Genomic DNA, 55,807 nt, shown 5'->3' with positions numbered 1-55,807 from the left:
ACAATTTGCTGGCGACCTTTCCGGCGGTCTTCGAGCATCCGTCCTATCAGCAGAAGAAAAGCGCCATCGACCGCGCGTTCAACCAGCGTTACGACCGTGCCCTCGACGTTATCGAGCGCCTGGCGCTGGAGAAGGACGTCGCGCTGTACCGCGACAGCAGCAATATCGCCTTCACCCCGATGCTCGACGGCAAGGCGCTGGACGAGGCCGAGTTCGCGCAATTGCCCGAAGCCGATCGCGAGCGTTTCCATGAGGACATTTCCGCCCTGGAAGAGCGCCTCAACGAAGAACTGGCGAGCCTGCCGCAGTGGAAGCGCGAGTCGAGCAACCAGCTGCGTCACCTCAACGAAGAAACCATCACCCTGGCCCTGCAGCCGCTGCTGGCGCCGCTGTCCGAGAAGTACGCGGAAAACGCCGGTGTATGCGGCTACCTGCAAGCCATGCAGGTGTACCTGCTCAAGACCGTGGTCGAGCAACTGGTGGACGACAGCAAGACCGACGCCGCGGCCCGCAAGCTGCTGGAAGAACAGTATGGCCCGAGCCTGGTGGTCGGTCACCCGGCCAGTGGCGGCGCGCCAGTGGTGTTCGAGCCGCACCCGACCTACGACAACCTGTTTGGCCGCATTGAATACAGCACCGACCAGGGCGCGCTCTACACCACTTACCGGCAGTTGCGTCCGGGTGCCCTGCATCGGGCCAATGGCGGTTTCCTGATTCTCGAAGCCGAGAAGATGCTCAGCGAACCCTTTGTCTGGGATGCCCTCAAGCGGGCCCTGCAATCGCGCAAGCTGAAGATGGAGTCGCCGCTGGGCGAACTGGGGCGCCTGGCCACCGTGACCCTGACCCCGCAACACATCCCGTTGCAGGTCAAGGTCGTGATCATTGGTGCCCGCCAGCTGTACTACACGCTGCAGGACCTGGATCCGGACTTCCAGGAAATGTTCCGCGTACTGGTGGACTTCGACGAAGACATCCCGATGGTGGACGAGAGCCTCGAACAGTTCGCCCAGTTGCTGAAAACCCGCACCTCCGAAGAAGGCATGGCGCCGCTGACCGCGGATGCGGTGGCGCGCCTGGCAACCTACAGCGCCCGGCTGGCGGAGCACCAGGGGCGCTTGTCGGCGCGTATTGGCGATCTGTTCCAGCTGGTCAGCGAGGCGGACTTCATCCGTCACCTGGCCTCGGACGAGATGACCGATGCCGGGCACATCGAACGGGCACTCAAAGCCAAGGCCACCCGTACCGGGCGGGTTTCGGCGCGGATTCTCGACGACATGCTGGCGGGGATCATTCTGATCGACACCGATGGCGCCGCCGTGGGCAAGTGCAACGGGCTGACGGTGCTGGAAGTGGGCGACTCGGCCTTTGGCGTGCCGGCGCGGATTTCCGCCACGGTCTACCCGGGGGGCAGCGGTATCGTCGACATCGAGCGCGAGGTCAATCTCGGTCAGCCGATTCACTCCAAGGGCGTGATGATTCTCACTGGCTACCTGGGCAGTCGTTACGCCCAGGAATTCCCCCTGGCGATCTCGGCAAGCATCGCGCTGGAGCAATCCTACGGTTACGTCGATGGCGACAGTGCGTCGCTGGGCGAGGCATGCACGCTGATCTCGGCCTTGTCGAAAACCCCGCTCAAGCAATGTTTTGCCATTACCGGATCGATCAACCAGTTCGGCGAAGTGCAGGCGGTTGGCGGGGTCAACGAGAAGATCGAAGGCTTCTTCCGCCTCTGCGAAGCTCGGGGCCTGACGGGCGAGCAAGGTGCGATCATTCCTCACGCCAACGTCGCCACCCTGATGCTCGATGAGAAGGTGCTGGCGGCGGTCCGCGCCGGGCAATTCCATGTGTATGCCGTGCGCCAGGCTGACGAGGCCCTGAGCCTGCTGGTCGGCGAGCCCGCGGGCGAGCCGGATGCGGATGGCCAGTTCCCGGAAGGCAGCGTCAACGCGCGAGTGGTGGAGCGCCTGCGGGTCATCGCTGAAATGGTCAGCGAGGAGGACCTCAAGGAAGCGGAAAAAGAGCAGGCGCAAGAGGCATTGGCGCAAACCAAGCCGGCATGAGCCTTGCCGCGGCGAGGGCTTGGCCTTCGTCGCGGCGCCGGTCCGCTGGCGTCAACTTTCGTGAATAGACCATTCGGCGCCTGTTCAGCCGGTCAACTTTGCTTCTCAGGCTTTTCTTCCTATTCTCAGGCAAGGAGAACGACAGTCGTCACTGGATCGAAACAGTCTTCACATGAGGGCTGAATACCGGATCTACCGAGGGTCGCCGCCATGTCGCGCAACCTCTGCCTTACCCGCCAGTGTCTTGGCCTGGTCACCCGTATCGAATGCAGTATCCGCCCGCTGGCGGGAGATAACGGAATGTGGACCCTACTGTTCGCGGCCGGAATGGCTGGCGAGCAACCTTCGGCCATCAAGGCCCAGGGACCTTTCTGCGGTCCCAGCGTGGCTGAATCCATCCTTGATTCCATCGTCGAAAGCCTGACCACCCATGGTTATGAGCTGGCCGACGATCCGCAGATCTGGTGCCTGCACCTTCAGGCGCAACTACGGCAGATCAATGGCGAACGCTGCCGCCATTGACGCAATCTCCCATTAATCCCTACCGCTGAGTCCTACTCGGCGGGTGGTGGGTTCTCCAGCTTGTCGAGCTTGACCTCAAAGCCATATTCGACGGTATTGAGTTCGCTGCGCTGGTAGGTTTCCAGCTCGGTGGGCTGTCCATAGAAGTAATGCACGTCGAACAAGGCCGGGCCGTTTGCCGGCGCCTCATGGCTGACTGCAAGAATCTCCTTCAGGTACTGGCCGCTGGCGTCCTTGGCGTAGAAACGCCAGGCCTCGGCCGGGAACAGGCGCTGGTCGACGATCAGCGCATTGCCCCGCAGCTCCAGGCCTTTGGGTAGTTGGCTGACGGGCAGGGCTTTCTTCTCGATGCTGGCCAGGAACAGCGGGATCGCACCGACGGTGTAAGCCGGGGTTTCCGGGAACAGGGTCAGGTCGTAAGTGATCGAGCTGCGCATCGGATCGACCTCGACTGCCTCCGATGGCAGTTCGATGGGCTCGCCGCGTTTGCCGTTTTCGTTCTGGGTGAAGAAGGTCACGGGGCTGTCGCCGGTGGAGAAGGACGTGCCCAGCAACTCGTCATTGAAGGTTCTCGGGTGGTCGAACTCGATCCGCGCCGCGCTGGCGTCTTCGGTGGATTGATGAACGACCACGCTTTTCTTCAAGGTTTCTTGGTCGAGATTGGCGCCCTTGAGGTAGTTCGGTGCCTGATCGTCATACACCACTACCGGCATGGGCAGGGGCTGGATCTTGCTGTCGGTGGTCAGAGGGTCGAAGCGTCGCACCGGCAGATTGAGGTCTTTGCGGGTGATGGTGGCTGCGGAGAAGTCCAGCACATTGACTTCGAGCTTGTCGATCAGGCCGTTGAAATACACCTTGGTGTAATGGCTGCGCTGTTCGCGCTCGAAGGCTTTGCGCTCATTTTCAAGCTGCTGCTCGAACGCTTGGCTCCAGGCCTCCTGTTTCTGCATTTCGCTGAGCTGTTTGGTGTAGAAGGCGATCTGTTGGCTATTTTCGTTGATCGACCCGGAGCGCGAAAGGATCTGCCCGGTAGTGTCCCGTGCCTGCACCAGCAATGGGTTGAGCGGCGTCTCGCTGAGTTCGGGCGACAGTGGGGCGCTGTTGGTCAACTCGATTTCGGCGCTGTTCTTGTCCAGGGACAGCAGTTTCACGCTGACATTCTTGTCGCTGCGTTGCTTGCCGATATCGGCCTTGCCCAGTTCGAAGGTGAGGACCTGGTGTGGCGCGATCACTTCGGCCTTGCCTTGCAGCGTCACGGGTTGGGGCTGGTTCTTGTTTTCGACTTCCAGGCCTTCGATGAACGGGTAGGTCACCGTCAGGTCATCCGGGTTGGTCAGGTTGGAACTGGACGGGCTCAACTGGATGCCGGGATCGGTTTCCGACCATTCGGGTTGGAAGGCGATGACCTTGCCGTTGCTCAGGGTCACGGATTGCCATTCCAGGCCGTGGGGGAAGGGGAATTGCGCCGGCATGTTGAAGCTGAAGGGAAACACCGGCTGCAGGTCGGTCAGGTAGTCGGAATTGGAGGTCTTGCGCAGTACGAACAGACCGTTGAGGTAGGTGTCGACCAGCGCCTGCGGGCTGGGGTAGTGCTTGAGCAGGGCCAGGGCGTCATCGCCGTATTCGGTCTCTATGGGCTTGTTCTGGAGCCGCAGTTGCGCGCGTTCGAGCAGTAACAGCGAACCGCCCAGGTCGGCGATGGCGTCCTTGAGCTTGGGGTCCTGGATAGCGTCCAGGGATTGTTCGAACTTTGCGGTTTTCTGTTCCAGGCTGACTTGCTGCTTCTCGTCGCTGGGCGAGCAGCCGCTGCTGAGCAGTACCGCGATACACAGGCCGGTACCCGCCAAAGGCAATCGCAAATCCATTCTCCAGGCTTCCTGTCCGATGTCATTGAGCTGTTCACGTGATTCCGACACTAGCAGAAAACGCTTTGGCAGACGCGCAGGTAATGGATTTGGTTGCGGTTTATGGGCTTTTGGGCGGCTGATATACTCGCCGCCGTTTTCAGACCTGTGTGAGATTCAATGGAACGTTTTATCGAGAATGCAATGTACGCCTCGCGCTGGCTGCTGGCGCCGATCTACTTTGGTCTGTCGTTGGGGCTGCTGGCCCTGGCGCTGAAGTTCTTCCAGGAAGTCTTCCACGTCATTCCCAACGTGTTCAGCATGGCCGAGTCCGATCTGATCCTGGTGCTGCTGTCGTTGATCGACATGGCGCTGGTCGGTGGCCTGTTGGTGATGGTGATGATCTCCGGCTACGAGAACTTCGTGTCCCAGCTGGACATCGACGAGGACAAGGAAAAGCTCAACTGGCTGGGCAAGATGGACTCCTCCTCGCTGAAGATGAAGGTGGCCGCGTCCATTGTGGCGATCTCCTCGATCCATCTGCTGCGGGTATTCATGGATGCGAAGAACATCGAGCCGCAGTACCTGATGTGGTACGTGATCATCCACATGACCTTCGTGATTTCGGCCTTCGCCATGGGCTACCTGGACAAGCTGACCAAGCACTGATCGCCTGGGTCACCGCTGTAGCCGCGCCGCCCGGCCGTTGTGAAACGGACGGGCGGCGTCGTTTGTGGCTTGTGCTTTTACCGGCCGAGGCATATCCCTGTAAAGGTCACGGGCTTGAACTGCGCGAGGTGCACTCATGAACCTGCACGAGTTGAATGCTTATGCCGTCGCCGGAAAAATCGACGAGCTGAACCTGATCTCCCTCGAAGGCGGCATCTATCTGCTCGAGGCGCGGATGCATGGGGCGGCCTATCCGTTGAGCGATGCCCACGGTCAGATGTTGCATCTGCGTTCGGTGGAGCATGCCCGGGAAGTGTTGCACGCCTTTCCCAAGCTGCCCTTCAACCTGATCCATGCCTCAGTGCATGACGAGATGTGTGGCCTCTCGGCCGGTACCGATGACAGCCTGCGGGTGCCCCTCGCCGTCCGCTCGGCCTGACAGGCGGGACACACGTTCATCATCGCCATGGCATCTGTGCTAGTCTGCTCGCCCTTTTGGTTCCGGGCGTCCCGGGATGCGCTGTGTCCGCACGGCGGATTTCCGAGCCGTCCGCACAGCGGAGCAGTGTCATGTCCGAAGTAAATCTGTCCACCGACGAAACCCGCGTCAGCTACGGTATCGGCCGTCAGCTGGGCGACCAGCTGCGTGACAACCCGCCACCGGGCGTGAGCCTGGACGCTATCCTGGCTGGCCTGACCGACGCGTTCGCCGGCAAGCCTAGCCGTGTAGGCCAGGAAGAAATGTCCGCCAGCTTCAAGGTGATCCGCGAAATCATGCAGGCCGAAGCCGCTGCCAAGGCTGAAGCCGCTGCTGGTGCGGGCCTGGCTTTCCTGGCTGAAAACGCCAAGCGTGAAGGCATCACCACTCTGGCCTCCGGACTGCAGTTCGAAGTGCTGACCCAGGGCGAAGGCGCCAAGCCATCCCGTGAAGACAGCGTGCGTACCCACTACCACGGCACCCTGATCGACGGCACTGTGTTCGACAGTTCCTACGAGCGCGGCCAGCCTGCGGAATTCCCGGTCGGCGGCGTGATCGCTGGCTGGACCGAGGCGCTGCAACTGATGAATGCCGGTAGCAAATGGCGTCTGTACGTGCCGAGCGAGCTGGCTTACGGCGCGCAAGGCGTTGGCAGCATCCCGCCGCACAGCGTTCTGGTATTTGACGTCGAGCTGCTCGACGTTCTGTAAGCCTCAGCTGCCGGGGTGAGCTTGCTCGCGATCCATACGCCGTGTTTGCGGTGTAGGGATCGCGAGAAGGCTTGCCTTGGCAGAGGGGTCAGGTGGGGTCATAGACGTATTTTTGCGCTCAGGCCTTGCCCTTCGGCTGTTCCAGCAGGGCGCAAGGCCCGTGCATAGCAGAACAGAAACAGGTTGCGCACCAGTTCCTTGAGCACCACTGGCTCGCTGGAGCTCAGGCCGTTGAGGTCCAGGTCGCCCTGATCCTGCAGCTCGTTCAAGGCTTCTTCTTCCAGTACCGCACAGACTTCCCCGGTTTCCCGATGCAGGATTCTCAGGTAAGGGTGTGGGCGGTCCAGCCATGCGTCGATCAAATAAGTCATGAGTCTCATCTCCTTGATGGGTTTCAATGAGAATAATTCTTATTCAATGAATAGCAAGTACCTATTGGCGGTTTCTGCTTTTTTCTGTGTGGAAATTGTTGTGGGTCAAAAGGGCTGGCCTTTTGATATATAGCGGGAAATGAGGGGAGTCTGACGGGAGCGGGGAGGGCTTCACCCCGTGCCTGGCACGGGGCGATAGCCGGAATATCAGACCTTGCGGACGAACTCGGACTTGAGCTTCATCGGGCCGATACCGTCGATCTTGCAGTCGATGTCGTGGTCGCCATCGCACAGGCGGATGTTCTTGACCTTGGTGCCGACCTTGACCACCAGCGAGGTGCCCTTGACCTTGAGGTCCTTGATCACGGTGATGGTGTCGCCGTCTTGCAGGACGTTACCGACCGAGTCCTTTTTCACGGTTTCATCGGATGCGGCCTCGGCTTCGCCGTTGGCGGACCATTCGTGGGCGCATTCCGGGCAGACCAGTTGGGCGCCGTCTTCATAGGTGTATTCGGAATTGCATTTCGGGCAGGGTGGCAACGTGCTCACTAAGGCTCCTCGGATTCAGGAAGGCTAAAAAAGCGCACATTATATAGGGTTTTGCTTGGGGATGGGGTATAGCGGGGGATCGTGGGCGAAAGCATCACGAACAAGCCCGCCCCTGCGCAGGGCAGGAGCGGGCTTGTGTGCAATCGGATCTTAGTGGGTGCGGGCTACGGCGAATTCGCTCAGTTCCACCAGCGCGTCGCGATATTCGCTCGGCGGCAGGGCTTCCAGGCAGGCAATGGCACGAGCGACATAGTCGCGGGCCAGTTGCGCGGTGTAGTCCAGGGAACCGGAGGCCTCCACGGCAGCGCGGATGCTTTCCAGGTCTTCGATACCGCCTTTCTGGATCGCCTGGCGCACCAGGGCAGCCTGTTCCGGCGTGCCTTCGCGCATGGTGTAGATCAGCGGCAGGGTCGGCTTGCCTTCGGCCAGGTCGTCGCCGACGTTCTTGCCCAGGGTTTCCGCATCGCCACGGTAGTCGAGCAGGTCGTCCACCAGTTGGAAGGCCACGCCCAGGTGATCGCCGAAGGTGCGCAGGGCTTCGCTCTGCTCTTCGGTGGCGCCGGCCAGGGCGGCGGCGCTGTGGGTCGAGGCCTCGAAGAGCATCGCAGTCTTGCCGCGGATGACTTCCATGTAGGTTTCTTCGGTGGTGCTGGCGTCCCGGACTTTCGACAACTGCAGCACTTCGCCTTCGGCGATGATGCGGGTGGCCTGCGAAAGGATTTTCATCACTGGCATCGAGCCCAGCTCGACCATCATCTCGAAGGAGCGCGAGTACAGGAAGTCGCCCACCAGTACGCTTGGGGCGTTGCCCCACATGGCGTTGGCGGTCGAGCGGCCGCGGCGCATGCCGGACATGTCGACCACGTCGTCATGCAGCAGGGTGGCGGTGTGCAGGAATTCGATGGTGGCGGCCAGCAGGCGCAGGTCGTCGCCTTCGCGACCCAGGGCCTTGCCACACAGCAGCACCAATAAAGGACGCAGGCGTTTACCCCCGGCCGAGGTAATGTAGTCGCCGATTTTCGATACCAGCGGCACTCGGGAGGTCAGCTGCTTCTTGATGATGCCGTCGACGGCGCTAAAATCGTCCGCCACCGCGCGGTAGAAAGCTTGGGGTTGCATCAGCGACAGGTGCTCCAGAAGGGTTGCGCGGCATGCTAGGACCCACGTCCGGGGCTGTCAAGGCGCGATGGACGGCCCCTTGCATCGCCAAGACAGCTTGCGTACAATCGCGCACCCTGAACTTCCTGGGCAGCACCTGCCTTACGCAATTGCACTTGGGCCGTTCCAGCCCCATGCAGCCATGCCAGCCAATACCTCTTCTTATAAAGAGCTGGGTGAGCAGGATTATCGGAGAAATACCATGTACGCAGTAATCGTTACCGGCGGTAAGCAATACAAGGTCGCTGAAGGTGAATACCTGAAGATCGAAAAACTGGAAATCGCCACTGGCGAATCCGTGACTTTTGACCGCGTTCTGTTGGTTGCCAATGGCGACGACGTGAACATCGGCGCACCTGTTGTTGCTGGCGCAACCGTCAAGGCTGAAGTGATCTCCCAAGGTCGTCACGATAAAGTCCGCATCATCAAGTTCCGTCGCCGTAAGCACCACATGAAGCGTATGGGCCACCGCCAGTGGTTCACCGAGATCAAAATCACCGGTATTCAGGCTTAATTTCAGCCTAATTCCTCACTAGGAGAATTGAACTCATGGCACACAAAAAAGCTGGTGGTAGTACCCGTAACGGTCGCGACTCAGAAGCCAAACGCCTTGGCGTGAAGATGTATGGCGGCCAGGTCATCAAGGCCGGCAACATCATCGTGCGTCAGCGCGGCACCCAATTCCACGCTGGCTACGGCGTTGGCATGGGGAAGGATCACACCCTCTTCGCGAAAATCGAAGGCGTGATCAAGTTTGAAGTAAAAGGCGCCTTCGGTCGTCGTTACGTGAGCGTCGTCGCGGCTTAATTGCGCGATCGCTGGAAAAGCCCTGTCTCGCGACGGGGCTTTTTCGTTTGTGGGGTGAGTCTCTTGCAAAACTGTTTGTATGGGCTGCCAGCGCTGGATGTTACGGCCGTTGATCGGGGTCGCTGCGCTCATTTTTGCAAGAGTCTTATGTCTTAGTGTTTTTCGGCTCGCCCGTGCGGCGAGAGGCGTTTTGTTATGAAGTTCGTTGATGAAGTTTCGATCCGAGTAAAAGCTGGCGACGGCGGCAATGGCTGCATGAGTTTCCGTCGGGAAAAGTTCATCGAAAACGGTGGTCCGAACGGTGGTGATGGTGGTGATGGCGGCTCGATCTACATGATCGCCGACGAAAACCTCAATACCCTGGTGGACTACCGCTACACCCGTCATTTCGATGCCGAGCGCGGCTCCAATGGCGGCAGTACCGATTGCACCGGCAAGAAGGGTGAGGATCTCGAGCTGCGCGTACCGGTCGGCACCACGGTGATCGACGCCGGGACCCAGGAAGTGATCGGTGACCTGACCAAGGCTGGTCAGCGTTTGCTGGTGGTGCAGGGCGGCTGGCACGGTCTGGGTAACACCCGTTTCAAGTCCAGTACCAACCGCGCGCCGCGCCAGACCACGCCGGGCAAGCCGGGTGAGCAGCGTGACCTCAAGCTGGAGCTGAAAGTGCTGGCGGACGTTGGTCTGCTGGGCTTGCCGAATGCCGGTAAGAGCACCTTCATTCGCTCGGTGTCCGCGGCCAAGCCGAAAGTGGCTGACTATCCGTTCACGACCTTGGTGCCGAACCTGGGCGTGGTCAGTGTCGACCGCTGGAAGAGCTTCGTGATCGCCGACATTCCGGGTCTGATCGAAGGCGCTTCGGATGGTGCGGGCCTGGGGATCCGTTTCCTCAAGCACCTGGCGCGTACTCGTCTGCTGTTGCATCTCGTGGACATGGCGCCACTGGATGAAAGCAGTCCGGCCGATGCGGCGGAAGTGATCGTCAATGAGCTGACCAAGTTCAGCCCGTCCCTGGCTGAGCGTGATCGCTGGCTGGTGCTGAACAAATGCGACCAGATCCTCGAGGAAGAGCATGAGGCGCGGGTCAAGGAGATCGTCGATCGCCTGGAGTGGACCGGTCCGGTGTACGTGATCTCGGCTATTTCCAAAGACGGTACCGAGCGCCTGAGTCGCGACATCATGCGGTATCTGGAAGATCGTGCCGATCGTCTGGCGGCCGACCCGGCCTACGCCGACGAATTGGCCGAGCTCGATCAGCGTATCGAGGACGAGGCGCGTGCCCAGCTGCAGGCTCTGGACGACCAGCGTGCCCTGCGCCGCAGCGGCGTGAAGAGCGTGCACGACATCGGCGACGATGATTGGGATGAGGAAGATGTGGATGACGAAGATGGTCCGGAAATCATTTACGTCCGCGACTGATTCGTTGCAGTAAACTACAAGCGCCGCTCACTGAGCGGCGTTTTAGTATCCGGGAAACGTAGCCACGAATAACTTTATGGGCGCGCTCGGTCGCGTGGCTCTCAAGCTAAGGTTGAAGAAGATGCGGAGTAAGGTGACAGGTGCGCAGCGCTGGGTCGTGAAGATCGGCAGTGCGCTGCTGACGGCGGACGGCAAAGGGCTGGATCGCGCGGCAATGGGTGTCTGGGTCGAGCAGATGGTGGCCTTGCATGAGGCCGGTGTCGAGCTGGTATTGGTTTCCTCCGGCGCGGTCGCGGCCGGCATGAGCCGCCTGGGCTGGACCGCACGACCGAGTGCGATGCATGAGCTGCAGGCGGCCGCGGCCATTGGCCAGATGGGCCTGGTGCAGGCCTGGGAGTCGAGCTTTGCCGAGCACGGCTTGCACACCGCGCAGATTCTGCTGACCCATGACGACCTGTCCGACCGCAAGCGTTACCTCAATGCCCGCAGCACCTTGCGTGCGCTGGTCGAGCTCAAGGTGATTCCGGTCATCAATGAAAACGACACCGTGGTTACCGATGAGATCCGCTTCGGCGACAACGACACCCTGGCGGCCCTGGTGGCCAACCTGGTCGAGGCCGATCTGCTGGTGATTCTCACGGATCGCGACGGCATGTTCGATGCGGACCCCCGTAATAATCCCGATGCCCAGCTGATTTACGAGGCGCGTGCCGACGATCCGGCGCTGGACGCAGTGGCGGGCGGCACGGGTGGCGCGCTGGGGCGTGGCGGTATGCAGACCAAGCTGCGCGCGGCGCGTCTGGCAGCCCGTTCCGGGGCGCACACCATCATTGTCGGTGGGCGTCTGGAGCGTGTGCTGGATCGCCTCAAGGCGGGTGAGCGCCTGGGTACCTTGCTGTCGCCTGAGCGCGGCATGCTGGCGGCGCGCAAGCAATGGCTGGCTGGGCACCTGCAAACCCGAGGTACCCTGGTGTTGGATGATGGTGCGGTGTCGGCCTTGTCCCGGGGCAACAAAAGCTTGCTGCCGGTGGGGGTCAAGCTGGTTCAGGGCAGCTTCCGTCGTGGCGAGATGGTGGTATGCGTGGCGCCGGACGGGCGTGAAATTGCTCGCGGCCTGGCCAACTACAGCGCCCTGGAAGCGCAAAAAATCATCGGTCAGTCCTCTGATGCGATTGTCGGTTTGTTGGGGTACATGGCTGAGCCCGAGCTGGTTCACCGTGACAACCTGATTCTGGTCTAAGGAAAAACCAATGCGTGTAGCAAAAGGGTTGTTGGGGTTGCTGTTGGCGATGCCGCTGCTGGCCTGCGCTGAAGAAATCGGCCAGGTGTCGACAGTGTTCAAATTTGTCGGGCCTAATGACCGCATTGTGGTCGAGGCCTTCGATGATCCGAAGGTGGAGGGCGTGACCTGCTACCTGTCGCGCGCCAAGACCGGTGGCGTGAAGGGTGGGTTGGGTCTGGCGGAGGATCGCGCCGAAGCCTCCATTGCCTGTCGTCAGGTCGGCCCGATCAGCTTCAAGGGTGAGCTCAAGGATGGCGAAGAGGTATTCAAGGAGCGCACTTCGCTGGTGTTCAAGACTATGCAGGTGGTGCGTTTCCTCGACAAGAAGCGCAATACCCTGGTGTACCTGGTCTATAGCGATCGGTTGATCGAGGGCAGCCCGCAGAATGCGGTGACGGCGATTCCGATCCTGCCTTGGGCGCAGACTCCGTAATGGTCTTCAGGGCTGGCTCCTGCAGTGGTTATTCCCTGTAGGGGCTGCCGGTCGATGTTCGATTGCCGGCGATAGTGGTTTGCTGGTCAAGGCAGTAAATCGCAGGCAATAAAAAACCGACCCTGAGGTCGGTTTTTTAACAAGCGTGTCGCTTAGGCTGCAGCAGCAAGGTTCAGAGCCTTGATGTGGCCATTCAGGCGACCTTTATGGCGAGCAGCTTTGTTCTTGTGGATGATGCCTTTATCGGCCATGCGGTCGATAACTGGCACGGCCAGAACATAAGCAGCTTGCGCTTTTTCAGCGTCTTTTGCGTCGATGGCCTTAACTACATTCTTGATGTAGGTACGAACCATGGAACGCAGGCTGGCGTTGTGGCTGCGACGCTTCTCAGCCTGTTTTGCACGTTTTTTGGCGGAAGGTGAGTTGGCCACCGTCGAGCTCCTCGAAAGACTTTTTGGGAAATAGCAAACAAAATAGGCCGCGAATCATGCCGATGAGTTGAAGGCTTGTCAAGGGCAGGTGATGCGTTCCGCTGAGTGGTTGGATCTGAAGAGGCGGGATATTTATTTCCGGCGCTTGACCTGTAAACTCGCGAGCTTTGGCTCTGTGCTGTTGCGGCGCGGAGTATCGCACAAGTGGGCGCATTGTTCGCCTGCTGTTTATCTACAGGCAAAAAACCTTTCCATGAACCTGCTCAAGTCGTTGGCCGCTGTCAGCTCTATCACCATGCTTTCCCGGGTTCTGGGGTTCGTGCGCGATACCATCATTGCGCGCACATTCGGCGCCGGAATGGCGACGGACGCCTTTTTCATTGCCTTCAAGCTACCCAACCTGCTGCGCCGCATCTTCGCCGAGGGGGCTTTTTCCCAGGCCTTTGTGCCGATCCTGGCGGAATACAAAAGCCAGCAGGGTGAGGAGGCGACCCGTACCTTTATTGCCTATGTGTCTGGCCTGCTGACCCTGGTACTGGCGCTGGTGACGGCGCTGGGGATCATCGCCGCGCCCTGGGTGATCTGGGCGACGGCGCCAGGTTTTGTCGACACCCCGGAAAAATTCACGCTGACCACCGATCTGTTGCGCGTGACCTTTCCTTATATATTGCTGATCTCGTTGTCCTCCCTGGCGGGGGCGATCCTCAATACCTGGAACCGCTTTTCGGTCCCGGCTTTCGTGCCGACGTTGCTGAACGTCGCCATGATCGTCTTCTCGGTATTCCTGACGCCTTATTTCGATCCGCCGGTCATGGCCCTGGGCTGGGCGGTTCTGGCGGGTGGCCTGGCGCAGTTGCTGTATCAGCTGCCGCACCTGAAAAAGATCGGCATGCTCGTGCTGCCGCGCCTGAACCTGCGCGATACCGGAGTCTGGCGGGTGCTGAAGCAGATGCTGCCGGCCATTCTCGGGGTCTCGGTGAGCCAGATCTCGCTGATCATCAACACCATCTTCGCCTCGTTCCTGGTGGCTGGCTCGGTGTCCTGGATGTATTACGCCGATCGCCTGATGGAGCTGCCTTCGGGGGTTCTGGGAGTGGCGCTGGGCACGATCCTGCTGCCGACGCTGGCCAAGACTTACGCCAACAAGGACCGGCATGAATATTCGCGGATTCTCGATTGGGGCCTGCGCCTGTGCTTCATGCTGGTGCTGCCTTGCGCGCTGGCCCTGGGGATTCTGGCGGAGCCATTGACGGTGTCGCTGTTCCAGTACGGCCAGTTCAGCGCCTTCGACGCCTCGATGACCCAGCGTGCGCTGGTCGCGTATTCGGTCGGTTTGCTCGCGATCATTGTGATCAAGGTGCTGGCACCGGGTTTCTATGCCCAGCAAAACATCCGTACCCCGGTGAAAATTGCGATTTTCACCCTGATCGTCACGCAACTGCTGAACCTGGCGTTCATCGGCCCGCTGAAACATGCGGGCCTGGCGCTGGCGATCAGCGCCGGGGCCTGTATCAACGCGGGTTTGCTGTTCTATCAGCTGCGCAAGCAGCAGATGTTCCTGCCGCAACCTGGCTGGGGCAAGTTTGCGATCAAGCTGGTCGTTGCGGTGAGCGTGATGTCGGCGGTGTTGCTGGGGCTGATGCAGTTCATGCCGGCCTGGGATCAGGGGAATATGCTCGCACGCTTCCTGCGTCTGGGTGTGCTGGTGGTGGCGGGCGTGGTGGCCTATTTCGGCATGCTGGCGTTGTTCGGCTTCCGTCTGCGCGACTTCAATCGCAAGGCGTTGCACTGAGGTCCTGAGGCACTTGGACGCCGGCGAGGCAGTGGTTTTGTCGGTTCGATCACTTTGGCGCGTGCTGTTGCCTGTCACCGGCCGTCGGGTGTGGTTATAATCGACCACTTTATGAGCAAGAAGCGCGTTATGCAGCTGGTCCGAGGCCTCCACAACCTGCGCCCCCAGCATCGGGGCTGTGTCGCCACTATTGGCAACTTCGACGGTGTTCACCGTGGCCACCAGGCTATCCTGGGCCGGCTGCGTGAGCGTGCGCTTGAGTTGGGCGTGCCCAGCTGCGTGGTGATATTCGAGCCGCAGCCGCGCGAATTCTTCGCTCCGGATACCGCCCCGGCCCGTCTGGCACGCTTGCGCGACAAGCTGCAGTTGCTGGCCGAGGAGGGCGTCGACCGGGTCCTGTGCCTGGCGTTCAACCAGCGCTTGAGCAAGCTCAGCGCCAGTGAATTCGTCGAGACCATCCTGGTCGACGGCCTGGGTGTGCAGCACCTGGAAGTCGGCGATGATTTTCGTTTTGGCTGCGACCGGGTCGGTGACTTCGATTTCCTGCAAAAGGCCGGTATCACCCACGGGTTTACCGTCGAGGCCGCGCAGACCGTCGAACTGGATGGCCTGCGCGTCAGCAGCACCCAGGTCCGCAATGCGCTGGCGGCTGCCGATTTCGTATTGGCCGAGCGTCTGCTCGGTCGCCCGTTCCGCATCGCCGGGCGGGTCCTGCACGGGCAGAAGCTGGCGCGCCAGTTGGGTACGCCAACCATCAATGTGCAGCTCAAGCGCCGTCGCGTACCGTTGTCCGGGGTGTACCTGGTCGATGTCGATATCGACGGCAAGACCTGGCCGGGCGTCGCCAATATCGGCGTGCGGCCGACGGTAGCAGGTGATGGCAAGGCCCACCTGGAAGTCCATCTTTTAGATTTTGCCGGCGATCTGTATGACCGGCGTTTGACGGTGGTTTTCCACCACAAGCTGCGTGAAGAGCAGCGTTTCGCCTCTCTGGAGGCGCTGAAGACGGCGATCAACGCGGATGTCGCCGCCGCCCGTGCCGAAGTTGCACGTATCCATAGCGCCAATCGCTAATGAAGAGCCTTAAATGACCGACTATAAAGCCACGCTAAACCTTCCGGACACCGCCTTCCCAATGAAGGCCGGCCTGCCTCAGCGCGAACCGCAGATTCTGCAGCGCTGGGACAGCATTGGCCTGTACGGTAAGTTGCGTGAAATTGGCAAGGATCGTCCGAAGTTCGTACTTCACGACGGTCCGCCCTACGCCAACGGCTCGATTCACATCGGTCATGCGGTCAACAAGATTCTCAAGGACATGATCATCCGTTCGAAGACCCTGGCGGGCTTCGACGCGCCTTATGTTCCGGGTTGGGACTGCCACGGTCTGCCGATCGAGCACAAGGTCGAGGTCACCCACGGCAAGAACCTGTCCTCGGACAAGACCCGTGAGCTATGCCGTGCCTACGCCACCGAGCAGATCGAAGGTCAGAAAGCCGAGTTCATTCGCCTCGGCGTGCTGGGCGACTGGGCCAACCCGTACAAGACCATGGACTTCGCCAACGAGGCCGGGGAAATCCGTGCCCTGGCGGAAATGGTCAAGGGCGGTTTCGTGTTCAAGGGGCTCAAGCCGGTGAACTGGTGCTTCGACTGCGGCTCGGCCCTGGCTGAAGCGGAAGTCGAGTACCAGGACAAGAAGTCCTCGACCATCGACGTGGCCTTCCCGATCGCCGACGAAGCCAAGCTGGCCGCCGCCTTTGGCCTGGCCAAGCTGAGCAAGCCGGCTTCGATCGTGATCTGGACCACCACTCCGTGGACCATCCCGGCCAACCAGGCGTTGAACGTTCACCCTGAGTTCAGCTACGCCCTGGTCGACGCTGGCGACAAGCTGCTGGTGCTGGCCGAGGAACTGGTGGAGTCCTGCCTGGCCCGCTACAACCTGGAAGGCTCGGTCATCGCCACCGCCCCGGGTTCGGCGCTGGAGCTGATCAACTTCCGTCACCCGTTCTACGATCGTCTGTCGCCGGTGTACCTGGCTGAGTACGTCGAGCTGGGCGCGGGTACCGGCGTGGTTCACTCCTCGCCAGCCTACGGCGAAGACGACTTCGTGACCTGCAAGCGTTACGGCATGGTCAACGACGACATCCTCAACCCAGTGCAGAGCAATGGTGTTTACGCCACCTCGCTGGAGTTCTTCGGCGGCCAGTTCATCTGGAAGGCCAACCCGGCCATCGTCGACAAGCTGACTGAAGTCGGTGCGCTGCTGCACACCGAAACCATCAGCCACAGCTACATGCATTGCTGGCGCCACAAGACCCCGCTGATCTACCGTGCCACCGCGCAGTGGTTCGTCGGCATGGACAAGCAGCCAACCAGCGGCAACACCCTGCGCCAGCGTGCGTTGCAGGCCATCGAAGAGACTCAGTTCGTGCCGGCCTGGGGCCAGGCGCGCCTGCATTCGATGATCGCCAACCGTCCGGACTGGTGCATCTCCCGTCAGCGCAACTGGGGCGTGCCGATCCCATTCTTCCTGCACAAGGAAAGCGGCGATCTGCACCCACGCACCGTCGAGTTGATGGAAGAAGTTGCCAAGCGTGTCGAGCACGAAGGCATCGAAGCCTGGTTCAAGATGGACGCGGCCGAGTTGCTGGGTGACGAAGCCCCGCAATACGACAAGATCAGCGACACCCTGGACGTCTGGTTCGACTCCGGTACCACTCACTGGCACGTACTGCGCGGCTCGCACCCGATGGGCCACGCCAGCGGCCCACGTGCCGACCTGTACCTGGAAGGTTCCGACCAGCACCGCGGCTGGTTCCACTCGTCCCTGCTGACTGGCTGCGCGATCGATGGCAATGCGCCGTATCGCGAACTGCTGACCCACGGTTTCACTGTCGACGAGAACGGCCGCAAGATGTCCAAGTCCCTGGGCAACGTGATCGCGCCGCAGAAGGTCAACGACACCCTGGGCGCCGACATCATGCGTCTGTGGGTCTCGGCCACCGACTACTCCGGTGAAATGGCGGTTTCCGACCAGATCCTGCAGCGCAGCGCCGACGCCTACCGGCGTATCCGCAACACCGCGCGCTTCCTGCTCTCCAACCTGAGCGGCTTCAACCCGGCCACCGATATCCTGCCGGCCGAAGAAATGCTCGCCCTGGACCGTTGGGCCGTGGACCGCACCCTGCTGCTGCAGCGCGAGCTGGAACTGCACTACGGCGAATACCGCTTCTGGAACGTCTACTCCAAGGTGCACAACTTCTGCGTGCAGGAGCTGGGCGGTTTCTACCTGGACATCATCAAGGACCGCCAGTACACCACTGGCGCCGACAGCAAGGCCCGTCGTTCGTGCCAGACCGCGCTGTTCCACATCTCCGAAGCGCTGGTGCGCTGGATCGCGCCGATCCTCGCCTTCACCGCCGACGAGCTGTGGCAGTACCTGCCGGGCGAGCGCAACGAGTCGGTCATGCTCAACACCTGGTACCAGGGCCTCAGCGAGCTGCCGGAAGGCTTCGAGCTGGACCGTGCCTACTGGGAGCGGATCATGGCGGTCAAGGTCGCGGTCAACAAGGAAATGGAAATCCAGCGCGCGGCCAAGGCCGTCGGTGGCAACCTGCAAGCCGAAGTGACCCTGTACGCCGAGGAAGCGCTGAGCGCCGACCTGGCCAAGCTGAGCAACGAGCTGCGCTTCGTGCTGATCACCTCCACCGCCAGCGTCGCGCCTTTCGCGCAGGCACCGGCGGATGCGGTGGAAACCGAAGTCGCCGGCCTCAAGCTGAAAGTGGTCAAGTCGAGCTTCGCCAAGTGCGCCCGTTGCTGGCACTGCCGTGAAGATGTCGGCGTGCACCCCGAGCACCCGGAAATCTGCGGTCGCTGCGTCGACAACATCAGCGGCGCAGGCGAGGTTCGTCACTATGCCTAATGCCGCGGGCCGTTTCGGCCGTCTGGGCTGGCTGTGGTTGAGTGTGCTGGTCCTGGTCATCGACCAGACCAGCAAGCTGCACTTCGAAAGCTCGCTGTCGATGTACCAGCAGATTGTGGTGATCCCGGATTACTTCAGCTGGACCCTGGCCTACAACACCGGCGCGGCATTCAGCTTCCTGGCGGACAGCTCGGGCTGGCAGCGCTGGTTGTTCGCCCTGATCGCGGTGGTGGTCAGTGCGGTACTGGTGGTCTGGCTCAAGCGCCTGGGGCGCAACGAAACCTGGCTGGCGGTCGCCCTGGCACTGGTGCTGGGCGGCGCGCTGGGCAACCTGTATGACCGCATCGCCCTGGGCCATGTGATCGATTTCATCCTGGTGCATTGGCAGAACCGCTGGTATTTCCCGGCGTTCAACTTTGCCGACAGCGCCATCAGCGTGGGTGCGGTGATGCTTGCGCTGGATATGTTCAAAAGCAAGAAAACCGGAGAAGCCGTTCATGACTGAACAGGTATTGGCTGAACAACGCATCGGCCAGAACACGGAAGTCACTTTGCATTTCGCATTGCGCCTGGAGAACGGCGACACGGTGGACAGCACCTTCGACAAGGCCCCGGCGACCTTCAAGGTCGGTGACGGTAACCTGTTGCCAGGTTTTGAAGCGGCCCTGTTCGGCTTCAAGGCAGGTGACAAGCGCAGCCTGAACATCGAGCCGGAAAACGCCTTTGGTCAGCCGAACCCGCAAAACGTGCAGATCATCCCGCGTTCGCAGTTCCAGGATATGGAGCTGTCCGAAGGCCTGCTGGTGATCTTCAACGATGCGGCGAATACCGAGCTGCCAGGCGTGGTCAAAGCTTTTGATGACGCCCAGGTGACGGTTGATTTCAACCATCCGTTGGCCGGTAAAACCTTGACCTTTGATGTCGAGATCATCGACGTTAAAGCGCTGTAACTAACGAAACCAGCCTGCTGTAGGAGCGAGCTTGCTCGCGAAGTTCTTCAACGATAACGCTGGCATTCAGGATGAGCGCGGCGTCTTTGAGTTCTTCGCGAGCAAGCTCGCTCCTACAGGGCAAGACACGAGGCACAGCATGCAAATCAAACTCGCCAACCCCCGTGGCTTCTGCGCTGGCGTGGACCGCGCGATCGAAATCGTCAATCGCGCCCTGGAGGTCTTCGGGCCGCCGATCTACGTGCGTCATGAAGTGGTGCACAACAAATTTGTCGTCGAAGACCTGCGCGCTCGCGGCGCGATCTTTGTCGAGGAGCTGGACCAGGTGCCGGATGACGTCATCGTGATCTTCAGCGCCCACGGCGTTTCCCAGGCCGTGCGCAGCGAAGCGGCGGGCCGTGGCCTGAAAGTCTTCGATGCGACCTGCCCGCTGGTGACCAAGGTGCATATCGAAGTGGCGCGCTACAGCCGCGACGGTCGCGAATGCATCCTGATCGGCCATGCCGGCCACCCGGAAGTCGAAGGCACCATGGGCCAGTACGACGCCAGCAATGGCGGTGCGATCTACCTGGTGGAAGACGAGCAAGACGTCGCCGAGCTGCAGGTGCGCAATCCTGAAAAGCTGGCGTTCGTTACCCAGACCACCTTGTCGATGGACGACACCAGCCGGGTCATCGATGCCTTGCGCCAGCGTTTCCCTGCGATTGGCGGGCCGCGCAAGGACGACATCTGCTACGCCACGCAGAACCGTCAGGACGCGGTCAAGCAACTGGCCGACGAGTGCGATGTGGTACTGGTGGTGGGCAGCCCGAACAGCTCCAACTCCAACCGCCTGCGTGAACTGGCCGAGCGCATGGCCACCCCGGCGTACCTGATCGACGGCGCCGAGGACATGCAACGCAGCTGGTTTGACGGCGTCGAGCGCATCGGCATCACCGCCGGGGCTTCGGCTCCCGAGGTGCTGGTACGGGGCGTGATCGAGCAGTTGCACGCCTGGGGCGCTACCGGCGCCGACGAATTGGCCGGCCGCGAAGAAAACATCACTTTCTCCATGCCCAAAGAGCTGCGCGTTCGCTCCCTGCTCTGATCAGCCCTGTCTGTCGCATAACGCCTGCGCGGCCTTGTCGCTGCGCAGGCTGACCCGCCCACTGCGGGAAAGCACCACCTGGTGCTGGCTCGTTCCCGGATCGGCCGCGCAGATGTGCAGCGTCCCGGCCTGAAAGGCGCCGCTGGGCAGCTGCGGATCGCCCAGGCCACTGAAGCGCACGAAATGCTCCACTGGGCGATTGCCGACAATCGCCACCCGGGCGTCCTCCCGGCGTTCAAGCAATACCGGGTTATCGCTGTCCTGCGAGCCCTCGCCGCTGATATCCAGAATGATCCGCCAGCCTTGGCTCCAGTCATCGTTCAACCCGTGAATCACGGTCCGCTGCTGACGCAGGATGGCTTCGGTGCGCGCATTGCGAATGCCGCTGGCAAGCATCTGTGCGGCATCCAGCCGGCGTGTCGACTGGAACAACTCCCCGAATGAGGCGGTGGCGAACAGCATCAGCAGGCTGGCAAGCGCCAGGCCCACGATTATTTCGATCAGGCCGAAACCCTTCTGCGACATGTTTCTCCCTCCATGGAGTGCGCCAGGTCCGGACAATCCTTGCCCGGCCATTGAGCAAAACCTCAAACCCTCGGTCTATGAAGGTTCGAAGTGCCAGAGCCAGTTATAGCCGCTGGCCGCTCAAGGGGATGGCATGCGTCACCGTACAGAAGGTTTCACGCTGATCGAATTGCTGGTGGCCCTGGCAGTTTCGGCGGTTTTGTTGACCCAGGTGGTTCCCGCGTTCAGTCAGATGGCGCAGCGCTCCAAGGCCGACAGCGACATCAGCGAACTGCTGCGCAGCTTGAATTACGCGCGTCTGGAGGCGATCGACAGCGGCTTGCCGGTTCACCTGCGCCCGGCCGCGGTCGATTCGGACTGGAGCCGGGGGCTGTCGATTTATCAAGGCGACGGACCGGCGACGAATGTATTGCGGGTTGTTCCCGCGGTCAGTCGCGGCGCCCGGCTGACGCTAACCTCTGAATTCGACAGCATTGGCTTCAACGCGTTGGGCGGTGTATCGGCAGCGGTCCCGCCGGTCATGACTTATGTGCTGGGCGAGCAACACAGGACGATCACGCTGTGCCTGAACGGACGGATAGCGGTAAACGGGGAGTGCCAATGACGGGCAGGAACGTGCAGGCCGGAATGACGCTGATCGAGGTGCTGGTGGCGGTGCTGATTCTCGGCGTCGGCCTGCTCGGTGCGGCGGCGGTCCAGCTCAATGCCCTGCGCTACACCGACAGTGCATTGATGACCAGCCAGGCCAGCTTCATCGCCTATGACATGCTCGATCGCATCCGCGCCAACAGCGCCGCGGACTACACCGTGGCAGCTCCCGAGGCCGGCAATTTCGGCGTGGTTCGGGACCAGGACCTCTATGACTTCCAGCGCAATGTCGAGAGTTTCGGCGGGCCGACCGCCGAGGGCCATATCAGCCTCAAGCAGGGCGTATTCACCATCAGCATCACCTGGGACGACGCCCGTGCCGCCCATGTTTCTGCCCAGCCTGCTGAAGGCTCCCGCAGTTTTGTCCTGAGCAGTCGGGTGGCGGTGGATCCGGGGAGCAAGCCATGAGACGCGGGAACAGCGGTTTCGGTCTGATCGAAATGCTGGTGGCGCTGGCGTTGAGCCTGATCGTGGCCTTGGGCGTGACGCAGATTTTCATCTCGGCCAAAAACACCTATGTCAGCCAGAACGCTTCGGCCAGCCTGCAAGAGGATGCGCGCTTCGTGCTGAGCAAGATGATCCAGGAGATACGCATGGTCGGCATGTTCGGCTGCCTGCAGAGCATCGCCGATGCCAGCATTGCCGCGGACTTCGCCGGCCATGCGCAAACGCCGATTCGCTGGGACAACGCCAACCACCGGCTGACGCTGGTCGCGGCCGATATCGGCGACAGCGGCGGCACCCCGACCTGGACCGTGCTGAGCGATTGCCGCAATAGCGCCACCGCCTACACCGGCGCCCGCAAGGCCCCCTCGGGGCAGCAGGCGTTTGCGGTGCGGCGCCTGGTGTACAGCTTGAAGGACGATCAACTGCTGATGGGCACCGGCACTGGCTCCGGCCAGGCGGTGCTGGTGAACAATGTCAGCGCGTTCGACGTGTCGTTCGGCATCGCCAGCACCGCCACGGATGTCGCGGCCTCCAGCTATAGCCGTGATCCCGCAGACCCGGCACGGATCCGCAGCGTGCGCTTGAGCCTGACCCTGAGCGATCCCCAGGCGCGAGTGCGGCCGCAGACGTTCAATGTGGTGGCCGCCTTGCGCAATCGCCTGTTGTGAGGGAGTTGCCGATGACTTCGTATCGAACGGCTCCCGGGGCGCAGCGCGGCATGGCGCTGTTGATGAGTCTGGTGTTCCTGTTGCTGCTGACCTTGATCGGCATTTCGTCGATGCAGAACGCGACCTTGCAGGAAAAGATGGCCGGCGGCCTGTGGCTGCGCAATCAGTCGTTCCAGGCGGCGGAGATGGCCTTGCGCATCGGTGAGAGCGCGGTGCAGCAGGACAGTTATGTATTGGCAGCCTGTAGCGGCGGCCACTGCGCGCCGCCCGGCGAGTCCGCGGCTGTCAGCGCCGCGGGCCACAACAGCCATTCGGGCGTGACCTGGATCGCCACCGGTAACGGATTTTACGCTGTACAGAACCTCGGTACGACGCTGGGGGCAGTCCATGTGCCGAGCAACACTTCCGCGACCCTGTACCGGGTGACCGCTGTCGGGCTGGCCGGCCACTCGCGCAGCGTGCTGGAGAGCATTTATGCCAAGTATTGAAAGGCCTGGGGGATTGCTGGCTGGCGCTTTGCTGGGCCTCTATCTGAGTGCCCCGGCCTATGGCTTCAGCCCGGCGCAGGCACCTTTGGCGAACGCGGCGGCGGTGGCACCGAATGTGATGCTGCTGCTCGACGATTCGCAGAGCATGAACAGCGTCGTCTATGCCCCGGGCTTCGATCCCGGGCTGGCGCGGGCGCCGGTCAGGCCGTGCCGGATGCAGGCGGGCGAATGCCTGGCCGGAGCCAGTCCGAGCGCGGATTCGCTTGCTCTCTCAACGCTGAGCCAGGCGGGCTGCGCCAGCGGTTATGTCGGTTTCTACCGCGACCATGCCCGGGCACAGTGCCTCAAGCTGCCTGATCCCGCGGGGAACGGCCGCACCCGTTATTCGGCTGCCTATTTGGCTTACCTGCTGGCCCTGGCCGACGGTCGCGATCGGGATTTCACCGATGGCTCGATTCCCGTTCAAGACCGGATGACCCTGGTGCGTGAGGCCGCCAGCAAGCTGGTGGCTGACAACCGCGCGCTGCGCATTGGCCTGGCGAGCTTCAACCCGCCAGCGGGCGGCGATCTGGCGCCGGGTGGGCGTATCGTGCGCGCCATCAGCGATCTGGCTCCGGTCGGCGATCAGGTCAGCCGGGCTCAGGCTGACGACAATTACCGGGTATTGCTGTCCGCCATCGGCGGGCTCAGGGCCTCGGCCGAGGCGCCGCTGGCGGAAACCTATTACGAGATCAGCCGTTATTTTCGGGGGCTGACGCCTTACTACAACAGCACGCCCTCTACCTATGGCAGCCCGATCCAGTATCGCTGCCAGCGCAATTACGGCCTGGTGGTGACCGATGGCCTGCCCAGTTACGACCACAGTTTTCCCTCCCGTGAACCCCAGGGGGCGAGCAGCCTGCCAGATTGGGATGGGGTGCCCAATGACGGCATTAATCCTGGTGGCAACGAGGAGGGCAGCAGTCTGTATCTGGATGACATCGCCAAGCTGGCGGTGGATATCGACATGCGCGCGGCAGGCATGGATATCGCGGGGAAAAGCTGGGATTCGGCGGGCTTCGCGCAGCAGCACATGAACACTTACACCATCGGTCTCAACGCGCAGTACCCCATGCTGGCGGATGCGGCGAACTATGGCCGGGGCAAGTTCTACCCGGTGATCGACAAGGCGGGGCTCGACGCCGCGCTGGCCTCGGCCCTGGGCGAGGTTTCGGCTTCCGCCGCCCAGGCGGGGAGCGCCATGGCGGGGGCCGCCGGGCTGGCCAGCGGTTCGAGTTATTTCCAGGCGTCTTATGACCCCGTCGATTGGCACGGCACCATCAGGGCGTATGGCATCAGCCCCGCTGGTGCGGTCGACACCCGTACGCCGCTGTGGAGCACGGACTCGACCCTGGTTGCCGATGCGTCGCCGGGGATCTTCCAGACCTGGAACAGTGCCTCCCGAACCGCCGTTGCCTTGCGCCATGACCAATTGTCCGGCGCGCAGCAGGCCGCGCTCGCCCAGAACCTGCCGCCCGGCACCACCGCGGCCGATCTACTGGCCTGGAGCCAGGGGAGTAACCGGGCTGGGCTCAAGGTGCGTACCCTCCTGCTGGGGGACATCGTCAACTCGCCGCTGGTCATGGCGGCGCCGACCGCGCAGGACGCCGCCGACCTGCAGGGCGACAGCGACTACAGCGCCTACCTGGCGAGCAAGGCCCAAGGCATGACCCCGAGCCTGTTGGTCAACGCCAATGATGGCCTGCTTTCGATGATCGACCCTGAGAATGGCCGGCGCCGCTACGCCTATATGCCCTCCAGTGCCTTGCCGCTGCTGCATCACATCGCCGACCCCGGCTATGTCAACGGGGAGCGTCACCGATTTTTGGCCGATGGCCCGGTGGCGGTCTTCGATGCCCAACTCGGCACGGCCTGGGCAACCCTGGCGCTGGCGGGCACCGGGGCCGGCGGCAAGGTGTTTTACGCAGTGCAGCTGTATGGCCAGGCCGGCAATACGCCTCAGGCGCTGTGGGAAATCGCCGCGCCTGAGGTTGCCGATAACAGCCACCCGTTCAATGACCTGGGTTATGCCTACGCCCGCCCGGAAGTGGCACGCTTGGCCGACGGGCGCTGGGCGGCCTTTGTCGGCAATGGCTATGGCAGCCATTCCGGGGTCGCCGCCCTGTATGTGGTGGATATTCGCGATGGCTCGCTGATCAGGAAAATCCCGGTCGATGGCAATGGGCAGGAGAACGCCCTGTCCTCGGTGAAGGTTCGGGTGGACAGCCAGAATGTGGTCCAGGCGGCCTATGGCGGCGATCTCCAGGGCCATCTGTGGAAGTTCGATTTGAGCGGTTCGGCGCCGGACAGCTGGGGCCCGGCCTTTGGTGGTGCTCCGTTGTTCAGCGCTCCGGGTGGCGCGAGCCAGCCGATCACCGCGCAGCCGTTGCTGGTGGATCATCCCGAGGGCGGCAAGCTGGTGCTGTTCGGCACCGGCAAGCTCAGCGAGCTGGCCGACAAACGCAGCAAGGATGCCCAGGGCTTTTACGCGGTCTGGGATGCCCCGGCTGGTACGGGCAGCATCACCGTGGCTGACCTGCAGGCGCAAGCGATCACCGGGCTGTTTGCCGGTAGCGCGGGCTCCTATATCACCAGCACCCAGGCGGACGTCAGTTATCCGGCCGAGCAGGGCTGGTACCTGCCGCTGGGGGAGGCGTCGAGTGGCGAGCGGGTCATCAATCAGGCCACGCTGGTGGCGGGTCGCGTTGTCTTCAGCACTGCTGCTGTCGAGGCGGGCGACCCTTGTTCCAGCGCCGGCAACGGCAAATTGGTCGAGCTGGACGCATTCAGCGGTAAGATGCAGGGCGACGCGGTGCTCGACACCAATGGCGATGAAGTGGTCGACGGTCTGGATACGCCTTCCAGCGGTGTCATCTTTACCGGCGGTATTCCTGCATTGAGCGCTGTGCTTAATCGCGCTACCCGCAAAATCGTCAGCGATTCCAGCGGCGGTATCGCCTCCCTGGTCGAGAAACCGGGCGGTGGCAGCCGCCGCATCATGTGGCGACAAATACAGTAAGTGAGAGTGAGGCATGCGTAGATCCAACCAAGGTTTTACCCTGATCGAAATCATGATCGTGATTGCGATCATCGGGCTCGTCGTCACCCTGAGCCTGCCCAGCATCACCGAGTACGTGAAGAAAACCCATCGCACGCAGATTGCCGGCCTGCTGTCGGAACAGGCGCAGAGCCTCGAGCGGTTTCATTCCAAGGGCGGTGTCTACAGCAACGCTCCGGGCCTCAGCGCCGGCAACGACGACTACAGCATCACGCCAGTCCTGGCCGACCAGAGCTTTACCCTGACCGCGACGCCGAAAACCGAGAGCATGATGGCCGGCGACAAGTGCGGCGAGTTCACCCTTAGCCACACCGGTGCCATGGGCAACAACAATATGGCCGACGGGGTGACCAGCAAGGATTGCTGGGGGCGCTGAACAACCTTTTCGGGCGCTGGCGGCGCCCGGTGTTTTCATTTCCTGGACTGGACTATGGCAAAGCAACAGCAAGTGGTGATTGTCGGCGGTGGCGTGATCGGCCTGCTGACCGCGTTCAACCTGGCATCCGCCGGGCAGCAGGTGGTGCTGCTCGAACGCTCGAATGTCGGCCAGGAATCCTCCTGGGCCGGCGGCGGGATCGTCTCGCCGCTGTACCCCTGGCGCTACAGCCCGGCGGTCACGGCGCTGGCGCATTGGTCGCAGGACTTTTATCCACAGCTGGCCGAACGCCTGTTTGCCACGACCGGTGTCGATCCTGAAGTGCACACCACCGGCCTGTACTGGCTGGACCTCGACGACGAGGCCGAAGCGCTGGCCTGGGCCCGGCGGGAACAGCGGCCATTGAGCGCTGTGGATATCTCGGCGGCCCATGACGCGGTGCCGGTGCTGGGCGGCGGTTTTTCGCGGGCGATCTACATGGCCGACGTGGCCAACGTGCGCAACCCGCGCCTGGTCAAATCGCTGAAGGCCGCCCTGTCGGCGTTGCCAGCGGTGACCCTTCACGAGCACTGCGAAGTCAGCGGGTTTATCCGCGAAGGTGAGCGGGTGCTCGGGGTGCAGACCTCCCTGGGCGAAATCCGTGGCGATCAGGTGGTGCTGGCGGCAGGGGCCTGGAGCGGCGAATTGCTCAAGAGCCTGGGTCTGGCGTTGCCGGTGGAGCCGGTCAAAGGCCAGATGATCCTCTACAAGTGCGCGTCGGATTTTCTTTCCTGCATGGTCCTGGCCAAGGGGCGCTACGCGATTCCCCGGCGCGACGGCCACATCTTGATCGGCAGTACCCTGGAGCACGAAGGCTTCGACAAGACCCCAACCTCGTCGGCCCTGGAAAGCCTGAAGGCTTCGGCCATCGAGTTGATCCCGGCGCTGGCGCAGGCCGAGGTGGTGGGCCATTGGGCGGGGTTGCGCCCAGGCTCGCCCGAGGGCATTCCCTATATCGGCCCGGTGCCCGGGCTGGCGGGGCTGTGGTTGAACTGCGGGCACTACCGCAACGGTTTGGTCCTGGCGCCGGCGTCCTGTCAGCTGTTCGCCGACCTGATGCTGGGCCGGGAGCCGATCATCGACCCGGCGCCTTATGCGCCCAGTGGGCGAATTTAATCCAGGCCGAGTTTCTTCAGCCGGTAGCGCATCGAACGAAACGACAGGCTCAAGCGCTGGGCCGCCGCCGTGCGGTTCCAGCGGGTGTGCTCCAGGGCCTGGAGGATCAGTCGGCGCTCGACTTCTTGCAGATGTTTCTCAAGGTTGATCACCTGTGCCGGTCCGGGCGTGATGGCCGGGTGGGCGCCGTTGGGCGTCAGGCGCAGGTCGCGTGCTTCGATCCGCCGGTTCTCGCACAGGGTGTGCGCCCGTTCGAGCAGGTTCTCCAGTTCGCGCACGTTACCGGGAAAGTCGTAGCCCTGGAGTGCCAGCAACGCGCTTGGCTGAAGCCGTGTCAGTTGTTGGCCGTTACCCTGCGCCAGGCGCTCGAGGATGGCGGTGGTCAAGGGTTCGATATCGGCCTTGCGCGCCCGTAGCGCTGGCACCGGCAGTTCGATCACGTTCAGGCGGTAGTAGAGATCCTGGCGAAAGCGCCCGGCATGCACTTCCGCCTGCAGCGCCTTGTGGGTGGCGCAGAGAATGCGCACATCGACCTGGACTTCCTGCTGCCCACCGACGCAACGTACCGCCTTCTCCTGCAGTGCGCGGAGCAATTTGACCTGCATTGCCAGCGGCAGATCGGCCACCTCATCGAGAAACAGCGTGCCGCCGTGTGCCGCCTGGAACAGACCGGGCTTGTCTTCGATAGCGCCGCTGAAGCTGCCTTTGCGATGGCCGAAAAACTCGCTCTCCATCAGTTCCGGTGGGATGGCTCCGCAATTGACCGGCACGAAGGCGTGGCTGGCTCGAGGACCCTGGTCGTGGATTGCGCGGGCGACCAGTTCCTTGCCGCTTCCGGACTCTCCGCTGATATAGACCGAGGCCTGGCTCCGGGCCAGTTTGCCGATTTGTCCGCGCAGCTTGTGCATGGCGGCCGAATCGCCGAGCAATGGTCCGGTGGCAGGGGGCGGGGGTGTCGATCCGGGCAGGGCACCATTCAGCAGCTCGCGCAAGCGCGCCAGGGCCACGGGTTTGCTCAGGAAGTCGATGGCGCCGGCCTTCAGGGCGTGGATCGCGGTTTCCTGGCGGGCGCAGGTGCTGAGTATGGCCAGCGGCATTCGCAGCTGGCGGCACCGGATATGCTCGAGTAATTCCAGCCCCGTGCCGTCGGGCAAATGCAGGTCGCTCAGGCACAGGTCGAAGCCTTCCCGCGCCAGCCAGTGACGCGCTTCGCCCAGGGTGCGGGCGCTGCGGGTATGGCGTTGCATCCGGCCGAGGCTGATTTCCAGATATTCGCGAATGCCTGGATCGTCATCGACGATCAAGACTTTTTGTCGTGGGCTCATGCCGCTTACTGCTTCATCCGTGAGCGAAAGAGGTGCGAGAGCACCCGCCATCCTGGCGTGTCGTGAAGTCTAGGCAGGCTTGAGGTCGTTGGCCCGCTCAAGGCCGGGCGGTGCGGGGCCGTTTGGTCGGATTCAAGATGACGCGCAGGGTAATAGCCCCGATTTGCCGAGGGTTGCCGGCCGGAAGCGAGGAGAGGAGGGGCGGTGGCTTTTTTGTAGCGAATTATTCAGCGGTGCAAACAACGTGCTTTTGACGTCATATGCACCGCTGCGGTCGAGGTTCAGCGATCGCGGGAGATCGGACCTTGCTCCAGGTGCGCCTGGCTGCAATACCACTGTTGCTCGAGGCTCAGCGCCCGGTCGCGGGGCAGGTGCACGCCGCAATGGGCGCAGCGCACCATGGGTGTGGTGCTGGGTTCGCGGGGCGCAGCGGTGCCGGAGGCGGGCTGCTTGAATTTGCGCCAGAGCCATACCGCAGCGGCAATCAGGGCGATCCAGAACAGTAAACGAAGCATGGTAGCCAGCTATGTGAGTGAGGAAGCGGCAGTTTAGCCAAGGTGATGCCGGGCGCACAGTGCAATCAGCGCTGAAATCCACGGACAAAAAAAGGGAGACTCGAAAGTCTCCCTTTTTTGTGACCGCGGCGGTGTCAGTCGAACACGCCGAAGGTCATGTAGCTGAACCACGAGCGGTCGCTGTTGTTGCCTTCGGCTTCATGCTGTTCTTCTTCGACAGCGTCGCCATTGGCGTCTTTAGGCTTGAGCTCGGCCGGAATCGCGTCCTTGGCGTCCTGGTATTGCTTCATCACGTCCTGGTTGGCGCGGGTTTCTCCCGGCGGCAGCGGTGGACGGGACTCGATCAGGCCCAGGGTGGCCTTGCTCAGCCAGGAGCGGTTGTCCGCCTCGGCGACCCGTGGCACGAACTGGCCGTCGACCAGAGTCGGGTGATCGGGGTAGTTGAGCTTCAGGGTTTCCAGGCTGGTGGCGGCCAGTTCGTCCAGGTGCAGACGCTGGTAAGCCTCGGTCATCACCGCCAGGCCATCGGCCACCGACGGGGTTTCCTGGAAGTTTTCCACCACGTAGCGGCCACGGTTGGCGGCGGCTACATAGGCCTGACGGGTCAGGTAGTAGTCGGCCACGTGGATTTCGTAGGAGGCCAGCAGGTTGCGCAGGTAGATCATGCGCTGCTTGGCGTCCGGCGCGTAGCGGCTGTTCGGGAAGCGGCTGGTGAGCTGGGCGAACTCGTTGTAGGAGTCGCGTGCGGCACCCGGGTCACGCTTGGTCATGTCCAGCGGCAGGAAGCGCGCCAGCAGGCCGACGTCCTGGTCGAAGGAGGTCAGGCCCTTGAGGTAGTAGGCGTAGTCCACGTTCGGGTGTTGTGGGTGCAGGCGGATGAAACGCTCGGCGGCGGACTTGGCGGCCTCCGGCTCGGCGTTCTTGTAGTTGGCATAGATCAGTTCGAGCTGTGCCTGATCCGCGTAGCGACCGAACGGATAACGCGACTCCAGGGCCTTGAGCTTGGCTGTGGCGCTGGTATAGCTGTTGTTGTCCAGGTCGGTCTGCGCCTGCTGGTACAGCTCGACCTCGCTCAGGTTTTCGTCAACGACTTCCTTCGATGAGCAAGCAGCGGTCAGTGCGAGGATGGCGATCAGCAGCAGGTGTTTCACTTGCATGGCGGCTTGCGTCCCTATGACGGCCGCTGTCTTGGGCGGGGCCGTCCTGTTATGATGAGCGCCCCGTTGAAAAAGCCTCGGGGCAAAAGACGCCGTATTTAACCACAAGCGCGCAGCCGAAACCAAAGGCTGTGCCGACGCCTAGTCTGAGCATGTCCGATAAAATTGAACTTCGCGCAGAGGTGCCGTCCGAACTGGGCGGCCAACGCCTCGATCAAGTCGCCGCCCAATTATTCGCTGAGCACTCGCGCTCGCGCCTTTCCGCCTGGATCAAAGACGGCCGCCTGACTGTGGATGGAGCGGTTATCCGCCCGCGAGACATTGTCCATGGCGGCGCGGTTCTTGAGCTGACCGCCGAGCAGGAAGCTCAGGGAGAATGGATCGCTCAGGACATCGAACTGGATATCGTCTATGAAGACGACGATATCCTGGTGATCAACAAGCCTGCCGGCCTGGTGGTCCACCCCGCCGCCGGTCACGCCGATGGCACGCTGCTCAATGCCCTGCTGCACCATGTCCCGGACATCATCAACGTGCCGCGTGCCGGCATCGTCCATCGCCTGGACAAGGACACCACCGGTCTGATGGTGGTGGCCAAGACCATCCAGGCGCAGACCCAGCTGGTCGCCCAGTTGCAGAGCCGCAGCGTCAGCCGCATCTATGAATGCATCGTGATCGGCGTGGTCACCGCCGGCGGCAAGATCAACGCCCCGATCGGCCGGCATGGCCAGCAACGCCAGCGCATGGCGGTGATGGAAGGCGGCAAGCCGGCCGTCAGCCACTACCGCGTGCTGGAGCGTTTCCGTTCCCACACCCATGTCCGGGTGAAACTGGAAACCGGGCGGACCCACCAGATCCGTGTGCACATGGCCCATATCAACTACCCGTTGGTCGGCGATCCGGCCTACGGTGGCCGTTTCCGCATTCCGCCCGCCGCGAACCCGACCATGGTCGAGTCTCTCAAGCACTTCCCGCGTCAGGCGCTGCATGCGCGGTTCCTTGAGCTGGATCATCCGACCACCGGCGAGCGCATGAGCTGGGAGTCGCCGCTGCCGGAAGATTTCGTCTGGCTGCTGACCCTGCTCAAACAGGACCGCGAGGCTTTCGTCGGATGAGTGACTGGCTGATTCCTGACTGGCCTGCGCCGGCCGGGGTCAAAGCCTGCGTCACAACCCGTGCGGGCGGCGTCAGCCTGGCGCCGTTCGACAGCCTCAACCTGGGCGATCATGTCGATGACAACCCAGAGGCGGTGGCCGAAAACCGCCGTCGCCTGACCGATCGTTTCTCTATAAAGCCAGCCTGGCTGAAACAGGTTCACGGTATCGATGTGGTCGAGGCGGATCCGTCCGTTGTCGCCACCGCCGATGCCAGCTGGACCGCCACGCCCGGCATTGCCTGTAGCGCCATGACCGCCGATTGCCTGCCAGCGCTGTTCTGCGACCGCGCCGGTACTCGGGTGGCAGCGGCCCATGCCGGTTGGCGCGGGTTGGCGGCCGGGGTGCTGGAAGCGACGCTCGATAGCCTGAAAGTCGCGCCAGAGGATGTACTGGTCTGGCTGGGGCCGGCCATTGGTCCGCAAGCCTTCGAGGTCGGTCCGGAAGTGCGTGAGGCTTTCGTTCGGCACTTGCCACAGACCGAACAGGCCTTTGTACCGAGCCACAACCCCGGCAAGCTCATGGCTGACATATATATGCTGGCCCGCCTGCGCCTGGCGGCATGCGGTGTCACCGTCGTGTATGGCGGCGGTTTCTGTACCGTGAGCGATCCGCGTTTCTATTCCTACCGCCGCAGCCTGCGCACCGGGCGCTTCGCTTCCCTGATCTGGCTGGAACGCTAGACTCTTCTGACCTGTGTCAAGCTCGCAAGGCTTGAATCTTCCAGAATCGACCGCATCTACAGGGGTATCTGGCAGGTTTCTCTATTTAGGTGTGTCCATCGCTCCGACCTGCTCAAAAGGAAGGTGACTAATGCGTATAGACCGATTAACCAGCAAGCTTCAGCTGGCGTTATCCGATTCTCAATCCCTGGCGGTCGGCCTCGACCATCCGGCCATCGAGCCGGCGCACTTGATGCAGGCGCTGCTCGAACAGCAGGGCGGTTCGATCAAGCCTCTGCTGATGCAAGTGGGCTTCGACGTGAACAGCCTGCGCAAGGAACTGAGCAAAGAGCTCGATCACTTGCCAAAAATCCAGAACCCCACCGGCGACGTGAACATGTCGCAGGATCTGGCGCGCCTGCTGAACCAGGCCGATCGCCTGGCGCAACAGAAAGGCGACCAGTTCATCTCCAGCGAGCTGGTGCTGCTGGCGGCCATGGACGAAAACAGCAAGCTCGGCAAATTGCTGCTGGGCCAGGGCGTCAGCAAAAAAGCGCTGGAAAACGCCATTAATAACCTGCGAGGCGGCGAGGCGGTGAATGACGCCAACGTCGAGGAGTCGCGTCAGGCCCTGGATAAATACACCGTCGACCTGACCAAGCGCGCCGAAGACGGCAAGCTTGACCCGGTGATCGGCCGTGACGACGAAATCCGCCGGACCATCCAGGTGCTGCAACGTCGGACCAAGAACAACCCGGTGCTGATCGGTGAGCCTGGCGTGGGTAAAACCGCGATTGCCGAAGGCCTGGCTCAACGCATCATCAACGGCGAAGTGCCGGACGGCCTGAAAGGCAAGCGCCTGCTGTCCCTGGACATGGGCGCGCTGATCGCTGGCGCCAAGTACCGCGGTGAATTCGAAGAACGCCTGAAATCCCTGCTCAACGAGCTGTCCAAGCAGGAAGGGCAGATCATTCTGTTCATCGACGAACTGCACACCATGGTCGGCGCCGGTAAAGGCGAAGGTTCGATGGATGCGGGCAACATGCTCAAGCCAGCCCTGGCTCGGGGTGAGCTGCACTGTGTCGGCGCCACCACGCTCAACGAGTACCGCCAATATATAGAGAAGGACGCGGCCCTCGAGCGGCGCTTCCAGAAAGTCCTGGTGGACGAGCCGAGCGAAGAAGACACCATTGCCATCCTGCGCGGCCTGAAAGAGCGTTATGAGGTGCACCACAAGGTGGCGATCACCGATGGCGCGATCATTGCCGCGGCCAAGCTCAGCCATCGCTACATCACCGACCGGCAGTTGCCGGACAAGGCGATCGACCTGATCGACGAAGCCGCCAGCCGTATCCGCATGGAGATCGACTCCAAGCCGGAAGTCCTGGACCGCCTGGAACGGCGCCTGATTCAACTGAAGGTCGAATCCCAGGCCCTGAAGAAAGAAGACGACGAGGCGGCGATCAAGCGCCTGGAGAAGCTCCAGGAGGAAATCACCCGCCTGGAGCGCGAATATGCCGATCTGGAAGAAGTCTGGACCTCGGAGAAAGCTGAAGTGCAGGGTTCGGCGCAGATTCAGCAGAAGATCGAGCAGTCCCGCCAGGAGCTGGAAGCCGCACGCCGCAAAGGCGACCTGAACCGCATGGCCGAGTTGCAGTACGGGGTGATCCCGGACCTGGAGCGCAGCCTGCAGATGGTCGACCAGCATGGCCAAAGCGAGAACCAGCTGTTGCGCAGCAAGGTGACCGAAGAGGAAATCGCCGAAGTCGTGTCCAAGTGGACCGGTATTCCGGTGTCGAAGATGCTCGAAGGCGAGCGCGACAAGCTGCTGAAGATGGAAAGCCTGCTGCACCAGCGTGTCATTGGCCAGGACGAAGCCGTGGTGGCGGTAGCCAACGCAGTGCGGCGTTCTCGCGCCGGGTTGTCCGATCCGAACCGGCCAAGTGGTTCGTTCATGTTCCTCGGCCCGACCGGTGTGGGTAAGACCGAGTTGTGCAAGGCGTTGGCCGAATTCCTTTTCGATACCGAAGAGGCGATGGTGCGAATCGATATGTCCGAGTTCATGGAGAAACACTCTGTGGCTCGGTTGATTGGTGCGCCTCCAGGCTACGTCGGCTACGAGGAGGGCGGTTACCTGACCGAGGCGGTGCGGCGCAAGCCTTATTCGGTGATCCTGCTGGACGAGGTCGAGAAGGCCCATCCGGACGTGTTCAACATCCTGCTGCAGGTGCTGGAAGACGGCCGCCTGACGGACAGCCACGGGCGTACCGTGGACTTCCGTAATACGGTGATCGTCATGACCTCCAACCTGGGCTCGGCACAGATCCAGGAGCTGGTGGGGGATCGCGAAGCACAGCGGGCGGCGGTGATGGATGCGGTGTCGACTCATTTCCGTCCGGAGTTCATCAACCGGATCGACGAAGTGGTGATCTTCGAGCCATTGGCCCGGGATCAGATCGCCGGCATCACCGAGATCCAGTTGGGGCGCCTGCGCGGCCGCCTGGCCGAGCGCGAGCTCAAGCTGGAGCTGAGTGGCGAGGCCTTGGACAAACTGATTGCCGTGGGCTACGACCCGGTCTATGGCGCGCGTCCGCTGAAACGGGCGATTCAGCGCTGGATCGAGAACCCATTGGCGCAGTTGATTCTGTCTGGCGGTTTTCTGCCGGGAGCCACTGTGACGGCCAAGGTGGAAAACGACGAAATCGTCTTCGCCTGAGTCCGATAGGGCGTCGTTGTGAAGGAGGCCTCGCATTGCGAGGCCTTTTTTTGCATAGGGCGTTGAACTGTAAGGCAAAGGCTTGTAAAGTGCGCCCCGCAGTACGTCACCCCAAGGTTTTTTCCTCCCCGAGGAAAAAACTGAAATAAGTTGCAAATCATTGTCTTGAAAGCAATTTAGGGGGTTGACAGAGGTTTTTAAGATTGTAGAATAGCGCGCCTCAGAGACATGAACGTAGCGATACGGACCAGGTCGACGAGGGGGCTTCTAGAAATAAAAGCCTGCTGTAAAGGTTGTAAATTGAAATGTTCAGTTCCGTGATAGCTCAGTCGGTAGAGCAAATGACTGTTAATCATTGGGTCCCAGGTTCGAGTCCTGGTCACGGAGCCAATTTCAAGCCGGGGTATAGCGCAGTCCGGTAGCGCGCCTGCTTTGGGAGCAGGATGTCAGGAGTTCGAATCCCCTTACCCCGACCATATTTGGGTCGTTAGCTCAGTTGGTAGAGCAGTTGGCTTTTAACCAATTGGTCGTAGGTTCGAATCCCACACGACCCACCATTTTTGAAACCAGTTCGCTGGAATCGAATCTTAAGATCAGACGCCAAAAGCTCTGTTCGCAGAAGGCGCCTTTAAAAGGTGCCTTTTTTTTACCGGGGTATAGCGCAGTCCGGTAGCGCGCCTGCTTTGGGAGCAGGATGTCAGGAGTTCGAATCCCCTTACCCCGACCATATTAAAAATCCTCGTATCGACAGATACGGGGATTTTTTTTGCCCGGAATTTGACACGCGGTGCTTGCCGGCGAATGCGACGCACAAAAAAGCCCCGATCATTCGGGGCTTTTGTATGGGGTGGCCCATGCTGGCTGAGTCCGGTCAGTTGTAGTCGAGTACGTAAGTCATCGTTGCATCTGCCTTGCCGGCCTTTATTTCGCCGCCACTCGGCGTATAGCGAACGGACCCCGCGAAGCGGTAGACCTCGGCATCGGTTTCGCTGTGCTGCCAGTCCAGGCTGACCGCGCCGGGCTTGTTGAAGGGGAGTTTGGTGCCCTTGTCGTTTTTCAGCTCGATAGCCACGCCTTGGGCAACGCTGGTCTGCCCAGCTCCTGTCAGATTCAGCATGCCTGGGCCTGTCGAGTTGCCTTCGAAATAAATCTTCAGCGGAACCGGCTTTTCAGGCCGCATACCGCGGCAGCGAATATCGAGGGCGAAGGGTTTTTCCGGTGCGGCGCCAGACTTGATGTTGGAAATCGGGACCTTGCCCATTTGTACGGTCATGGAGGGCTCCCGGGCCTCGCAACTGCTGAAGTAGAAGTTGTTCTCCAGGTTGGTGAATCCTGAGGATGTGTAAGTCACTGTGCTCGGGGTCAGGCCAGTATTCGGAGGGATAATGAAGTTGATTGTAAAGTTGGTTGGCACCTTGCCTGAGCCAACTGCGATTTCCGTGCGGACGTATTCGACATGAATGTAAGTAGGCAGGTGGACGCTATAACCTTGTCCAGTAAATGTGTGTTGGGAAGGCAGGGGGTACCTTAAACTCCTGTCCCCCCCACGTGTCTTGAAGCGATGATGCGCATACCGATGCCCGCCACGCCGGTTTTGTACACATCGGGGATGGCGGAGGGTTCGAGGCCGTTTTCAAAGGTTATGTTCATGATCTCGTTGCTGCTACAAGTAATCCCTCCTTGGACAGGGATCTGCTGGGAGTAACTTGCGAGTATTTCGCCGACTGGGACCCGCTTGACGGTCAGGCTGGATGGAACATTCACCTGGTTATATGACGCGCCAGGAGGGCCAGAAATGCTGCCCCATAGGCACCATGAGAGCGCTGGCTCGGCCAGCACCAGGGCAAGCAGGCCAATGGGAAGAGTGATCAGTTTGTGCATATGTCCGCTCTGGTTTGAAAGGGTGTGGGTCACAAGACCCGGCAAAGGCCGTCCACGCGTTCGTAAGCCAGCTCCTTGTTTGTTGGGGGGAGCTTGTAGTCCACCATGCAGCTGCCTTCGGCCCAGCGAATCTCCAGCCGGCCCTGGTCGGGAACGCCAAAGACCAGCAGGCGCGACAGGTTGTCGACCATGCCCAGGGGCTTGCCTTGTTCGTCGTAGCCTTGGGCGCCGAAGGGGATTGGATCGCCCTTGTCCGCGCGCAGGACGAATTGCAGGCGACGACCGGTTTGTGCGGTATAGGTGGCCTTGACGATGGCGCCACGGGTTGGCACCAGCACCTTGGAGGTTTCGTTGATCTCGGTGTCGGTCCCCAGGGTCTGGGTATCCAGGTTCAGCCAGTTGTAGCGATAAGGCTGCATATAGGGCACCACCGCGTAACCCTTGCCATTGGTGCGTACGGCGTTCCAACCGGATACCCCGACGCCGTCGACGTCCGGAACTTCCAGCAAACCGAAAGTCTCGCCAAGCGGTTGGCCGAGGGTAACGCCGCCGCTGTGCACCACCAGCGAGCCAGACGCACCCAGGTCGATATGCTTGTCGTCACGCCCCTGGTTATAGCCACCACGCAGCTTGGCGACGGGGGTATCCCAGTCCAGGCTGGCGCCGGCGGTGCTGCCATTTCTCTTGCTGTGGCCGGCCTGCGCCGAGTAGCTGAGGGTCGCCTGGTCGTCCAGGTAGCCGGACACGTTCGACTGCAGCGAGGAATCACCTTTGCTCGAGCTGATGGCGTTGCTGGAGAGGCGGTGAGAACTACCCCGGCCTCCCAGTGGCATGCTGACACTGGCGGTGAGTTGCGTATCCGAACCACCGCTCATGGGATCGCTCTGGGTACGTGACACCGCCAGGTTGTAGCTGACACTGGCGATGCTGTTGCCATAACCAAATTGCCAGTTGCGCGTGCGGCCCTGCTGATTCCAGTAGTTGGTTTCATCCATGCTGAGGTACAACGAGCCTCGCTGTGACAGGCTCTGGTTCACCCGGAGGTTGATTCGGCTCTTTTGCGCGCTGAAACCGGCACGGTCCTGATACATGAGGTCGTCCACGTGCTGGCTGAAGCTGCGATAGCCTTCGGTGGAATAGCGGTAGCCGGCCATGGTGAAGGTGGTATCGGTAGCGTTCAGCGTCTTGGAGTATAGGAAGCGCGCACTGTGACCCTTGTTGCTCCTGCCGTTCTGGGTCTTCGATTCACTGCTGGTGACGTCGAAGGAAATACCACCGAGGCTGGAGTTCACGCCCGCGCCAAGGTTGACGGCGCGATAGTCCTGGGCGAGCAGCGCACCGCCATAACCGGTCAGGTTGTCGGTCACGCCGTAGACGGCCGTGCCCTGGGTGAACGACGGCGACGGTTGGTCGGTGGAGCGATATTCACCGGCGGTGACGCTGTAGCGAAGGTTGCCGCGCCGGGTCATGACCGGCTGGTAGGCATAGGACTGCAGATATTCGCGTACCCGGCCATCCGCTTCGATGATCTTGATCTGCAGGTCGCCGTTGGAGCCGCTGGGATAGATGTCGGTGAACTCGAAAGCGCCAGGCGGCACCGACGCGGAATAGATCACGTAGCCGTTTTGCCGTACTTCGACAGTGGCATTGCTTTCGGCGATGCCGCGGATCACGGGTGCGTAGCCGATCTCGTTGTCGGGCAGCATGCCGAGGTCCGAAGCGATCTGTGCACCGCGAAAACGCACGCTGTCGAAGATCTCGCCTGGGGTGTACAGCTCGCCCAGGGAAAGCTTGCCTTTCAGGCGCTGGACGTCGCGCTCCAGATAGTTGCGGTTGCTCTTGAATTCGCTTTTTGTGCCGGTTCCGCCGGTCAGGGCGGATTCGTTGCGAAAGCGCCAGCCGGCGATATTGAAGCCGTTGCGCAGGTTCAGGTTGTGGTAGTCGCTTTTCGTTCCCCGGTTGGTGTTGCGGTTGAAGTTGGCCTGGTAGTCGCTGTAGAAGGCCGTGATGCCTTCGTCCCAAACCGAGGGGTCGACGTAACCGCGGGAATAGCGCTGGACGTATGCCTGCGGAATACTGAACTGCAATGCCAGGTTGGTGGCGTCGAAGTCCACCGCGGCGCCGGCGACCTGGGCGCTGACGTCGAACGGCTGCTCATCCTTGGCGTCCGCGGTGATGAGTCCATCCTGCTGGGCTTTGCCCGCGTTGAGGCCGAGCTCTTTGAGCAGCCCGAGCGAGATGACGGGCTTGATCTGCCCGGAGGCGTCGGCGGCGAAGGTGATTTCCTGGCGCTTGATCAGCACATTGTTCAGGTAAAGGTCGACGCTGTAGGTACCTGGCGGAACGGCGCTGCCTTTCTCAAAAAACTTGAGGTCCACCGGGGCACCCTCCATCTTCAGAAAGGAGTCGGCGAACTCGGCCTCCGCGGCGGACAGCTTCGAGGCCAGTCCCAGTGCCACGAGGCAGGTCGCGCACGCTCGCCGGGCGATCCTGAAACTGAGCTCTCTCTGAAAAATGGGCATGCAGAATCCTTTCGATCATGCATCGGATGCCCGAAGCACTGACCTGAGTAAAAAGTCGGATTAGGTAAAGCGATGCGCTCTAGCGAGCGACACGAGTGATGGCTGTGTTTCCGTTAGTTGGAAAGTTTGCTGGTGACTCGGTCCAGCCCGCCGTAATCGTTGATGCTGTCGAATTCCACAGTTGTGGCTCCGGACCTCATGCCAGTCGAGCCTTTGATCGCGACGGTGCGTGTTGCTCCTGGCGCCAGCATTTCCACGGTGGCGGTGCCTGCATCCTTGCCACTGCGCAGCGTCACGCTGCCCCCGGCAAGAGTCACATGGAACGCGGAAGGGTTGGTCACTGAAAGCGCGGCCTTGCCGCCTTGTTCCACCAGCTTCCATTGCAGGCTCTTGGCTGCATTGGCGGCAGTGTCCGGCAGGTTGGCCGGGCGGTAGAACAGCTTCACGCGCTGGCGTATGGCAATTTGCAGGGTGTTCTCGGTCTTGGCTTTTTGCGGGATTTCCTGCACGGCCAGCCAGAACACGGATTCCTTGTCGGTCGGCAGCCCCTGGCCTTGATAGAGAATACGCAGGACCTGTTGCTTGTTGCCTCCCAGGCGAACCAGGGGAGGGGTAATGGCGAACGGTACGTCGGTATTGGCCCCGTTTCTGTCTGGCTCGACCCAGGACTGGATCATGATGTCGTTCGAGCCCTGGTTCCTGACGAGGACGGATGTTTCCTTGGCTGGCGCAGCAAAGATGACGCGGGTGCCATCCAGCGTAATGCCAGCACTGGCCATCGACGCGGAGAGTGTCATGGCGCTGGCGATTGCAATACGCGCCAATAATGAGGTTTTCATAGCGGCTCCAGGTCGGAGGGAGGGGGCAGGCCCCTCCCTTTGGTGCGAGTTACTCGTAGGTCAAGGTAAACGGCAGTTGGCCGTTCGCAGCACCTGGCGTGATCTCATCGCCGTTCGCGACATAACCGGCGCGCAGGTCCAGTTTGGCGGTGTAGGTTTCTTTCCCTTCTTCGCCGACTTTCACCAAGTCACCCGAGATGGTTTCGTTCGCGGCGATGTTCACCAGCTTGTTGCTGCCGTTAAAAATGCCGATGCCCACGCCCTTTGCGCCACCAGCGGCGATTTTCAGCAGCGAGTTGTTCTTGCTGTCGATACCGGAACCACTGTTCGGGTCGAACTGCATGCTCACGGTCTTCAGGCCGTTCGCGGTGCCGCCGCAGTCCAGGTTCAGGTTGATGCTCTTACCGCCAACGATGGTAGAGCCACCAGCATTGCCAGTGAGCGAGTCGGTGCTGACCTTGCCGAGGTCGACAGAAATGGTCTGGGAACCCTTGCCGCCGCCAACGCTGGTGCCGGCGCCGCCGGTGATGGCGCAGGATGCCGCGATGATTTCGCCCTTGAAGTCGATGGTGCCATCTGCCGCGAGAGCGGAAGTGCTGACCGCGCCAGCGATAGCCATGGAGACGATGCTTTTGAGAAGTTTGGACATTTCATGTACCTGCTAAAGTTGGAGGTGCAATCTTGTGTCTTCACTTTGGTCGTTACAATAAGACCATTCTTAAAGTATTGAATGCTCTATGGATTTGAATGGCGGCTGATACTTTTTTGCCTGATATGATTTCAATAAGAAGATTCTTAAAATTTGATCGGGTGGCATGAAGTTGTCGGAATACCTGTCGGCAGCTAAACGGGACGATCGCCGCCAAAATCTTCGATCTTTGTATATAAGCAACTGTTTTGCAGGGGCTAATCCTCAGGGGTAGCAGGTTGGAGTCGAAGGTTTAAGCGTGCAGGGCAAACTATCAATGCAACTAGATAGAGCATGAGTGGCGTCTTGAGTACTATCGGGTCAGCTATCTATATGCCGCAGTAAGAGGTGACGCGGAGGCCGGCGTATGTATTCGATACGCCCGGGGAGAGCAACTTTTTGATGTGGGGGGTTAAGTCCGGTGGCTCTTCTATTTTAGAATTAAGATTAATCTTAAAGCTGCGCGGAAAGTTGGAAATAGAGTGCAGGAAGTCTCTAGGCACTTCGATCTTTAACAGCCTGCCTGTTTGCCTGAGTCCGTGTTGAACAGGGCGCAAAAAAATGCCCCGATCGCTCGGGGCACTCTTGTCTTGGTCTACAGGCTCAGATTCAGTGCAGCTTGAGGCGTGGCTCGGTGCCGCGGCCGATCCGGCTGCCGAGCATCAGCATGGCGGTACGGAACGGGCCGTAGAGCGCCATCTGGTGCATGCGGTACAGCGACACATAGAACATCCGCGCGAGCCAGCCTTCGAGCATCACGCTGCCGGTCAGGTTGCCCATCAGGTTGCCCACGGCGGAAAAACGCGACAGCGAGATCAGCGAGCCGTAGTCGGTGTATTTGTACTCCGGCAGGGCCTTGCCTTCGATACGCAGTTTCAGCGACTTGGTCAGCAGTGATGCTTGCTGGTGAGCCGCCTGGGCCCGCGGTGGAACGTTGCGATCGGTGCCCGGTTGCGGGCAGGCGGCGCAGTCGCCAAAGGCGAAGATGTTCTCGTCGCGGGTGGTCTGCAGGGTCGGCAAGACCTGCAGCTGGTTGATGCGGTTGGTTTCCAGGCCGTCGATGTCCTTGAGGAAGCCCGGTGCGCGAATGCCCGCGGCCCAGACTTTCAGGCTGGCGGCAATCATCTGGCCATCGGCGGTGATCAGGCTGTCGGCGGTGACTTCGCTGACCGCGGCATTGGTCATGACCTTGACCCCGAGTTTTTCCAGGGTCTTGTGCACCGGGCCGCCGATCCGCTCCGGCAGGGCCGGCAGTACCCGTGGGCCGGCCTCGATCAGGGTGATGTGCATGTTTTCCGGCTTGATCCGGTCCAGGCCGTAGGCCGCCAGCTCGTGGGCGGCGTTGTGCAGCTCGGCGGCCAGTTCGACGCCTGTGGCACCTGCACCGACGATGGCCACGCTGATCTGCTCCACGACATCGGTCTGCCCGGCATGGGCGCGCAGGTAGTGGTTGAGCAATTGCTGGTGGAAACGTTCGGCCTGTTTGCGCGTGTCGAGGAACAGGCAGTGCTGGGCGGCGCCCTGGGTGCCGAAGTCGTTGGTGGTACTGCCTACGGCAATCACCAGGCTGTCGTAGCCCAGTTCACGAGCGGGCAGCAGTTCCACGCCGTTTTCGTCGTAGGTGGCGGCCAGCTGGATCTTCTTCTGCTGGCGATCGAGCCCACTCATGCGGCCCAGCTGGAACTCGAAGTGGTTCCATTTGGCTTGGGCGACATAGTTGAGTTCGTCTTCGGAAGAGTTCAGCGAGCCGGCGGCCACTTCATGCAGCAAGGGCTTCCAGATGTGGGTCAGGTTCGCGTCGACCAGCATCACACTGGCGGCACCGCGCTTGCCCAGAGTCTTACCCAGACGGGTAGCCAACTCCAGACCGCCGGCGCCGCCGCCAACGATGACAATACGATGAGTCATGGGGATATCTCGCAAGGCTAAAAGAAATCGGTACGGTTACCCAAGCGAGCGCGATGCAGCTCATAGCGTCAGGTAACTGATAAATCGGCTCAGCAGGCCCAGGCCAATGGTGATGGTCACGACTATCACGAGGAGCATCCACGGCCGGAAGGGCCGGCGCTCGACTCGGTGCTGGGCCAGTTGCAGGTATTCTTCGACATGGCGTTGGTCGTCGGGGTTCAGGCGGCTGGTCATAAAAAGCCTCGTCAGCTAGACGTTGCGAAAAGTATGAAGGTTACAGCGCAGTGCCATCTTGTCGGGCTATGCGGCAATGAGCGGAGCATAGCTGCTCGCGGATGCCGGCCTTGTCATCCCGTGAATGATTGCGCTTTGTAACACTCACGCGGTGTTTGCGCCATGCCACGAATGGCCTGAAGGGCTCGGGCAATTCCGCTCCAGGCGGCCTACAGGCTGATACCGACATCGAAGAGGATGCTGCGCCCCAGGTTGCCGCGCAGGAAGTCCGGCGCGTCGGGGTGGGCGAACAGCACGCGGGCGAAGGTCGGCCCGACCAGCGACAACGAGCGCCAGCCCTGGCGCAGGTATTCGGTCGGCGGCGGGAAGTGGCTGTTGAGGTCCAGCACTTCGCGCTTGAGGCTGGCGAAGGCGATGATGTCCAGCTCCCCCAGGTCCATGCCGCGTTCCTTGTAGTTGTGGGCTTTTTTGCGCAGGGTCGGGGCCAGCCTGAGCAACAGTTCGTTGGCCGGAATGCGCTTGGGCTTGGCCTCGCGGCGCACCAGCTGGCTAAGGGAGAAGGCACTGCGGCGCCGTTGCAACTCGTCGCGCCATTCGTCGTTGAGGCGGCGGCCTTCGTCCAGCACGAAGAACACCTCGAAACAGGCCTCGCGAAACAGTACGTCCGGCGGCTCCTGCCCGGCGGGCGTGAACTCGTCGGCACGGTAGGGGATGTTCAAGCCTTGCAGCAGGCGTTGGCAGACCCAACGCTCACGCTCCCATTTGCGCGCATTGGACAGGAACGCGTTGGCTTGTTCGGCCTGAATGGTGAGCAGGCGCAAGTAATCTGAGTCATCCATAGTCCAAGCTTAGCGTCCAAACGCTGATCCAAGAAATACACTCTGCCGGGTCGGCGGGGGCTGACTGCACTTATAACGGATAAGTGTGACATCAGGTCAACCCTCTGCCGCTCGTTCAGGCCCGCCAGGGTTTCAGCCAGAGCCCCAAGGCGATCAGCAAGAGCAGCCCGGCCGCTGTGCTGAGCCCCAGTTGCAGCCAGACATTCAACAGCGGATGCAACAGCAGCGCCGCCGCGCTCAGCAGGACGGCGCTGACTGCCCAGCGCACCGGCCAGTTGATCAGGGTGAGCAATTGCTGGCGCTGCATCAGCAACAGGTTGGTCAGGAGCACGCCGCCGAGGGCCGCCAGAGGAATCGCGGTCAGCCCCAGAACCAGCGGCAGGCCCGCCAGCAACAAGGCGTTGAGCAGGCTGCCGAGCAGTTCGCAATGCAGTGGCGTGCTGGTATCACCGGCGGCATAGGCGTAACGGGCGAGCATGGCGTTCCAGGCACCAAATACCAACGACACGGCGAACCAGCCCAGCAGCGCCGGCAGTGGCCCGTCGGCGCTCTGGGCGGGCAGCAGCCAGTGGATCAGCGCCGGGCTGGCGCCCACCAGGCCGAGCGCGGCTGGCAGGCTCAGCAGGGTCGCGGCGTCGAGCCCCCGATGCAGCAGCCCCAGGCGCTGATCGCCGGACTTGCCGCTCATCAAGCCAAGCAGGACCTGGTTCAGGCTCATCAAGGCAATCAGCGGCAGGTTGATCAGCTTGCGCGCCAGGTTGACCCAGGTCACCACGCCTTCGCCCAGGTAGCTGGCGACCAGCCGTTCCACCAGCGCCAGGCCCTGGCTGGCCAGGTTGCTGGTCAACAGCGGGCCGAGGCGGCCGAGCAGTTCCCGGCCGGCACCGGCGTCCCCGCGGACTTGCCAGGGGCGCCAGCCGGTCTGCCAGACCGCCGGCACCAGCGACAGGCACATCAGCAGGCTGCCGAGGAAAAACGCCAGCGAAAGGCCGGAGCCAAGGCTCGCCTGGCCGTAGAAAAACAGGTAAAGCACCGGTGGCAGGTTGAACAGCAGCGAGCCTAGCCCCGGCAGGACAAAACGCTGCCGGGCGTGCAGCGGGATGCTGAACAGCGCATGCATGAGCAGGCCGGGGATGCAGGCGGCCAGGCTGCGCAGGTTGGCGGCGGCTTCGGCCTGGGCTGCGCTGTCGAGCCCGGGGCCGATCAGGCGGATCCACAACGGCGTGCTCAAGGCCAGCAGTGCATACAGCCCCAGCCCCAGGCCCAGCAGGCGTGGGCACAGGCCGGCCAGCCAGGCGTGCTGGCGCTGGGCGTCGCGCTCCTGATAGAGCGGCAGGGCCGCGGCCGCGAGAATGCCGGCGGCCAGGGTCATGCGCAGGGCTTCGGGAATGAACACCGCGACCAGGAACGCATCGCTGCGGCTGCCGGCGCCCCAGGCCGCCACCAGCAGCCATTCGCGGGCAAAACCGGCGAGCAGCCCGGCGAGAGTCGCCAGGGTCAGCAGCAGGGTGCTGCCGAGCATCAATAGAACAGGGTGAACAGGCCTTTGCCACCCACCTTGTAGTTCAGGTCGTGAGGGCGCTCGCCCATGGGTTTGGCACCGCTGCCGCCGATGATCTTGTAGGGGGGAATGGCCTTGGCCACGAGGGTGTTGGCGGTCACTACGGCCCCGCGACCGATATGCGAGCCATGGGCGAGCAGCGCCCGGGTGGCGATCCAGGCGTAGTCATCGATGTAGATGGGCGCGGACACCGACCAGAACTCGGGGCTCATCGGGTCATGGCCGCCGGCGAGAATCAGCACGTGAGAGGCGATCGTCACATGATCGCCGATGATCAGCCCGGCCCGGGCGTCGATCTGACAATGCCAGGCGATCACGCTGTCATCGCCGATCACCAGGTTCTCCACCCCCAGCACCTCGGTGTTGCGCCAGATGGTCGAGCCCTTGCCGATTTTCGCGCCGCCCAGGCGCAGCCAGGCGATGCGCACGTGATGGCTGGGGATCTTGTTGATCAGGATGTTGTAGGCCTGTTCCCAGGCCCGCAACCAGCGGTCCTTGAGGGTGGCCAGGTTCTTGCCGTAGCGCGGCACCAGGGTGGTGGGGATGTCCTGCTTCAAGCGGCGATACAGGCTTCGGGCCAGGGGATGTTCGATGATCTGTTCGATGTCCACCGAGGAGATGCTGTAGCGCGCCTGCTCGCCGTCGCCCTCGACGAACAGCACGTCGTTGTTCAGCCCCCAGCTGTAGGCCTCGAGCAGTTCATCGTGGCTGACGCCCAGCTCCGAGGCCAGGGCAGGCAGGCGTTCCGGCAGATCCGCAGAATGGAAAATACGGTGTTTCATGCTTGGCGATCCTTGGGGTTGATGAGGGGGAGGGTGATGGCCGGGCGTAACCGGACCTGTTGCAGGCTCATGCCCATCAACAGCCAGAACAGACCGATCAACACGAAAGTGAAGCTGAAGTAGTGGTCGAACAGACCCGTCAGCAACGCCGCCAGCAGGCCGGAAATGCAGCCCAGCCAGAGTGCGTTGTCGGCAGTCACCTGACGGATCGGCGCCAGCGGGCGCACTTCGCGCCACCACAACAGGGTGACGGCGATGAACAGCAGCATCCCCGGAATGCCAATCTTGTAGATGAAGTTCAGCCACAGGTTGGAGATGCCCGGCAGGTCGGTGCCCGGTACCGGCGGGTCGACCTTGAAGCCGATGCCCAGCGGGTAGCGCATCATCGCCTCGGGGAATTTCGCGTACTCGTCGAAACGCACTTCGGTACTGGCGTTGGTCGCCGAGAACATGGTCATCAGGCGTTCCTGCAGCGGCGGATAGAACATCACCAGGGCCACTGCGAAAGCTGCCCCGAGGCCGATGATCCGGCCGCTGTAGGGCACGCGTTTGTAGGTCAGCCAGATCAGCACCAGGGCCAGGGCCAGGATCGCCCCGCGGGAAATACTCAGCAGCAGCCCCGCGCAACCGAGGATCGCCACCGCCAGCCCCAGGGCCCGGCGCGCGCCGGTGCGGGTCCAGCCATAGAGCAGTGCCAGGGGAATGAACAGCACCAGCACGCCGCCCGTGAGGTTGGGGTGAACCCAGGGTGATGCCATGCGCTGGTAGTTGGCGGAGAAGATGTCCTTCACCGCTTCCGGGTGGGCGTACTTGAGGTCGGTGAGGATCGGGATCATCGACATGGCATTGCGCGACTTGATGAACATGCCGATCGACAACAGCAGCATCAGCAGAGTGCCCAGCAACAGGGCGATCACCAGTTTGTCGCGGTCGGCATCGGTACGCAGAAGCAGCGGCACCATGAACAGCAGCGACAGGTTCATCAGCCAGCGCACCCAGTTCACCGGGCCGTTGCCATCGGCATGAATGATCAGCATGCCCCAGACAAAGGGAATGGCGCTGAACAGCATCAGCCAGACCATGGCCCGCTCGGTGGGGCGCCAGAGCATGAGGTTGCGGGTCTTGCCGATGAACGATTGCCAGAACAGCCCGACCCAAGTCAGGCCGAGCACCGCTTCACTGACCGTGGTGCGAATCCCCAGCTGCAGCGTGGTGTAGGGAATGCAGGTGGCCAGCACGGCGAAGATCAGCAGGCCCCACAGCGGCTTGCGGATCAGCGTCAGGGTCACGGCCAGGCCGATCACCACGAAGATGACTTTTGCCGGTGGCAGGGCCCACAACAGGATCCCGAAGATCAACCCCAGGGTCAGGCCAATGAATTTTCCTGGCAGCATCAGTGAAAGAGCCCTGTGAGCAAGGTATCGAGGCGCTGGCGGTGGGCCGGCTCGGCAAATTGCCGGGCCCAGTCGCGCAGGGTATCCGGATCGGGTCTGGCGCTGTCCTGCGCCTGTTCGATCAGCGCGTTGCGCAGGCTGGCGCGATCGCGGGCATTGAAGCGCCGCGCGCCGGGTGGCGTGACCTCGTCGAGCGCCGACCCCCTGGCCACCGCGACCGGCGTGCCCTGCCACAGCGCCTCGACCACCGGCAGGCCGAAGCCTTCGGCGTAGGAGGGCTGCCACAGGCAGTCGGCATGCCGGTACAGGGCCTGTAACTGCTCGTCGCTGACGCCATTGACCCAATGCAGGCCGGGCAACTGGCTCAGGTTCGCGGGCAGGTCGCTGGCATGGCCGACCAGGACCAGCTCCGGTACTTGCGGGTTTTCCTGGCGGCAGCGCTGCCACTGCTCGATGAAGAGCGGCATGTTCTTGCGCGGCTCCCGTGTCCCGACGGCCAGCCAGTAACGCTCGGGCAGGCCCGTCGGCAGTGGGCCGATGACGCCCTGGAACTCCGGCACCAGGTTGTTCAGCACGCGGAATTTCGGCCGCGCCCAGGGAAACAGCCGGGCCGCTTCGCTGCAGGAAAACCGCGAAGGGCACCAGACCTCATCGGCGACCCAGATCGACCAGGCGATCGACACGGCGTCGATCAGCCGATAGGCCACGGCCTTGAGCTGCGAACGGTGGAAGTTGCGCTGGGTCAACTGGAACAGGTCATGCAGGATCAGCACATAACGGGTGCCTGCCGGTTTGTGGCCGATGGGCAGGCCCATGTTGGCGGTGGCGATATACAGGTCGACCGACTGCTCGCGAATGGTCGCCGGCAAGAATTTGCGTTCGAAGCGCAGGCGCACGCCGGGGCGTTGCACGCCATCGAGGGGGCTCGGCCAGGCCGGACAGAAGGCGGTCTGGCGTTGCTCATGCTCCAGTGGCGCTTCGCTCACCAGCAGCAATTCGGTGTCTTCACGGGCACGCAGGGCCTGTTCCAGTGCCTTGACCTGACGGGCGATGCCCGAGGAGGGAGCGACCGTGGCCGGACGATAATCGAGGGCTACACGCATGCGGGATGCTCCTGTGTGGAGGGCAGAGTCCGGTAGATCTGTTCCAGTTCGTCACCGGCCACGGTCCAGTCGTGATGCTGGCGGGCATACAGGCGGGCGGCGCCGGCCAGTTGGGCGGCGAGGGTCGGCTCGCGCAACAGGCGAATCACGGCATCGGCCAGGGCCTGGGCATTGTCGCCTGCCAGGTAATGTTCCTCGGGGCGGATGGCCAGGCCCGAGGCGCCTTGCGCGGTGCTGACCAGCGGCAGGCCGGCGGCCATGGCTTCGAGCACCTTGAGCTTGGAGCCGCCGCCCTGGCGTAACGGCGCGATGAACAGCGCGCAACGTCGTTGCAGGTCGGGCAGGTCCGGCACGAAGCCGACCCACTCGATGCGGCTGTCGGTCCAGCGTTCGGGCCAGTGGGCCGGCAAGGCATACCCGGCCACCGCCAGGCGCGCCTCGGGGCAGTGGCTCCAGACCCGCGGGAAGATCTCGTCGAGCATCCACAGCACGGCGTCCAGGTTCGGCGCGTATTCGTAGTTGCCGACGAACAGCACCCGCTGGCTCTGCGGGTCGGCCGAGACCTCGGCAAAGCTGTGGCTGTCGACGCCGTTGACCACCACCTCGACCGGGGTACGGGTCAGCTGGCGCATGGCCCGGGCGTCGCTTTCGGTCACCGCGACCACCTGGCGGGCCGTGTCGAACGCCTTGCGTTCCCACTGCCGGCAGCGCCATTGGTCGTAGCGCACGAAGAGGCTGGCCCAGGCCGGGAAGCGGTCATAGGTCGCGCCGCCCAGGCTGGATTCGAGGTTGTGCTCGGTGAGCACGAAGTCCCGGCCGGCCCGCCGCAGCGGTTGCAGATAGGGTTGCAGGCTGTAGCTGTGCTCGACCTGGATCACATCCCAGGGCTCTTGCAGCAGGCTGTCGAAACGCTCGCGCAAGGGGCGCGACACACCGTTGACCGTGGTCAGCAGTGGCCACGGCGCGAACAGCCCGGCCAGCAGCGTGACCGGGTGCTTCAGCGGGCGCCGGGGCACCAGGATCAGGCGTTCCAGCCAGGGCTCGAGGGCGGCGCGGGTGGCGGCATCGGCCTCGGTCTTCGACTGCACCAGCAAGGTGATGCGGTGACCCCGCTCGCTCAAGGTCCGCAGCAAGTGAAACTGGCGAGTCTTGCCACCGCTGGTCATGGGCCAGGGCAGGTAGGGGAGAATCCAGAGAATCTTCACGTACGGCACTCCAGGTCGAGATCGATTACCACACGAGAATCTGCAGGGACGATTTCACGGCCGGCTGGATGCCGTCCGCGGCCTCGAGACTGGCCCGGGTTCCGCTGAGCGGATCGTAGAGCTCGGCCTGGTGCACTTGCGGCAATTTGATGGTGCCGGCCTTGGCGCTCCAGAACATCAGCAGGCGCTTACCGTCGTCGCGGGTCCAGGACACGCTGTAGAAGGTGTCGGGCAGGTTCGCAAGCTCCGGCGTCTTGCCGGGTTTGAGGCGCGCGCCGGTAATCTCGAGAAAACGCGCGAGCGCCTTGTACACCGGCTTGGGTTCGCCGTTGAGATCGAGCAGGCCGTAATGCTGGTCGCGAGCCGAGGCGCGCGAGTCGAGATCGGAAAGGGCGAAGAGAAAGATCCGCTCGTAGTCCTGGTCGCTCATCAACGCCAGGCGACGCAGGGTGTAGTCGGCCTGGCCGTCGACGCCGATCAGCCGCTGCATCTCCTTGGGCCCGGCGTAGCTCGACCAGCCCCACTCGGTGGCCCAGATCCTCTTCAGGCCGGCGCCGTGCAGCATGTCGTTGAGCTGCTTGCCGCGCAGCAGCACTTCGTTTTTGCCCGGCTCATCGCTTTCCGGGGTTTCCGAATACGGGTGGTAGGCGGCGACCATGCCCAGGCTCTGCACGCCCAGTTCGCCGAGTTTCTCGAACATCAGCGCGTTGCGCTGGGGCGGCATCTGGCTGTAGTAGGCCATGCCGCCCATGACCTGGATCTTGTCCGGCGCCACCTGGTTCAGGGCCTGATGGGTCGCCAGCAGCAGCTCGCCGTAGCCCTTGGCATCGGGTTTCGGCCGCCAGTTGTTGGGTATGTTCTGCTCGTTCCACACCTGCCAGGCGTCGATGTCCGGGTAACGCTGGGCCAGCATGGCCATGCGCGTGGCGAAGACTTTCGGATCGCGCGGCGGGTACTGATCCTGGAACGGCCCGCCCTTGGGGGCGGTGGTCACGAAGGGCGCCGAGCCTACGAGGTAGAACAGCGACTTGAGTTTCGAGTCGCTCAGGGTCCGGTCCAGTTCGTCGAGGGTGCTGAGTTGATAACCCTCTTCGGTGGGTTCGAGCCGATCCCAGTGCAGGTCGACCCGCACCCATTGCAGGCCGAGCTGCTTATAGGCGGCGATCTGTTTGCGGTATTGCTGCGGGGTGAACCACAGGAAATGCGCATTGACCCCCAGGTAGTCCTTCCACACCAGGGTGCGATCGGGGGCCAGGTTGATCGGCGTGGCATCGACCTGTTCGCTGAGCAGCAGGGCGCCGCCTACCGCCAGTGCGGCGACCAGTGGCAGATAGCGCAATAGAGGGCGACGTTTAAGGCCTGCTCGGGTCTTCATTTCGATCGCTCCTTGCACACTTCATTGAACAGTTCGGCGAAGCGCCGCGCGGTGGCGCTCCACTCGCGTTGTTGCCCGGTCTCGCTGGCCCGCGCGGCCCACTGGCGGGCCAGTTCGGGCTCCAGCACCAGACGGCTCAGGTGCTGGCTCAGCGCTTCGATATCGCCTTGCTGATAAGTCACGCCATTGCCGCCGGCAACCTCCTCGGCAAAGGCCCGGGCATTGGAGGTGACGACCCCGCGACCGCAGGCATTGGCCCAGGACAGGGCGCCGCTGGTGCCGCGCATCTGGCCGAGCCAGGCGAGCTTTTTCGATTCCCGGTACGGCAGCACCATCACATGGTGGGCCTGGATGGTGCGGGCGATCTCGGCGGACGGCAGGTCCAGTTGCCAGTCCACCACATCGTCCAGCTGCAATTCGCGAATGCGCTGGCGCAGGCCGTCGAGGTAGTTGCCGGCCGGGTCGAAGGTCATTTCCGGGGCGGTGCCGCCGGCCAGGGTCAGGCGGACCTGGCCACGGCACTGCGGGTTGGCCGCCAGGGTACGGGCCAGGGCTTCGATCAGGTCTTCGATGCCCTTGCCGCGGTAGATGAAGCCGAAGTACAGCAGGCGCAACGGCACCAGCGGCGGCAGCTCGGCCGCGGGGATCGGCAGGTTGCCGTGGGCGATCACCGCCACCTGTTGCGGTCGCAGGCCCATGCGCTGACGCAGGCAGTCGCCGCCCAGCCGGGTCAGGGTAATCAGCCGGCGCATGCCGCGGGCCAGGCGCCGTTCTTCGCGCAGGGTCAGCGGGTCGGCGAGCAGCGCCGCCGCTTGCGGCAGCGGGTGCGGCAGGCGTTCGAGCAGGGTCAGTGGCCAGAACAGCCGGGCGCGCCGCCAGATCAGGCGCTCCGGGTCATGCACGGTGGCCGTGCGGGGGATCCGCGGTTGCTCGGTGCTCAGGTAGTCGAGCGCCTGGAATTCGCCGAAGCGGCCACCGCCGAGTTCGGCGTGCACCAGGTCGACGCCCGTCCAGTCGAAGGCGCGCAGGCGCGTCAGCTGTTCCGCGGGATCGTGACAGCCGGCCAGCGGCGTCAGCACCTCGATGCCAAGGCCGCGCAGCGCATTGCTGAAATGCGCGGCGTAGTCGGCGATACCGGTCTGTTCCGGCGGCAGCGGGGCCAGCAAGGCGATACGCATCATGCCGCACCGCGCCAGCTGTTGATCCGCTCCAGCACCCTGGACGGTACTTCGAAGCGGCGACGGTTGAGGATCAGTCCGTCGACCTTGCCGAAGGCGGTAGTCAGCAACGACATTGCATTTTCGATCATCGGCACGGTGCTGGTCCGGGCCTCGATCACCAGAGCGATCAGGTCGGCGCGGCGCAGGATCAGGAAGGCCTCCTGGTTCGACAGCAGGGCCGAGGCATCCAGCAGCAGCACTTCACCGGGCTGGGCCGGTGCGCTGTCGTTGACCCGCACGCGCTGGCCGCGTTCTTCCAGCAGGCGGCGCAGGCGTTCGAGGATGAAACTCACGCCTTCGCCATGGCGCGCCGAGGTCAGGCCCAGGGTCAGGCCCTGGCTCTCGATGCGCTCCATGGGCAGCAGGCTGTAGAGCCGGTAGATGCTCGCGGTCATGGCGGTGGGTGTGGCGTCCTCGAGGTCCGGCACGCTGCCCCACAGCGGCACCTGGAACAGCTCCGGCAGGCGCGAGCCGTCGTGGATGCGCTGGTCCAGCAGGTAGCAGACATAGATGGTCAGCAAACCCACGGCGATGCCCGCGGGAATGGCGAACAGCAGGATCAGCAGGCTCTTGGGGAAGACCCGCGCCGGGTTGAAGGTGGCGTGCTCGATGATCGCGATGTTGCTGATCTGGCTGCTGTCGAGCTCGTGGTCGATACGCGCCTGTTCCAGGTTTTCCGAGTACAGCGCGTAGCTCTTTTCCGCGGTGCGCAACTGCTGGGTCAGGCGGTTGAGTTCGGGCTCGTCGGTCAGTACCCGGTCGCGCTCGGTACGCAGGGCGGCCAGGGTCTTGTCGTAGTTCTCGATCTGCCCGGTCAGCCGGCGCTGTTGCAGCTGGGCATCGATGACCTGCTGCTTGACGTTGGTCACCAGGCTATTGGGCGCGATGTTCTTCGAGCGTTCCAGGCGGCTCTCTTCCTGTTCGCTGAGGGCCTGCAGGTCGTGGATGTTCTGTTCGATCTGCTTGACCGCCGGCGCCTCGGGCAAATAGGTGCGCAGCAAGCGCGCGCGTTCCACCTGCAGGGTGTTGAGCTGGCGCTTGAGGTCGAGCTGGGTCGGGTTGAGGCTGGTCTCGCGACTGGTCACCACTTCGACGGGCTGATCGAGGATCTGCTGGCGGGCGTTGATCAGGAAGCTGCTGATCCCGGACAGCTGGTTCTGCGCATTGACCCGGGCGTCGGTCAGGCGGTCGATCTGGCTGGTGAGGTTTTCCAGGCGGGCATCGACGCTGATCGAATCGATCTGCTTCAGGCGGCCCTGCAATTGCTCCTTGAGGCTGAGGATCTGCGCGGCCACCTTGTTGCCTTCGCCCTCATAGAAGGCATAGAGGCTTTTGCGACCGAGCACCCGGGCGCGCTCCTCGAGGAAGGTGTCGACCCAGATCTTCACTACCTGCTGGGCGATTTCCGGGTCGTCCCAGGTAAAGCTGATATCGATCACCGACGAACCCGCTTCGTGGCTGGCCTGGAAGTTCTTTTCCAGGCGGGTCGCCAGGCGGTCCAGCGGGCTCTGCGGCTCAGACAGGCCGACCAGTTGCAGCAGGCTGCGCAGCGCATCGATGGCCGTGCCCATGGCCTTCTTGGCGTAGAACTTGAGGGTCTTCCAGAAACCCTGGGGTTCGGCGGTCGCGCTCAGTTCCAGGTAGCGCTGGGCGACGATGTGCACGATGGGTCGACCGGTGAGCATCTTCTCCTCATCGACGATCGGGTCGTGCTGGGTGCTGGGCGAGATCAGCGTCTGGCGATTGCCGGCTTCGATCGGTACCGTGGTGCTGTCGCGCCCGGGCTTGACCAGCAGGCGCGCGTCCGACTCGTAGCGCGTCGGCAGCAGGAAGGCGCCCAGCACCGCGACCACGATAGTGGTGATGACCGCCAGCTTGAACTCGCGGCGGAAGATGAAGAACAGGCGCAACAGGTCGCGTAGAGAGCGTATTTCGATCACGGGATCACTCCGTTGAAAGTACTTGTAGCAGTGGCTGATGGAGGCCGATCAAACGCTGTTTACTGCCCCGTCCCGGTACCGGTGGAACTGCTGGTGAAGTTGTTGATCGTGTTGCCGCTGTTCTTCACTTCCTGATCATTCAGGTCGTAGTTGAAGCCCAGGCCGATCCCCTTGTTGATCGGGAACAGCTTGGTGAAGTACATGTCCACCGCTTCCACCGTGCTGCCGATGGTCGATTGCGGCACGTAGATCAGGTCGCCGCGCTGCAGGGCGACCAGCGGATGATCGGGGTTGCTGAGCATGCTGCCGAGGTCGACGAAGTACATCTTGTACTTGCCGTCGGGGCCGGTCCTGAGCAGGGCGATGTTGGAGCTGTCGGCCGAGGGCAGCACGCCGCCGGAGCTGAGCAGGGCCTGTTCTACCGACACGGTGCCGGCCAGGTTGAAGAACGACGGGTTGGCCACCGCGCCGCCGATGAACACCCGGTTGCTCGGGGCAATGGCGATGTTCACGGTCACTTCGGGCTCGCGGTAGACACGGGTGTAGCGTTTGGTGATTTCCTTGCCCAGGTCTTCCGGGGTCAGCAGCGCGGCCTTGATCCGGCCGATGTTGGGCATCGAGATGAAACCGTCCGGTCGCACCACGAACATCGTCATGTCGTCGGAGCTGGCCGGCTCCTGGGCATCGCGCACGATGCGCAGGGTGTCGCCGCTCTGGATCAGCACCTGGGCGGGCGGCAGGTCGGCCAGGGTCAGTGCCGCCGCGTGGCGGGCCTTGAGGGTGTCGCTGTCGGGGAGCGCGACATGGGCGGGGGTCGAGCAGCCGCCCAGCCACAGGGTGGCGGTCAGGATGCTCAACAGACAAAGCCGGGAAGGTCGGTTAATAGTCATCATGACAGCTCA

General features: G+C 62.3%; 53 protein-coding genes and 4 tRNA genes (2 of these 57 running past the window's edge). 30 read left to right on the top strand and 27 right to left on the bottom strand.

Annotated elements, in window-relative coordinates; genetic code table 11:
- Both CXQ81_RS28525 and CXQ81_RS28520 read left to right on the top strand, forming a co-directional pair.
- Nucleotides 1–2,060 carry the 3' portion of a Lon protease family protein gene (locus CXQ81_RS28525; RefSeq protein WP_053262742.1) on the top strand. It extends 379 nt beyond the left edge of the window, so 2,060 of the gene's 2,439 nt are visible here — the last part of the coding sequence; its start codon lies beyond the left edge, outside the window; it ends in the stop codon at nt 2,058–2,060.
- A gap of 210 nt (nt 2,061–2,270) precedes the next feature.
- On the top strand, nt 2,271–2,582 hold the full coding sequence (locus CXQ81_RS28520) for a hypothetical protein (RefSeq protein WP_007924756.1): 312 nt from the start codon (nt 2,271–2,273) through the stop codon (nt 2,580–2,582).
- 32 nt (nt 2,583–2,614) lie between these two features.
- Here CXQ81_RS28520 and CXQ81_RS28515 read toward each other — a convergent pair whose 3' ends face one another.
- Nucleotides 2,615–4,447: a hypothetical protein gene (locus tag CXQ81_RS28515; protein WP_101339178.1), complete on the bottom strand. Its 1,833-nt coding sequence runs from the start codon at nt 4,445–4,447 to the stop codon at nt 2,615–2,617.
- A 159-nt stretch (nt 4,448–4,606) separates the two neighbouring features.
- Between CXQ81_RS28515 and CXQ81_RS28510 the strand changes: the two genes are divergently transcribed.
- The 3 genes from CXQ81_RS28510 (at nt 4,607) to CXQ81_RS28500 (ending at nt 6,283) form a co-directional block, all read left to right on the top strand.
- Complete coding sequence (locus CXQ81_RS28510; RefSeq protein ID WP_007924753.1) at nt 4,607–5,095, top strand: TIGR00645 family protein; 489 nt, start codon at nt 4,607–4,609, stop codon at nt 5,093–5,095.
- A gap of 136 nt (nt 5,096–5,231) precedes the next feature.
- Nucleotides 5,232–5,534, top strand: coding sequence for a DUF6482 family protein (locus CXQ81_RS28505; protein ID WP_009045713.1), 303 nt, complete (start codon nt 5,232–5,234; stop codon nt 5,532–5,534).
- A 131-nt stretch (nt 5,535–5,665) separates the two neighbouring features.
- The gene (locus tag CXQ81_RS28500) at nt 5,666–6,283 is read left to right on the top strand and encodes an FKBP-type peptidyl-prolyl cis-trans isomerase (RefSeq protein ID WP_007924751.1); all 618 of its coding nucleotides are present in this window, start codon (nt 5,666–5,668) and stop codon (nt 6,281–6,283) included.
- 98 nt (nt 6,284–6,381) lie between these two features.
- Here CXQ81_RS28500 and CXQ81_RS28495 read toward each other — a convergent pair whose 3' ends face one another.
- The 3 genes from CXQ81_RS28495 to CXQ81_RS28485 all read right to left on the bottom strand — a co-directional run bounded on the left by CXQ81_RS28495 (nt 6,382) and on the right by CXQ81_RS28485 (nt 8,322).
- On the bottom strand, nt 6,382–6,654 hold the full coding sequence (locus CXQ81_RS28495) for a hypothetical protein (protein ID WP_009045712.1): 273 nt from the start codon (nt 6,652–6,654) through the stop codon (nt 6,382–6,384).
- A gap of 207 nt (nt 6,655–6,861) precedes the next feature.
- Nucleotides 6,862–7,203 carry a zinc ribbon domain-containing protein YjdM gene (locus CXQ81_RS28490; protein WP_007924748.1) on the bottom strand — a complete coding sequence of 114 codons (342 nt, stop codon included), beginning with the start codon at nt 7,201–7,203 and terminating at the stop codon, nt 6,862–6,864.
- Between the two features lie 150 nt (nt 7,204–7,353).
- Nucleotides 7,354–8,322, bottom strand: coding sequence for a polyprenyl synthetase family protein (locus CXQ81_RS28485; RefSeq protein ID WP_009045711.1), 969 nt, complete (start codon nt 8,320–8,322; stop codon nt 7,354–7,356).
- A gap of 241 nt (nt 8,323–8,563) precedes the next feature.
- Here CXQ81_RS28485 and rplU point away from each other — a divergent pair, with 241 nt between their 5' ends.
- The 5 genes from rplU (at nt 8,564) to CXQ81_RS28460 (ending at nt 12,302) form a co-directional block, all read left to right on the top strand.
- Nucleotides 8,564–8,875, top strand: a complete 312-nt coding sequence (gene rplU, locus CXQ81_RS28480) for a 50S ribosomal protein L21 (RefSeq protein WP_007924746.1) — start codon at nt 8,564–8,566, stop codon at nt 8,873–8,875.
- A 35-nt stretch (nt 8,876–8,910) separates the two neighbouring features.
- Nucleotides 8,911–9,168, top strand: coding sequence for a 50S ribosomal protein L27 (gene rpmA / locus CXQ81_RS28475; protein ID WP_003228360.1), 258 nt, complete (start codon nt 8,911–8,913; stop codon nt 9,166–9,168).
- A 195-nt stretch (nt 9,169–9,363) separates the two neighbouring features.
- Nucleotides 9,364–10,587, top strand: coding sequence for an Obg family GTPase CgtA (gene cgtA / locus CXQ81_RS28470; protein WP_007924745.1), 1,224 nt, complete (start codon nt 9,364–9,366; stop codon nt 10,585–10,587).
- 121 nt (nt 10,588–10,708) lie between these two features.
- Nucleotides 10,709–11,827, top strand: a complete 1,119-nt coding sequence (gene proB, locus CXQ81_RS28465; RefSeq protein WP_101339177.1) for a glutamate 5-kinase — start codon at nt 10,709–10,711, stop codon at nt 11,825–11,827.
- Nucleotides 11,828–11,837: 10 nt separating this feature from the next.
- A complete protein-coding gene (locus tag CXQ81_RS28460) occupies nt 11,838–12,302 on the top strand; it encodes a CreA family protein (RefSeq protein WP_007924741.1) in 465 nt (154 codons plus the stop codon).
- 152 nt (nt 12,303–12,454) lie between these two features.
- Here the strand turns inward: CXQ81_RS28460 and rpsT are convergent, their stop codons facing one another.
- Entirely contained in the window at nt 12,455–12,733 is a 279-nt protein-coding gene (rpsT, locus tag CXQ81_RS28455; RefSeq protein ID WP_007924739.1) for a 30S ribosomal protein S20, read from the bottom strand.
- A gap of 253 nt (nt 12,734–12,986) precedes the next feature.
- On the opposite strand from rpsT, the gene murJ reads away from it, so the two are divergent.
- From murJ to ispH, 6 genes are all read left to right on the top strand, one after another.
- On the top strand, nt 12,987–14,525 hold the full coding sequence (gene murJ, locus CXQ81_RS28445) for a murein biosynthesis integral membrane protein MurJ (protein WP_062824545.1): 1,539 nt from the start codon (nt 12,987–12,989) through the stop codon (nt 14,523–14,525).
- 129 nt (nt 14,526–14,654) lie between these two features.
- A complete protein-coding gene (gene ribF, locus CXQ81_RS28440; RefSeq protein ID WP_007924736.1) occupies nt 14,655–15,599 on the top strand; it encodes a bifunctional riboflavin kinase/FAD synthetase in 945 nt (314 codons plus the stop codon).
- A gap of 13 nt (nt 15,600–15,612) precedes the next feature.
- Nucleotides 15,613–18,444 carry an isoleucine--tRNA ligase gene (gene ileS / locus CXQ81_RS28435; protein WP_101339176.1) on the top strand — a complete coding sequence of 944 codons (2,832 nt, stop codon included), beginning with the start codon at nt 15,613–15,615 and terminating at the stop codon, nt 18,442–18,444.
- The gene (gene lspA / locus CXQ81_RS28430) at nt 18,437–18,949 is read left to right on the top strand and encodes a signal peptidase II (RefSeq protein ID WP_101339175.1); all 513 of its coding nucleotides are present in this window, start codon (nt 18,437–18,439) and stop codon (nt 18,947–18,949) included. Before ileS ends, lspA begins: the two co-directional genes overlap by 8 nt.
- A 7-nt stretch (nt 18,950–18,956) precedes the next feature.
- On the top strand, nt 18,957–19,394 hold the full coding sequence (gene fkpB, locus CXQ81_RS28425) for an FKBP-type peptidyl-prolyl cis-trans isomerase (RefSeq protein WP_177323788.1): 438 nt from the start codon (nt 18,957–18,959) through the stop codon (nt 19,392–19,394).
- 139 nt (nt 19,395–19,533) lie between these two features.
- Complete coding sequence (gene ispH, locus CXQ81_RS28420; protein WP_007924732.1) at nt 19,534–20,481, top strand: 4-hydroxy-3-methylbut-2-enyl diphosphate reductase; 948 nt, start codon at nt 19,534–19,536, stop codon at nt 20,479–20,481.
- Here ispH and CXQ81_RS28415 read toward each other — a convergent pair whose 3' ends face one another.
- A complete protein-coding gene (locus CXQ81_RS28415) occupies nt 20,482–21,006 on the bottom strand; it encodes a GspH/FimT family pseudopilin (RefSeq protein WP_101339174.1) in 525 nt (174 codons plus the stop codon).
- 133 nt (nt 21,007–21,139) lie between these two features.
- On the opposite strand from CXQ81_RS28415, the gene CXQ81_RS28410 reads away from it, so the two are divergent.
- From CXQ81_RS28410 to thiO, 7 genes are read left to right on the top strand one after another with little or no spacing between them, the layout of a single operon-like run.
- A complete protein-coding gene (locus CXQ81_RS28410) occupies nt 21,140–21,610 on the top strand; it encodes a GspH/FimT family pseudopilin (protein ID WP_101339173.1) in 471 nt (156 codons plus the stop codon).
- Nucleotides 21,607–22,062, top strand: a complete 456-nt coding sequence (pilV, locus tag CXQ81_RS28405; RefSeq protein ID WP_101339172.1) for a type IV pilus modification protein PilV — start codon at nt 21,607–21,609, stop codon at nt 22,060–22,062. Before CXQ81_RS28410 ends, pilV begins: the two co-directional genes overlap by 4 nt.
- Nucleotides 22,059–22,769 carry a PilW family protein gene (locus CXQ81_RS28400; RefSeq protein WP_101339171.1) on the top strand — a complete coding sequence of 237 codons (711 nt, stop codon included), beginning with the start codon at nt 22,059–22,061 and terminating at the stop codon, nt 22,767–22,769. Before pilV ends, CXQ81_RS28400 begins: the two co-directional genes overlap by 4 nt.
- 11 nt (nt 22,770–22,780) lie before the next feature.
- Nucleotides 22,781–23,257 carry a PilX N-terminal domain-containing pilus assembly protein gene (locus CXQ81_RS28395; RefSeq protein WP_256593442.1) on the top strand — a complete coding sequence of 159 codons (477 nt, stop codon included), beginning with the start codon at nt 22,781–22,783 and terminating at the stop codon, nt 23,255–23,257.
- Nucleotides 23,244–26,315 (top strand): pilus assembly protein, encoded by a 3,072-nt coding sequence (locus CXQ81_RS28390; protein WP_101339169.1) that lies wholly within the window; start codon nt 23,244–23,246, stop codon nt 26,313–26,315. Before CXQ81_RS28395 ends, CXQ81_RS28390 begins: the two co-directional genes overlap by 14 nt.
- A 13-nt stretch (nt 26,316–26,328) precedes the next feature.
- Nucleotides 26,329–26,730 carry a type IV pilin protein gene (locus tag CXQ81_RS28385; protein ID WP_007924724.1) on the top strand — a complete coding sequence of 134 codons (402 nt, stop codon included), beginning with the start codon at nt 26,329–26,331 and terminating at the stop codon, nt 26,728–26,730.
- 54 nt (nt 26,731–26,784) lie between these two features.
- On the top strand, nt 26,785–27,885 hold the full coding sequence (gene thiO / locus CXQ81_RS28380; RefSeq protein WP_101339168.1) for a glycine oxidase ThiO: 1,101 nt from the start codon (nt 26,785–26,787) through the stop codon (nt 27,883–27,885).
- Here the strand turns inward: thiO and CXQ81_RS28375 are convergent.
- From CXQ81_RS28375 to CXQ81_RS28365, 3 genes are all read right to left on the bottom strand, one after another.
- Nucleotides 27,882–29,210, bottom strand: coding sequence for a sigma-54 dependent transcriptional regulator (locus CXQ81_RS28375; protein ID WP_101339167.1), 1,329 nt, complete (start codon nt 29,208–29,210; stop codon nt 27,882–27,884). The two genes, thiO and CXQ81_RS28375, sit on opposite strands and share 4 nt — an antisense overlap.
- Before the next feature lie 281 nt (nt 29,211–29,491).
- Complete coding sequence (locus CXQ81_RS28370) at nt 29,492–29,725, bottom strand: PP0621 family protein (protein ID WP_007924721.1); 234 nt, start codon at nt 29,723–29,725, stop codon at nt 29,492–29,494.
- 134 nt (nt 29,726–29,859) lie between these two features.
- A complete protein-coding gene (locus CXQ81_RS28365) occupies nt 29,860–30,882 on the bottom strand; it encodes an outer membrane protein assembly factor BamD (protein WP_007924720.1) in 1,023 nt (340 codons plus the stop codon).
- Nucleotides 30,883–31,034: 152 nt separating this feature from the next.
- On the opposite strand from CXQ81_RS28365, the gene rluD reads away from it, so the two are divergent.
- The 7 genes from rluD (at nt 31,035) to CXQ81_RS28330 (ending at nt 36,141) form a co-directional block, all read left to right on the top strand.
- Complete coding sequence (gene rluD / locus CXQ81_RS28360) at nt 31,035–31,997, top strand: 23S rRNA pseudouridine(1911/1915/1917) synthase RluD (protein ID WP_007924719.1); 963 nt, start codon at nt 31,035–31,037, stop codon at nt 31,995–31,997.
- Nucleotides 31,994–32,719, top strand: a complete 726-nt coding sequence (gene pgeF / locus CXQ81_RS28355) for a peptidoglycan editing factor PgeF (protein ID WP_101339166.1) — start codon at nt 31,994–31,996, stop codon at nt 32,717–32,719. Before rluD ends, pgeF begins: the two co-directional genes overlap by 4 nt.
- A gap of 130 nt (nt 32,720–32,849) precedes the next feature.
- On the top strand, nt 32,850–35,414 hold the full coding sequence (gene clpB / locus CXQ81_RS28350) for an ATP-dependent chaperone ClpB (RefSeq protein ID WP_007924717.1): 2,565 nt from the start codon (nt 32,850–32,852) through the stop codon (nt 35,412–35,414).
- Between the two features lie 314 nt (nt 35,415–35,728).
- Nucleotides 35,729–35,804, top strand: a tRNA-Asn gene (locus CXQ81_RS28345).
- Between the two features lie 9 nt (nt 35,805–35,813).
- Nucleotides 35,814–35,890 (top strand) — tRNA-Pro (locus CXQ81_RS28340).
- Between the two features lie 5 nt (nt 35,891–35,895).
- Nucleotides 35,896–35,971 (top strand) — tRNA-Lys (locus CXQ81_RS28335).
- Nucleotides 35,972–36,064: 93 nt separating this feature from the next.
- Nucleotides 36,065–36,141, top strand: a tRNA-Pro gene (locus tag CXQ81_RS28330).
- Between the two features lie 144 nt (nt 36,142–36,285).
- Here CXQ81_RS28330 and CXQ81_RS28325 read toward each other — a convergent pair.
- From CXQ81_RS28325 to CXQ81_RS28240, 18 genes are all read right to left on the bottom strand, one after another.
- Nucleotides 36,286–36,765, bottom strand: coding sequence for a fimbrial protein (locus CXQ81_RS28325; RefSeq protein ID WP_256593441.1), 480 nt, complete (start codon nt 36,763–36,765; stop codon nt 36,286–36,288).
- Between the two features lie 176 nt (nt 36,766–36,941).
- Nucleotides 36,942–37,295 carry a hypothetical protein gene (locus CXQ81_RS28320; RefSeq protein ID WP_101339164.1) on the bottom strand — a complete coding sequence of 118 codons (354 nt, stop codon included), beginning with the start codon at nt 37,293–37,295 and terminating at the stop codon, nt 36,942–36,944.
- Between the two features lie 29 nt (nt 37,296–37,324).
- Nucleotides 37,325–39,817: a fimbria/pilus outer membrane usher protein gene (locus tag CXQ81_RS28315; protein ID WP_101339163.1), complete on the bottom strand. Its 2,493-nt coding sequence runs from the start codon at nt 39,815–39,817 to the stop codon at nt 37,325–37,327.
- A gap of 113 nt (nt 39,818–39,930) precedes the next feature.
- Nucleotides 39,931–40,656 carry a molecular chaperone gene (locus CXQ81_RS28310; RefSeq protein WP_101339162.1) on the bottom strand — a complete coding sequence of 242 codons (726 nt, stop codon included), beginning with the start codon at nt 40,654–40,656 and terminating at the stop codon, nt 39,931–39,933.
- 49 nt (nt 40,657–40,705) lie between these two features.
- The gene (locus CXQ81_RS28305; RefSeq protein WP_101339161.1) at nt 40,706–41,305 is read right to left on the bottom strand and encodes a fimbrial protein; all 600 of its coding nucleotides are present in this window, start codon (nt 41,303–41,305) and stop codon (nt 40,706–40,708) included.
- Between the two features lie 648 nt (nt 41,306–41,953).
- A complete protein-coding gene (locus tag CXQ81_RS28300) occupies nt 41,954–43,252 on the bottom strand; it encodes an NAD(P)/FAD-dependent oxidoreductase (protein WP_101339160.1) in 1,299 nt (432 codons plus the stop codon).
- 60 nt (nt 43,253–43,312) lie between these two features.
- Complete coding sequence (locus tag CXQ81_RS28295; RefSeq protein WP_007924710.1) at nt 43,313–43,486, bottom strand: DUF3094 family protein; 174 nt, start codon at nt 43,484–43,486, stop codon at nt 43,313–43,315.
- A 209-nt stretch (nt 43,487–43,695) separates the two neighbouring features.
- Nucleotides 43,696–44,325 carry a DUF1780 domain-containing protein gene (locus CXQ81_RS28290; RefSeq protein ID WP_007924708.1) on the bottom strand — a complete coding sequence of 210 codons (630 nt, stop codon included), beginning with the start codon at nt 44,323–44,325 and terminating at the stop codon, nt 43,696–43,698.
- Nucleotides 44,326–44,440: 115 nt separating this feature from the next.
- Nucleotides 44,441–45,847: a lipid II flippase MurJ gene (locus CXQ81_RS28285; protein ID WP_101339159.1), complete on the bottom strand. Its 1,407-nt coding sequence runs from the start codon at nt 45,845–45,847 to the stop codon at nt 44,441–44,443.
- Nucleotides 45,847–46,668: an acyltransferase gene (locus CXQ81_RS28280; RefSeq protein WP_101339158.1), complete on the bottom strand. Its 822-nt coding sequence runs from the start codon at nt 46,666–46,668 to the stop codon at nt 45,847–45,849. The genes CXQ81_RS28285 and CXQ81_RS28280 overlap by 1 nt, the downstream gene beginning before the upstream one ends.
- On the bottom strand, nt 46,665–48,062 hold the full coding sequence (locus tag CXQ81_RS28275) for an O-antigen ligase (RefSeq protein ID WP_007924702.1): 1,398 nt from the start codon (nt 48,060–48,062) through the stop codon (nt 46,665–46,667). The genes CXQ81_RS28280 and CXQ81_RS28275 overlap by 4 nt, the downstream gene beginning before the upstream one ends.
- Nucleotides 48,062–49,165, bottom strand: coding sequence for a glycosyltransferase family 1 protein (locus tag CXQ81_RS28270; RefSeq protein WP_101339157.1), 1,104 nt, complete (start codon nt 49,163–49,165; stop codon nt 48,062–48,064). The genes CXQ81_RS28275 and CXQ81_RS28270 overlap by 1 nt, the downstream gene beginning before the upstream one ends.
- Nucleotides 49,156–50,370, bottom strand: a complete 1,215-nt coding sequence (locus tag CXQ81_RS28265; protein WP_101339156.1) for a glycosyltransferase family 4 protein — start codon at nt 50,368–50,370, stop codon at nt 49,156–49,158. Before CXQ81_RS28265 ends, CXQ81_RS28270 begins: the two co-directional genes overlap by 10 nt.
- A 25-nt stretch (nt 50,371–50,395) precedes the next feature.
- Complete coding sequence (locus CXQ81_RS28260; protein ID WP_101339155.1) at nt 50,396–51,745, bottom strand: beta-xylosidase; 1,350 nt, start codon at nt 51,743–51,745, stop codon at nt 50,396–50,398.
- Nucleotides 51,742–52,923: a glycosyltransferase gene (locus tag CXQ81_RS28255; protein WP_101339490.1), complete on the bottom strand. Its 1,182-nt coding sequence runs from the start codon at nt 52,921–52,923 to the stop codon at nt 51,742–51,744. Before CXQ81_RS28255 ends, CXQ81_RS28260 begins: the two co-directional genes overlap by 4 nt.
- Nucleotides 52,923–54,905 carry a GumC family protein gene (locus CXQ81_RS28250; protein ID WP_101339154.1) on the bottom strand — a complete coding sequence of 661 codons (1,983 nt, stop codon included), beginning with the start codon at nt 54,903–54,905 and terminating at the stop codon, nt 52,923–52,925. The genes CXQ81_RS28255 and CXQ81_RS28250 overlap by 1 nt, the downstream gene beginning before the upstream one ends.
- 59 nt (nt 54,906–54,964) lie before the next feature.
- The gene (locus tag CXQ81_RS28245; RefSeq protein WP_007924693.1) at nt 54,965–55,798 is read right to left on the bottom strand and encodes a polysaccharide biosynthesis/export family protein; all 834 of its coding nucleotides are present in this window, start codon (nt 55,796–55,798) and stop codon (nt 54,965–54,967) included.
- Between the two features lie 6 nt (nt 55,799–55,804).
- Nucleotides 55,805–55,807, bottom strand: the end of a protein-coding gene (locus CXQ81_RS28240) for a glycosyltransferase family 2 protein (RefSeq protein ID WP_101339153.1). Its footprint extends 909 nt past the window's final position; 3 of the gene's 912 nt are visible here — the last part of the coding sequence; its start codon lies beyond the right edge, outside the window; the stop codon is at nt 55,805–55,807.

The sequence above is a fragment of the Pseudomonas sp. 09C 129 genome (assembly GCF_002843625.1).
Taxonomy (GTDB): domain Bacteria; phylum Pseudomonadota; class Gammaproteobacteria; order Pseudomonadales; family Pseudomonadaceae; genus Aquipseudomonas; species Aquipseudomonas chlororaphis.
The sequence above is the reverse complement of the archived record's forward strand: the minus strand, read 5'-3'. Positions and strand labels throughout refer to the sequence as shown.

Bases quoted from the DNA above. Each gene is read 5' to 3' on its own strand.
- CXQ81_RS28520 (WP_007924756.1), top strand. From the start codon at position 2,271: ATGTCGCGCAACCTCTGCCTTACCCGCCAGTGTCTTGGCCTGGTCACC.
- CXQ81_RS28515 (WP_101339178.1), bottom strand. From the start codon at position 4,447: ATGGATTTGCGATTGCCTTTGGCGGGTACCGGCCTGTGTATCGCGGTA.
- CXQ81_RS28510 (WP_007924753.1), top strand. From the start codon at position 4,607: ATGGAACGTTTTATCGAGAATGCAATGTACGCCTCGCGCTGGCTGCTG.
- CXQ81_RS28505 (WP_009045713.1), top strand. From the start codon at position 5,232: ATGAACCTGCACGAGTTGAATGCTTATGCCGTCGCCGGAAAAATCGAC.
- CXQ81_RS28500 (WP_007924751.1), top strand. From the start codon at position 5,666: ATGTCCGAAGTAAATCTGTCCACCGACGAAACCCGCGTCAGCTACGGT.
- CXQ81_RS28495 (WP_009045712.1), bottom strand. From the start codon at position 6,654: ATGACTTATTTGATCGACGCATGGCTGGACCGCCCACACCCTTACCTG.
- CXQ81_RS28485 (WP_009045711.1), bottom strand. From the start codon at position 8,322: ATGCAACCCCAAGCTTTCTACCGCGCGGTGGCGGACGATTTTAGCGCC.
- rplU (WP_007924746.1), top strand. From the start codon at position 8,564: ATGTACGCAGTAATCGTTACCGGCGGTAAGCAATACAAGGTCGCTGAA.
- rpmA (WP_003228360.1), top strand. From the start codon at position 8,911: ATGGCACACAAAAAAGCTGGTGGTAGTACCCGTAACGGTCGCGACTCA.
- cgtA (WP_007924745.1), top strand. From the start codon at position 9,364: ATGAAGTTCGTTGATGAAGTTTCGATCCGAGTAAAAGCTGGCGACGGC.
- proB (WP_101339177.1), top strand. From the start codon at position 10,709: ATGCGGAGTAAGGTGACAGGTGCGCAGCGCTGGGTCGTGAAGATCGGC.
- CXQ81_RS28460 (WP_007924741.1), top strand. From the start codon at position 11,838: ATGCGTGTAGCAAAAGGGTTGTTGGGGTTGCTGTTGGCGATGCCGCTG.
- murJ (WP_062824545.1), top strand. From the start codon at position 12,987: ATGAACCTGCTCAAGTCGTTGGCCGCTGTCAGCTCTATCACCATGCTT.
- ribF (WP_007924736.1), top strand. From the start codon at position 14,655: ATGCAGCTGGTCCGAGGCCTCCACAACCTGCGCCCCCAGCATCGGGGC.
- ileS (WP_101339176.1), top strand. From the start codon at position 15,613: ATGACCGACTATAAAGCCACGCTAAACCTTCCGGACACCGCCTTCCCA.
- lspA (WP_101339175.1), top strand. From the start codon at position 18,437: ATGCCTAATGCCGCGGGCCGTTTCGGCCGTCTGGGCTGGCTGTGGTTG.
- ispH (WP_007924732.1), top strand. From the start codon at position 19,534: ATGCAAATCAAACTCGCCAACCCCCGTGGCTTCTGCGCTGGCGTGGAC.
- CXQ81_RS28415 (WP_101339174.1), bottom strand. From the start codon at position 21,006: ATGTCGCAGAAGGGTTTCGGCCTGATCGAAATAATCGTGGGCCTGGCG.
- CXQ81_RS28410 (WP_101339173.1), top strand. From the start codon at position 21,140: ATGCGTCACCGTACAGAAGGTTTCACGCTGATCGAATTGCTGGTGGCC.
- pilV (WP_101339172.1), top strand. From the start codon at position 21,607: ATGACGGGCAGGAACGTGCAGGCCGGAATGACGCTGATCGAGGTGCTG.
- CXQ81_RS28400 (WP_101339171.1), top strand. From the start codon at position 22,059: ATGAGACGCGGGAACAGCGGTTTCGGTCTGATCGAAATGCTGGTGGCG.
- CXQ81_RS28395 (WP_256593442.1), top strand. From the start codon at position 22,781: ATGACTTCGTATCGAACGGCTCCCGGGGCGCAGCGCGGCATGGCGCTG.
- CXQ81_RS28390 (WP_101339169.1), top strand. From the start codon at position 23,244: ATGCCAAGTATTGAAAGGCCTGGGGGATTGCTGGCTGGCGCTTTGCTG.
- CXQ81_RS28385 (WP_007924724.1), top strand. From the start codon at position 26,329: ATGCGTAGATCCAACCAAGGTTTTACCCTGATCGAAATCATGATCGTG.
- thiO (WP_101339168.1), top strand. From the start codon at position 26,785: ATGGCAAAGCAACAGCAAGTGGTGATTGTCGGCGGTGGCGTGATCGGC.
- CXQ81_RS28375 (WP_101339167.1), bottom strand. From the start codon at position 29,210: ATGAGCCCACGACAAAAAGTCTTGATCGTCGATGACGATCCAGGCATT.
- CXQ81_RS28370 (WP_007924721.1), bottom strand. From the start codon at position 29,725: ATGCTTCGTTTACTGTTCTGGATCGCCCTGATTGCCGCTGCGGTATGG.
- CXQ81_RS28365 (WP_007924720.1), bottom strand. From the start codon at position 30,882: ATGCAAGTGAAACACCTGCTGCTGATCGCCATCCTCGCACTGACCGCT.
- rluD (WP_007924719.1), top strand. From the start codon at position 31,035: ATGTCCGATAAAATTGAACTTCGCGCAGAGGTGCCGTCCGAACTGGGC.
- pgeF (WP_101339166.1), top strand. From the start codon at position 31,994: ATGAGTGACTGGCTGATTCCTGACTGGCCTGCGCCGGCCGGGGTCAAA.
- clpB (WP_007924717.1), top strand. From the start codon at position 32,850: ATGCGTATAGACCGATTAACCAGCAAGCTTCAGCTGGCGTTATCCGAT.
- CXQ81_RS28320 (WP_101339164.1), bottom strand. From the start codon at position 37,295: ATGCACAAACTGATCACTCTTCCCATTGGCCTGCTTGCCCTGGTGCTG.
- CXQ81_RS28315 (WP_101339163.1), bottom strand. From the start codon at position 39,817: ATGCCCATTTTTCAGAGAGAGCTCAGTTTCAGGATCGCCCGGCGAGCG.
- CXQ81_RS28310 (WP_101339162.1), bottom strand. From the start codon at position 40,656: ATGAAAACCTCATTATTGGCGCGTATTGCAATCGCCAGCGCCATGACA.
- CXQ81_RS28305 (WP_101339161.1), bottom strand. From the start codon at position 41,305: ATGTCCAAACTTCTCAAAAGCATCGTCTCCATGGCTATCGCTGGCGCG.
- CXQ81_RS28300 (WP_101339160.1), bottom strand. From the start codon at position 43,252: ATGACTCATCGTATTGTCATCGTTGGCGGCGGCGCCGGCGGTCTGGAG.
- CXQ81_RS28295 (WP_007924710.1), bottom strand. From the start codon at position 43,486: ATGACCAGCCGCCTGAACCCCGACGACCAACGCCATGTCGAAGAATAC.
- CXQ81_RS28290 (WP_007924708.1), bottom strand. From the start codon at position 44,325: ATGGATGACTCAGATTACTTGCGCCTGCTCACCATTCAGGCCGAACAA.
- CXQ81_RS28285 (WP_101339159.1), bottom strand. From the start codon at position 45,847: ATGCTCGGCAGCACCCTGCTGCTGACCCTGGCGACTCTCGCCGGGCTG.
- CXQ81_RS28280 (WP_101339158.1), bottom strand. From the start codon at position 46,668: ATGAAACACCGTATTTTCCATTCTGCGGATCTGCCGGAACGCCTGCCT.
- CXQ81_RS28275 (WP_007924702.1), bottom strand. From the start codon at position 48,062: ATGCTGCCAGGAAAATTCATTGGCCTGACCCTGGGGTTGATCTTCGGG.
- CXQ81_RS28270 (WP_101339157.1), bottom strand. From the start codon at position 49,165: ATGCGTGTAGCCCTCGATTATCGTCCGGCCACGGTCGCTCCCTCCTCG.
- CXQ81_RS28260 (WP_101339155.1), bottom strand. From the start codon at position 51,745: ATGAAGACCCGAGCAGGCCTTAAACGTCGCCCTCTATTGCGCTATCTG.
- CXQ81_RS28255 (WP_101339490.1), bottom strand. From the start codon at position 52,923: ATGCGTATCGCCTTGCTGGCCCCGCTGCCGCCGGAACAGACCGGTATC.
- CXQ81_RS28245 (WP_007924693.1), bottom strand. From the start codon at position 55,798: ATGATGACTATTAACCGACCTTCCCGGCTTTGTCTGTTGAGCATCCTG.